Raw genomic sequence first — 57671 nt, 5'->3', positions numbered from 1 at the left:
CAGGGCGAACAGAAAACGATGGATGAGCTGAACCAGAAGATCCAAGATATCCAGCAGCAGGGTGACCGCCTTGCCAAGTCCATGACCGTCCGTGAGCTGGCGATTTACCGCAATATGATTAAGAAGTTTCTCGAGGAGACGGCGCGTCGCGGTGTTATTCTTAAGGAAACTAAAGGCTGGGACCGGCGCGGACGCGGTAAACGCTACAAGCTGCTGGAGGAGATAGATGCCGCGCTGCTGAATTTGGCCGATGATTTGCTGCAGAGTGAACAGGGCCGCATTGACCTGCTGGGCCGGGTCGGAGAAATCCGCGGGATGCTGATTAACCTTTCTTTCTAAAAGACTTGGAGGATTTTATGTCTTTTCATGATATATTAGGCCAGGCGGATGCCAAGCGCCTGCTTCAAAATGCTCTGCGCAAGGATGCAGTGAGTCATGCTTATCTGTTCACTGGGCCTTCCGGAAGCGGGCAGATGAAGACGGCACTTGTGTTCGCTCAAGCTATATTTTGTACAGCCTGTGAAGATGATGCCTGCGGGGAATGTCTGGAATGCCGTAAGGTCGAGCATGGCAATCATCCAGATTTAACTGTAGTGAAGCCGGACGGCGCAAGCATCAAAATTGATCAGATCCGCGAATTGCAGCGCATGTTCTCTTACCGCTCGGAAGGTGTTAATCCGAAGGTTTATATTATAGAAGGAGCGGGCAAAATGACGGTGCAAGCCGCAAACAGTCTGCTTAAATTTCTGGAAGAGCCCCCGGCGCCTGCAGTGGGCATTCTGATTTCCGACAATAGCAGTTCCCTGCTGCCAACGATTCAGTCAAGAACCCAGCGAATCCCTTTCAGCCCGCTTCATCCTGAGATTATGCTTCAGGCACTTGCCAGTGAAGGGGTGCCGGTACCACTAGCGCGGTGCGCGGTATCATTGACTGCGGGGCTTGATGGCTGCAGGGAACTTTTGGCACAGAATTGGTTTGCAGAAATGAGAAATCTAGTGTTACAATTAGCGAAGGAGTCTTTAGGCAAAGGCAGCTCTGCGGTAGCAACCGCCGGACAGAAGCTGTTCAAGACCGGACTCGGTGAACATTTGGATATCCTGTTCAGCATGTTCCACCTATGGTTCAAAGATATGCTCTACTTCCTGTACCGAAAGCACGAAAGTATCGTTTTCATAGATCAGTTAGACTTCATTTCCAGACATGCCCGTCAGCGGACTACGGAACAATGGGTGGCCTACATGGAATTCGCGGTGGAGAGTAAGCGTAAGCTGCGCTCCAATGCCAATGCACAGCTCTGTCTGGAACAGTTCTTAATCCGACTGGAAAGTTAAAGGGTTATTTTTTGATATATCCTCCGGATCAAAGCTTGAGCCTGGAAGTATAGGTTTAACGGATGAGGAAGGACAAGCATGGATCACCAGGGAGCGAACTTGGCTTTTGGGTTCCTTTTACCGGCAAACAAGGGGGTTAATTTTTGTACAGCGTAGTAGGTGTCCGCTTCAAAAAAGCGGGTAAAATATATTACTTCGATCCGCTTGATTTTCCGATTGAACGGGATCAATGCGTTATTGTTGAGACAGCAAGAGGGGTCGAATACGGTAAGGTTGTCGTTGGCAAAAAAGAGGTGCAGGAAGCGGATGTTGTATTGCCTCTCAAAAAAGTCATGCGGATTGCCGGTGAAACCGACGCACGTGTGGTGGAAGAGAACAAGGGTGCAGCAAAGGATGCTTTTACTACCTGTTTAAATAAAATCCGCGATCATGGCCTCAAAATGAAGCTTGTGGATGTGGAATTTACGTTTGACCGCAATAAGATTATTTTTTACTTCACCGCTGAGGGCCGTGTCGATTTTCGCGAATTGGTCAAGGATCTGGCGAGTATCTTCCGTACCCGCATTGAGCTCCGGCAGATCGGGGTGCGCGATGAAGCGAAGATGCTGGGCGGCCTCGGGCCTTGTGGACGGGTGCTTTGCTGCTCTTCCTGGCTTGGCGATTTCGAGCCTGTATCCATTAAGATGGCCAAGGATCAGAATCTTTCGCTGAATCCGACGAAGATCTCGGGATTGTGCGGACGGCTCATGTGCTGCTTGAAGTTTGAGCATGATAATTATGAAAGCACGAAGGAAGAAATGCCGGCGGTAGGCAAGCTCGTCGTAACCTCACTGGGTGAAGGTAAAGTCGTTGGTCTTAATGCCGGAAGCCGCACGGTTCACGTGCAGTTGTTCGAAGTGGGCAAAGTTAAGGAACTTCCAATGGATGATGTTGTCGTCAAGTAAACCATATAAGGTTACTTTCGGGGTGGAAACTTGGAGAAGATAAATATATTTGCACACATGCAGGAGATGGAAGCGCAGATGGAAACAATGCGCGCAAGTCTCGGAGATTGGAAACAGACGGTTAAGGAATTAATGGAAGCCAACCAAAGGCTGAGTCTGGAGAATGAGCAGCTTCGCAAAATTTTAAAGCGGGAAGCGCCTCTAGACCCTGCTGCCCATTCTGCTGAAGCGGAGGCTCTTTTGGCCGCTAGTGAGGGGACAGAAGAGGTTGTCGGGGAAGGCTATGACAATTTGGCCCGGCTTTATCATGAAGGCTTTCACATCTGCAATGTCTATTTCGGTCATTTGCGAACAGAAGGTGACTGCTTGTTCTGTCTATCGTTTCTTAATAAATGAGGATATCCAGCCGTAGGAGATTTACGCCTACGGTTTTTTTTGGATTTTGAGGAATGTATGCTTCCAGCGAGTTTTGTATTGAAGAAGGAGAGTACAATGACAAATTCTTTTAACGATGTGCCAGTCCCTCTGCATGATGCGGAGCGGGTGGATGATTTACTCACTCATGATCTGAAGATCATTCAGAGTGATGAGGTGTTCAGCTTTTCTATGGACGCCGTGCTGCTTGCGCGTTTTGCCGGTATTCCGCCTCGGGGCAGAGTACTTGATCTTTGCACAGGCAATGGCGTTATTCCCATACTGCTTACGACGCGAACCAAAGCTTCTATAGAAGGAATTGAAATTCAACCGCGTCTGGCGGATATGGCCCGCCGCAGTGTGGCAATGAATGGTCTGCAGGAACGGGTAACGATCCATGAAGGAGACTTGCGTGAGCTGCATAATGCGGCAGGCTACGGCGTATACGATGCCATCACCGTCAATCCTCCTTATATGCCGCTGAACGGAAGCGATCTCAAGCTGAATACGCATCAGGCTATGGCCCGTCATGAGCTGGGCTGCACTCTGGAAGAGGTTATTCAGGCCTGTGTCCGGCTTGTCCGCACCGGCGGCAAAGTGAGTATGGTTCACAAACCGCAGCGTCTGGCCGATATCATCAGTCTTATGAGACAAAACAGGCTGGAACCGAAGCTCATCCGTTTTGTTCATCCGCGTGCCCATCTGGAAGCCAACATGGTGCTGATTGAAGCTGCGCGGGATGGCAAACCTGAGGTGCGTTTACAACCACCACTGATCGTATATAATGAGGACAATCAATACTGTCCGGAAATCATGGACATCTACTATGGTGCTAAAGAGGGTAAATCATGACGATCTCAAGTCAAAGCAGCTTCCAGAGCAAAAATGAACATCAGCAAGAGGGAACAGGCTCATTGTATCTGGTGGGAACACCGATTGGCAATTTGGAGGATATGACGTACCGCGCGGTCCGTACGCTGAAGGAATGCGATATTATTGCAGCCGAGGATACACGGCAGACCCGCAAGCTTCTTAGCCATTTTGAAATTACGCCTTCGATGCTGTTCAGCTATCATGAGCATAATAAGGCTGCCAGTGGACCTGAACTGATCCGCTATATAATAGAAGGTAAAAATCTGGCGCTTGTCAGCGACGCCGGCCTGCCGGCGATTTCCGACCCCGGCGCCGACCTTGTCGCGCTTGCTATCAGCCACGGCATCCCCGTGATTCCGATCCCTGGAGCGAATGCGGCGTTGTCCGCATTAATCGCTTCCGGCTTGCCTACCACAAGCTTTACCTTCATCGGTTTTCTGCCAAGGGAACGCAAGGATATCCGTAAGGTCTTGTCCGGTCTTCGCTCCGCGCAGGGAACCCTGCTGTTCTATGAGTCGCCGCATCGGGTAGCTAAGACTCTGGAGCATTTACAGGAAGCCTTCGGTAACCGCCGGATTGTGCTGGCCCGTGAGCTAACTAAGCGTTATGAGGAGTTTCTGCGCGGCACGATTGAGGAATGTAGTGCTTGGCTGGTCGAACACCCGCCGCTGGGTGAGTACGTCATTGTAGTGGAAGGGGAGAGCAAGGAGGAGGCAGAACTTGCCGAATCCTCATGGTGGCGTGAGCTTAGTATTGAGGAGCATGTGGCTCATTATGAAACCTCAGGTTTGACACGCAAAGACGCGATGAAAAAAGCAGCTTCAGACCGCGGCTTGGCCAAACGTGATATCTACAACGCGCTGCTGGAAAGAGAGTAGAGATTTCAGCAGAGGGTGCTACATGACTCTCTTTTTAGAAAAAAACTTAGAGTACTCCTAAACGGACTAACACACTGCATAACTTAGTAAAGGTGCCTTTTATGCAGCAAAACCTGTAAATCCCCTTCCCTAACCAGCTATATATGAAAATAGATGTAGTCTATATATCTGAAGATTATTTCTGCATATATTAGTTGTATTTGTATTTTGTACATTTATATATATGATAAAGGGAGGATTTGGAGGATTTATTTACCTGCTAGATCGCGCCGCTGTAAAGCGATTCCCGCAGGGAGAGCGCTCTAATGCACTCAAAGCTGCACCCAGCGAGTAACCAACAGTGCGACAGTCACCAGATCGCGCCGCTGTAAAGCGATTCCCGCAGGGAGAGCGGGCTAATGCCCCCGAAGGCGCATATCCGCACCACCGTCACTCAGTCCCGCCTCCGTAAGCGATTCCCGTAGGGAGAGCGGCTTGCTGCACCGCACGTTACCCGGGAGCACCCTGCGCAGCCGCCATAGAAGCAAAGCCTATGGCGGAACTCTTCGCATGGCAAGGCCCCGAGGGCTTCGCCCGAAAAAGGGCCGGTCTACCGCCAAACGCTGCTCCCTTACGCGCCACTCCCACAATTAGACAAGCTTCCGGGTGTCCAGAGGGCCGGGGCCCTCTGGGGCCCTCCCTGTAGGGAGGGTTTGGGAGGGTGAAAACAGCAAAAAAATACCTCCCGAACTAACGGGAGGCCAAGGAGATATAAAAAGGTTAGAATTAACAATTTGATTAGTTCCTATTATAACCTATTTGTTTTAGTTTGTCACAGGGGTAGGGATAGCAGAAATGCATTCATGACAAACAATTTTTCCTTTGAAGTAGGTTACATTTTCAGCATTACCGCAGAAAATACAAGCAGGCTCATATTTCTTAAGCATGATCCGCTCACCGTCCACGTAAATTTCGAGCGCATCTTTTTCACCAATGCCCAGTGTACGGCGCAGTTCAATTGGAATAACGACCCGTCCCAGCTCGTCTACTTTTCTTACAATACCTGTTGATTTCATCATTTCAATCGTTGCTCCTCTCAGTTATCAAAAGCGTCATTATTCGACATTGTTCACCGTTTTATGATATTTATAATACCAACGATTCCCAAAACAGTCAACCTTTTTTGAACTGATTTTTCTGGGATTTTCAAAAAAAACTTTTATAACGCTTATTACTAACGCAAAAATTACGAAAATCGTTTCAAAGCAGTTTGTCGATTTGTAAATCCTTAAAACGTCATTATTCGACAAAGTGCGACATGATTCACTATTATAATCGTTTTTTCTTATAATTTCTAATATTATTATTTGAAGGAGTTGATTTCATGAAGCAGCCGCTGACGGAAGAGAAGGTTTTTAAGGACCCGGTTCACAATTATGTTCATGTCCAGGATACGATTATCTGGCGATTGATTAACACCAAAGAATTTCAGCGACTGCGGCGGATTCGCCAGCTTGGCACCTCTTATCTTACCTTTCATGGCGCTGAACACAGCCGTTTTTCCCACTCGCTTGGGGTTTACGAAATTACACGCCGGATCATCTCCCAGTTCGAACGAAGCGGATACAAGGACTGGATTCCGGAGGAAAGTCTGCTCACTCTCTGTGCTGCGCTGCTGCATGATTTGGGGCATGGCCCGTTCTCCCATTCTATAGAAGAAGCTTTTGAAATGAACCACGAAGACTGGACCTGCAGGATTATTCAGGAGGACACGGAGATTACCGCTATTCTGCGCGAAGTGGAAGAGGATTTCCCGCAAAAGGTTGCTTCCGTTATATCGAAAACGTATGAACATAAAATTGTTGTCAATCTGGTGTCAGGGCCGCTGGATGCCGACCGCATGGATTATTTGCTCCGCGATGCATATTATACAGGTGTGAATTACGGAACCATTGATATTGACCGTATTCTGAGAATGCTGCGTCCCTATAATGGCCGGGTTGTCGTCAAGGAGTCGGGGATGCATGCGATTGAGGATTATTTAATGTCGCGCTATCAGATGTATTGGCAGGTTTATTTCCATCCGGTTACTCGCAGCTCGGAGATCATTTTGCGGCAGATTTTCCGCAGAGCCAAACAGCTATTCCGGGAAGGTTATTCTTTCCGCTTCATGATTGAGCCCTTGAGCGATTTGTTCCGTGGTGAGGTGAGCGTGGAACAGTACCTGCTCTTGGATGAGGCGCTGGTCCAGACAGCCTTCATGCAGTGGACGCTGGAAGAGGACAGGACGTTAAGCGACTTGTGCAACCGGTTTATTCATCGTAAACTGTATAAATATGTAGAGATGGAAAATCTCGATTCAGAGACGATTGGCGAAATTCGCCGCAGCTTTGCAGAGGCTGGACTCGATGCTGATTACGACCTGGAAATTGATTTTCCAACGGATCTCCCCTATGATGTTTTCCGTCCGGGCGAGGGCTTTGACAGCAAGCAAATCCTGCTCCTTGACCGGCATGACAAGCTGAGGGAAATTTCCGAAGTATCGGATATTGTCCGCTCGATCAGCGGAATTCACCGTGGCAGGCATCACCTGTATTTCCCGCAGGACAAGCTGCAGAAAGCACTTCCACGGCTGCCCTCGTCCATCGCTGAGATTTTTGACAAATAATACGAAAATTTATGGAATTCATCATAGAAGTCACAAACGAAAGGGTGAAGCAAAATGCAGCTATTCGACACACACACCCATCTCGATGCTCCACAATTCGACGAGGATCGTGAAGAGGTTATCGCCAGGGCGGTAGAGGCTGGGGTCAGCAAGATGATTAACATCGGGTTCAACCGGGAAACGATTCCAACAACGATGAAATTGGCCGAGACCTATGATTATATTTATGCAGCCGTCGGCTGGCATCCTGTCGATGCCATTGACATGAAGGACGGTGATCTCGACTGGATCGCCTCGCTTTGCAGCCATAAGAAGGTGGTCGCCATTGGGGAAATCGGACTGGATTATTACTGGGACACCTCTCCGAAAGAGGTGCAGCATGAGGTGTTCCGCAAACAAATTGGACTGGCCCGGGAACTGAAGATGCCCATCTGTATTCATAACCGTGATGCGCATGAGGATGTGGTGCGGATTCTGCGGGAGGAGAAGGCGAATGAGGTTGGCGGTGTGATGCATTCGTTTTCCGGGAGCTGGGAGACAGCCAAAATGTGCCTTGATCTAGGCTTTCACCTGTCCTTTGGCGGACCTGTTACTTTCAAGAACGCAAGGGTGCCTAAAGAGGTGCTTGCCCAGACCCCGATGGACCGGCTTTTGATCGAAACCGACTCGCCTTATTTGACACCTCACCCCTTCCGGGGCAAACGAAATGAGAGTGCTCATGTGAAGCTGGTGGCCGAAGCGGCAGCGGCAATAAAAGGGATTGATTTACAAGAATTAGCGGAAATTACGTATGCGAACGCACTGGAACGATTTGGGATAGTCTGAAATCGGGAGAAAAACGGGTGAAAAAAGAAGTATATCCGATATATTAAACTTTTTTAACACAAAATCAACTGATTATTACAATATTTTAATGATTTTTTTGCTTAAACGTGCTTGAATCGCGCTTTACAACATGCATCAAAACAGGATATCATCTTTTCAGTGCAGTGAGCTGTTGTTACTGTGACAGTCACTATTTCATGGATCGTCTCGCTGAGTCTCCGTATGGAGAACGGGGGAACCAATATTGCTCTGCCGCATGTCCGTACATAGGGTACAACACAGAAATGCCGCAGTCAGTATTCGATTTCTTCACGGGTCTTTGGGGTGAATTTGAGGGCAACCGCCGTGAGCGGGTGACCTAAAATAGGGCGTCTCTCTTATGCCCGAACCCGACAGCTAACCCCGTAAGCGCAAGTAAGAGAGGAAACCTCGTGCAAAAGCATTCCCGCGTATTCTGACACCCGGAGAGCCACGAAAGAGTCCTCTATGAACTCTTTTGGGCTTTTTTTTGTTATGAATAATGCGAATGTTCCCGGCATACTGTTATATAACAGGTACCTGGAGCAGCTATGCCGAGCAGGCGATCCATGAGCAGGAAACGCTAAAGCAATGCGGGCGTATCCTGTGGTAATCTCAAACCTAGTTTCGTCAGAAATGATGCAGTCATCTTAAGATATACAACTTGGACGACGGGGCTATGTAAGGAGGATGGAGAGAATGGGCGTATTCCAACCAGAAGTATCCCATGATTCGCAATCATCCAGCAGGTCTTTCGCATTACGGTTAAAGCAAGTGAATCCTCGCGTACTTTCGCTTGCAGGTGTGGTGTCAATTATTATCGCGCTGATTATTCTGCTGTACGTACACGGTCAAGGCATTAAAGAAATAACGTTAGTCATAGACGGAAAAGTACAGAAGCTTGAGACGCGTGAAGCGCTGCTCAGCAATGTGCTGGCAAAGGAACAAATTTCGCTGCAGCCGCATGATGCTTTATCCATTGGCCTTAGTGATGAAATAAAAGACGGCGACCGTGTCGTGATTAACCGTGCGCAGGCGATTAGCCTTACCGCAGACGGAGCAACAAAGACGTTATATACGACCGAAGACACCATCGGTCAGGCCATTGACAAACTGGGCATCAGCCTGGAGAGTTATGACAAGATTTATCCTTCGCTTGAAACCGCAGTTACTGCTGACATGAAAGTCAAAATTGTCCGTATCAACAAACAAGTTGTACAGCGGACAGCAAGTTTGCCTTTCCGGGTAATCAAGACAGCAGACCCCTCCCTGACCAAGGGAACCGTAAGAGTGGCGCAAGCGGGTAAACCGGGCGTAATGGTTCAGCATATCGAGAAGATCTATCGAGACGGTAAGCTGGCTTCAATGCGTATGGTTGGCAAGGAAGTACAGACGGTAACCAAAGACAAAATTATTGCCGTTGGCATCAAAGCTCTTCCCAAGCCTGCAGTAGCTACAGTAACTTCCAAACCAGCAACTACCTCCAAATCATCCAAAGTTAACGCAAACAGCAATAACGTTGTCACTAAGGCAGGCGTAGATTTTGAATACAAAAGAGTGATCAAAAATGTATCCATGACGGCTTATTCTTCTGAAGAGCCAGGTATTGGTACACGTACCGCCTCCGGCACACGCGTAACGGAAGGTCGGACCATTGCTGTTGACCCAAATGTAATACCTATCGGCTGGTGGGTGTATATTGAGGGATTAGGGTTTCGCCGTGCAGAAGATACCGGTGGTGCCATCAAAGGCAACAAGGTGGATGTCTATTACGATTCACTGAGCCATGCCCGTAACTTTGGCCGCAAATCCCGGACGATTTATGTCATCGGGCCTGTGAAGCCGGAGCTGAATTAAGCGGCTTTAGTCTTTTGCAAATTAGAGGTTTATAAGATATAGTGATGGTAGCACTTTTGGAATGGATCAAAGAGCTGCCGCTCATCACTTATACATTCTTTAGCCAAAAAGAAGGGGAGCGATCCTCTTCTTTTTGCGTTGCAGACGATGAAGGAGTAAAGGAAATATGATTAAGGAATTAATTGTTGTGGAAGGCAAAAGCGATACGGTTGCCGTAAAGCGTGCGGTGGATGCGGATACGATTGAGACAGGCGGTTCGGCTGTTGACCGCAGGGTGATCGCCAAGATTCAGCTAGCCATGGAACGCAGAGGGGTTATTATTCTTACAGACCCCGATCATGCCGGTGAACGCATCCGAAAAATTGTCTCTTCGAAGGTTCCGGGCTGCAAGCATGCGTTCATCCCGGAGAAGGACGCTACCCGTAAAGGCGACATTGGAGTTGAAAATGCTTCCCCGGAGGCCATCCGTCATGCCCTCCAGCATGTACATACTTCCTTCGAAGGCGCTCCGGCCCTGATTGGGCTGGATGATCTGATGGCTGCCGGGATGATGGTGCATGCCCAGGCCGCAGAGCGGAGAATGGCGCTGGGGAACCTGCTCGGCATCGGGTATTGCAACGGCAAGCAGCTATTTAAGCGGTTGGCGATGTTTGGTATTACGCGGGAGGAATTCAATAACGCTGTCGCGCAAATTGATCAGGGAGGCGTTACCTCATGAGTGGCAACAACAATATTTCATCTCCGGCACGGACGAAGGAAATTATTCAGCGTTACGGATTTTCGTTCAAGAAAAGCCTGGGCCAGAATTTTCTGATTGACCAGAATATACTCGACAAGATTGTGGATGCGGCCGGTCTCAATCAGGCGGCAGGTGCGCTGGAAATTGGACCGGGGATCGGCGCGTTAACCGAAAGGCTGGCGGCTGCAGCCGGTGCCGTAACGGCAGTGGAAATTGACCGGCGCTTGATTCCGATTCTGCGGGATGTCCTTGCTTCCTATCCGCATGTGAAGATCCGCAACGATGATGTGCTGAAGGTGAATTTGCAGGAGCTGTTTGCCGAGGATTTTACCGGTGTGGAGAGGGTCAGTGTCGTTGCGAATCTGCCTTATTATGTGACGACCCCCATACTCATGAAGCTGCTGGAAGAGAAGCTGCCGCTCGATAACATCGTAGTGATGATCCAGAAGGAGGTTGCCGAGCGCATGGCGGCTTCGCCAGGGGGTAAGGAATACGGCAGCTTAAGCATCGCCGTGCAGTATTACAGCGAGCCTGAACTGGTCTGCATTGTGCCGCGTACGGTATTCATTCCGCAGCCAAATGTAGAGTCTGCTGTAATCCGTCTGAAGGTGAGAGAGCGTCCGCCGGTTGAAGTGGCCGATGAGAAGCATTTCTTCGAGGTGGTCCAGGCTTCCTTCACTCAGCGCCGCAAGACGATTGCCAACAACCTCAAGGCCCGCTTTTTTCCGGGAGAAGGAAGAGAACGTCTGGAGTCCTTGCTGGGCGAAGCAGGTATCGAGCCGACCCGCCGCGGAGAAACGCTGAGTATTGCCGAGTATGCCCGGCTAAGCGCCGTGCTGCTTGCTGCAGGAATCGTTTAGGCGAAATAGACGCCGATTAAGAACCAACCGGGACCTTTGCCCATACGATGGGGTAGAGGTGGTGTGTGAAATGAATTTAGGAGACTTGGTCGTTCGTAAATCATATGGTGGCGATGTAACGTTCCGGGTGGAGAATATTGTGCAGAACGGGGCCGTAATCAAGGGCACAGAATTCCGCCTGCTGGCGGATGCCCCGCTGGACGACTTGGTGCAGGTGCCGCCTACCCGCGTTACTAAGCGGGGGCAGCAGGCACAGATTAAGGCGACGGAATCATTAACCCGGCTCCGCAAGGACCGTCAGGAGCTGAGCCAGCGCAATGGAGAGAGTGTCTCCGGGGTATGGCCCCATTCTCCCAATGAGGCAGCATATTTCGAGGTGCCGGGGAAAGTGCTGCATCTGGATGGCGATGCCCTGTACTTGAAGAAGAGTATCAGTCTGTATGAGCAACTGCGGATACCTGCTGAAGGCCATCATGTCCATGAGTCGAAGATGGCTGAAACGTTATACCGGCTGCTGCCCCGTGTGCGTCCGGATATTGTGGTCATTACCGGCCACGACGGTGTGCTCAAACAGCAGCATACTTATGATCTTTACAGTCTGAACAGCTACAAAAATTCACAGAACTTCGTGGCGGCGGTTCAGGTCGCACGGGAATATGAGCGCAACTTTGATTCGCTGACTGTTGTGGCGGGAGCTTGTCAATCGCATTTTGAAGCATTGCTGGGCGCAGGCGCCAACTTCGCAAGCTCGCCCGGAAGAATCCTGATACACGCGCTGGACCCGGTGTATATTGCGGCGAAGGCCTCTTTTACTTCAATACGGGATTCGGTTAGCCTTGGGGATGTTCTGAATAATACCATCAGCGGCAATCAGGGAATGGGCGGAATTGAGACCCGCGGCAGCTTCCGCATTGGTATGCCCCGATTGCAGAATCTTTCGACCCTGAAGGTGGAGCCGTCAGTCATGTAGCGGTAAAGCTGTGGCATATGGAAAACGAAGGGGCAGGCTTAACGCTTGTCCTTTTCTTTTTGTCGTTATGGAATCCAGAAGTACTGTTGCTTAGCATACCTTAATGTTACCGCTAACAAGGAGCTAAAGACGGCCCTTCTTCCTTCAAAAAAAATTCCGTTGACAACTATTTTGGCATACTCTATAATTAATTATTTGATTTGACAATGAATGTGAGAAGTTGTATAATGGACAAGGAAAGAGGTGGTCGTCAGGCAATGGCTAATAACGCGCTGTTGGAAATTAAACGCAGTCTCGAAGCTCATGTCGGTCATAAGATCACGTTGCGGGCTAACGGTGGCCGTCGTAAAACCGTTGAACGCACCGGTGTCCTGGAAGAAACGTACCCTTCTGTATTTATTGTCAAACTGGATCAGGAGCAGCAAACCTTCAAGCGTGTCTCCTATAGCTATGCCGATATACTTACTGAATCTGTGGAAATCACGGTTTGTGAAGATGATGGGCAGATGCGGATTATGTATATTAAAGCTTAATGTTGTAAGGACAGTCTCCCCGCGGGGGGGCTGTTTTTTTCTTCTAGTTCTCGCTGGAACGGATACCGTCCTTATAAGGATTTCTTAGCCGTTTCCGCTTGTCACAAAGCAGCAGGCATACGTTTTGGCTGAATGGCGGGTACGCTCCGGCAGCATACTAAAGCAGCAACAAGCTCATCATCATCCTACAAGGAGGAATTTCGTAATGAGCCGCAGAAAACGAGGCATGATGTCGGAGGAACTGAAGACGGAGCTGGCCAAGGAGCTAGGCTTTTATGAGACGGTCGAGCGGGATGGGTGGGGTGGAATCAGAGCCCAGGATGCCGGGAATATGGTGAAAAGAGCAATCCAGCTCGCCGAACAGGCAGCGCGCAAATCCTGAACTCAGGGTGCCAAAAAGGATAGCCGGAGGGTGCTGTCATGATGACGGTACCCTTTTTGGACTGCGCTTTGCTATTGATAATGGACTTCGTTACAAGTTTCTCATATAATATGTTAAGTTGTTTTTACGGGAAAAGCTGAGGGTGGGTGAACGCCTTGAAAATGTATGAAAAAGCTCCGGCCAAAATCAATTTGATGCTGGATGTATTGCATAAACGCGCTGATGGTTTCCATGAGGTGGAAATGATTATGACGATGGTCGATCTGGCGGACCGTCTGGAGCTGTCCGAACTGAAGCGTGATTCAATTATCATTTCGAGCCAGGCTGGTTATATTCCGCTGGATGAGAAGAACCTGGCCTTTCAGGCGGCGAGGCTTATTAAGGACCGCTATAATGTGAGGAGCGGCGTACATATCCATCTGGATAAAAGAATTCCGGTCGCTGCCGGCCTCGCCGGCGGCAGCAGCGATGCCGCGGCTACGCTGCGCGGCCTGAACCGTCTCTGGCGCCTCGGAATTCCGGCGCAGGAGCTGCAGGAACTGGGCGCCGAGCTGGGCTCGGACGTCCCGTTCTGCGTCACAGGCGGCACTGCCCTGGCTACGGGCAGGGGAGAACGGCTGACTCCCATTAAGAGTCCGCCGCAGTGCTGGGTCATCCTGGCGAAGCCGCCGATCAATGTATCGACGGCTGAGGTGTACGGACGCGTACGCGCGAACAGCATCGCGGTGCATCCGTCTGCGTCCCGGATGCAGGCGGCCATCGAGGCCGGCGACTTCGCAGCGGTCTGCGCCGGTCTCGGCAACGTGCTGGAGGACGTAACGCTGAAGCTGCACCCGGAGGTGCAGCAGCTTAAAGATGCGATGGTGAAGCTGGGCGCTGACGGTGTGCTCATGTCCGGCAGCGGGCCTACAGTGTTCGGTCTGGTGTCGAAGCAGTCCAAGGTTGCCCGAATTTATAACGGCCTGAGGGGATTCTGCAAAGAAGTGTATGCGGTGCGTTCGCTAAGCTGAGGGAATAATCGTATACCTGCACAGTCCATTTCCATGAGAGGAAATCCATTTTGGCTTGAATAAATCCGTACAAAAATGATATTATTTTTAATAATATTCGGTTTTGGCGAGGAGCATTCCGTGAAAAAACTAAAAAGAAGCCAACGTTTGGTAGACATGACCCAATTTTTACTTGAGAAACCACATGATCTCTTGCCGCTGTCTACATTTGCAGACCGATACGGAGCGGCAAAGTCATCCATCAGTGAAGATTTGGCTATTATAAAAGAAGTGTTTGAAGGCGAAGGTATGGGGGAGCTGCAGACACTGGCCGGCGCGGCAGGCGGTGTGCGTTATATTCCGCGGATGCCTACAGAGATGGCGCTGGACTTCGTGAACGGTCTATGCAGCCAGCTTGAGCAAAGTGACCGGATACTGCCTGGCGGCTATCTGTATATGTCCGATCTGCTTGGTCTGCCGTCGCTGATGGAGCAGGCGGGCAAGATCATCGCAACAGCCTTCTACGGCGTGGAGATTGATGTGGTGATGACGGTGGAGACCAAAGGGATTCCGCTGGCTTATGCCACGGCTGCACAGCTTGGTCTGCCGGTAGTGCTGGTGCGCCGCGACCATCAGGTGACGGAGGGCTCAGCGGTAAGCATCAATTATGTATCGGGATCACATAAGAGCATACATACCATGTCATTGTCCAGACGGGCGCTGCGGGAGAAGTCCCGGGTGCTGATCGTGGATGATTTCATGAAGGCGGGCGGCACTGTGCGGGGAATGGTTGATCTGCTCGGTGAGTTCAACGCCGAGGTTGCCGGTGTGGGCGTGCTCGTCGAATCAGGGGCGGTTGAAACAGAGGAGCGTCTGCTGCATGACTATGTTTCCTTAGTAAAGTTAAGTGAAGTCGACTCCAAGGGGCGGCGGATATCGGCGCATCCGGGCAACTATTTTTCTTCTTGAGAGGGCATGGCTGTTAGATTTTAAAAATACGGGTATTATGTCGAATTCGTGAGGAAAGCATAGAGAACTCCACGAAATGTGTCGAAATCGCTGATTCGGCAAAAATATTCTTCTTAATCAGGCATTTTTTGGAATCAAAAAGAAGGAATTCGCTTTGCTGTGTGGAATTATACACCAAGTCTCTGATGGAAAAAGGTGGTGAACACACACATGCAAATTACGGATGTCAGACTCCGCCGCGTTAACTCTGAGGGGAGAATGAAAGCAATCGCATCCATTACCATCGATAACGAGTTTGTTGTTCATGATATTCGCGTTATTGACGGTAATAACGGGATGTTCGTTGCAATGCCCAGCAAGCGTACACCGGATGGGGAATTCCGCGATATCGCACACCCGATTTCTTCGGGAACACGCGAAAAGATTCAATCCGCGGTTCTGGCCGAGTATGATCGCGCCGCTACAGAAGAAGAAGTCATTGAAGAGGGAGCTTAGGCTTCGAGGCTAACTCTGAAGGACAGCTACCCGCTTGGGTGGCTTAAGGCCATGCCGTTTTTTTTATTGGGGTTCGAAGAAAAGGGAACCATGCCTTCATGGTTCTCTTTTCTTTTTGCCCGGAATGAGATATATTCAGTAGTGAGCTAAAGAAGTAGGGGGTTGGCATTCTTGAAAAGAATGGCGGTTGTACTTGCTGCAGGACAGGGCAAGCGCATGAAATCTAAATTATATAAAGTACTGCACCCCGTCTGTGGCAAACCGATGGTAGGGCATGTACTGGATACAGTAAAAGCAACCGGATGTCAGCGTACAGTGGTTGTTGTCGGACATGGTGCGGAGAAGGTTAAAGCTTATATCGGCCAGGATGCGGAATATGTGCTGCAGGAAACGCAGCTCGGTACCGGCCATGCTGTCAAGCAGGCTAAAAGCCTACTCGGCGGTGAAGAGGGAACAACGGTTGTGATTTGCGGCGATACTCCGCTCGTAACAGCGGAAACGCTGGAAGGGCTAATGGCGCTGCATGAAGGCCGGCAGGCCGCTGCAAGCGTACTGACAGCCGTAATGGACCAGCCTGCGGGCTACGGAAGAATTATTCGCGGCGGTGACGGCGGTGTGCTGAAAATTGTTGAGCAGAAGGACTGCACTCCTGAAGAAGCGGCTGTAAACGAGATCAACACGGGGACTTATTGCTTCGATAATGCCAAGCTGTTTGCAGCGCTGGAGAAGGTTACGAACAGCAATAACCAGCAGGAATATTATTTAACCGATGTTATCGGCATACTCCGGGCACAGGGGGATATCGTTCTTGGATATCAAGCTCATGATGCTGCGGAGTCTATTGGCGTTAACGACCGTTTGGCCTTGTCTGAAGCGGAAGGCCTTATGCGTCAACGCATCAACCGCCAGCATATGCTCAGCGGTGTAACCATCATTGATCCTGCTTCAACTTATATCGGTGCTGATGTCATCATCGGAGCAGATACCATTCTTTATCCGGGAACCGCCCTGAAGGGCAAGACGGTGATCGGTGAGGATTGTATTATCGGACCTTCCAGTGAAATTGAGGACTCTGTGATCATGGACGGCGCTGAAGTCAAGCACTCTGTGCTGAATCAGGCAGAAGTCGGCGCACGGACTTCCGTTGGGCCTTTTGCCTATTTGCGTCCCGGTGCGGTGCTTGGAGAAGAAGTCAAGATTGGCGATTTCGTGGAAGTCAAGAATGCCATCATCGGCGACGGCTCCAAAGTATCGCATTTGAGCTATGTCGGTGATGCAACGGTCGGTAAGAATGTAAATGTCGGCTGCGGTGCAATTACCGTCAATTACGACGGTTATAATAAGTCCAGAACCGAGATCGGTGATGACGCCTTTATCGGCAGCAATGTGAACCTTGTGGCTCCGGTTACGGTAGGCAAGGGTGCATTTGTAGTCGCCGGTTCCACAATAACACGTCCGGTTTCGGAGAATGATCTGGCGATTGCCAGAGTAAGGCAGGAGAACAAGCCTGGTTATGCGGAGAAGATACGCTCCCGGGCCAAAGCAAAGAAAGACCAGTCGAGTCCATCTTAAGAAGCGCCAGAAGCCAAAGCGCCGGACGGACCCGCAAATCCGCGCCGGCGCCACTTGGAAGTTAAATTCCGTCACGGAGGGTTTATATTTTATGACTTATTGCGATTCCAAACTCAAGATTTTCACCTGCAACTCCAATCCTAAGCTGGCTAGTCAAATTGCTGATTATATTGGCATTCCGATGGGAGAATCCCATACAACCAGCTTCAGTGATGGGGAGATTCAGGTTAAGCTGTCAGAAAGCGTCCGTGGCTGTCATGTGTATATTGTGCAGTCCACCTGTGGTCCGGTTAACGACAATCTTATGGAGCTTCTCGTTATGGTAGATGCGCTCAAGCGTGCCTCCGCGAAGAGCATCAACGTGGTTATTCCTTACTATGGGTATGCGCGTCAAGACCGTAAGGCCCGTTCCCGTGATCCGATTACGGCCAAGCTGGTAGCGAACCTGATTGAAAAAGCAGGCGCACACCGTGTCATTACCATGGACCTTCATGCGATGCAGATTCAAGGCTTCTTCGATATTCCGGTGGATCATCTGCTGGGTGTTCCGATTCTCGCCCAGTATTTCCGCTCCAAGCAGATTCAGAATCCCGTTGTCGTGTCTCCTGACCATGGCGGCGTTGTACGGGCCAGAAAGCTTGCTGATTTCCTGAACGCGCCGCTGGCAATTATCGACAAGCGCCGTCCGGAGCCCAATGTCAGTGAAGTTATGAACATCATTGGTAATATCGAAGGCAAGACGGCCATTCTGATTGATGATATCATTGATACGGCTGGAACCATTGTGCTTGGAGCCAATGCATTGATGGAAGGCGGCGTGAAGGAAGTGTATGCTTGCTGTACCCATCCGGTATTGTCGGGTCCCGCGCATGAACGTCTGGAAAACTCTCCAATTAAAGAAATTATCGTGACGGATACAATTCCAATTCGCAGCAGCAATCCGACCTCCAAACTAAAAGTGCTGTCCGTGGCTCCACTGATGGGCGAGGCGATTATCCGCGTTCATGAAGAGCTGTCGATCAGCAAATTGTTCGAAATCGAATAAGCTGCCCGGTATAGCAAGTAGAAGCGGTTATGCCGTCCATAAAAGAAGCATATGCTTCCGATGCAGCGATACTCCGTATCGCTTTCAGGCATCCGTTTCAGCGGGAAATATAAGGATAAAGTATAGCGTGAAACCTATACTTACTTGTATTTAAAAAAGGGTTACACCTCCTTAGTCGGAAGATGTAACCCTTGTCGGCGTAGTGTGGGCTATAGCCTTAGCTGCTTTAGTACCCCGGCCGTGAGATGAAGGTAAACAGATTGCGGTTATACAGAGTTCCCTGCAACTCAACAAAGCCTTCATCCACGGCTGTCACTACACCGATGTCAACGTGCACGTTGCCTCTGTATACCTGGACAGGCACTGCATATTGGATGTGGTACTGAAATTGGCGCTGAAGTGTTAAAATTTCGCCCTGAGGTAGCATGTTTCATCACCTGTCTTCGGAAGTTAAACTCATTGTACCAAAAACGGAGCTCTTCTGCCGGAGAGCACCGAAAATGAAAGGATAAGCCCCATCATGAAATGGATTGTCGGATTAGGGAATCCCGGAACGCAGTACGCAAAAACTAGACATAATGTCGGCTTCATGGCTCTGGATGAGCTTGCGGCGAGAAACGGGATCACCTTCAACCAGAACAAATGCAAATCCGTTATCGGTGAGGGTGTCATTGACGGGGTCAAAGCCGTCTTGATCAAGCCGATGACATTTATGAATCTGTCCGGGGAAGCCGTTCGCGCCTACATGGACTATTACAAGGTACCGCTTGAGGATATGATTGTCGTATATGATGATCTCGATACTGAAATCGGCAAAATCCGGCTGCGCTACCAAGGAAGCGCCGGCGGCCATAACGGCATTAAATCCATCATACAGCATACGGGCACGCAAAGCTTCAATCGTGTGCGGATGGGGATCTCGCGTCCCGAGCCCGGGTTTGCTATAGTGGATTATGTGCTCTCTGCCTTTCCCAAGAAGGATGGAGACCGGCTGGGGAAAATGATTCTTGATACCTGTGATGCTTTGGAGTTCAGTCTGAAGCACACGTTTGAGCAGACAATGGCCAAATATAACGGCTGACAGCAGTAGTGGCCGTTAATTACACTTTAGGCTAAAGACAAGGCAGACGGGGCATACTGAAGGTATATACTACCTTCAGGAGGCATATAGATGGCAATAAACTATGTATGCAGGCATTGCCGCACATTTCTTGGAAGCGTCGAGAGAAGTGATTCTACAGAAATGCAGCTTGGCCTTCATTCCTTGACCCCTGCGGAGCGCAGAGATATCATAGCGTATGATTCAGAAGGCGAGATTACGGTGAAGGTTACTTGCGACTACTGCAAGGAAGCCCTGGAGAACAACCCCGAGCTCAGCCTGCTGGCCAGTCCGCTTCAGTAAGGTGGAAGCGCCTGTCTCTATCGTCATCCGCAAGCCTTAGCCCTACATGCTGAGGCTTGTTTTCAATTCCGATTATAATAGCTGACAGTGGCTATACCGCTGTCAGCCTATTTAGTAAGAGAGGTGCGCCTGTTGTTACAAGGTCTTATAGAAGCTTTTTCCAAAGATTCTGATTTTCAGTCCGTTACACGCGGCATCGCTGCGGGGATGAAGGAGCAGCTCATATCGGGTCTATCCGGTTCTGCCAGACAAATCATGCTGGCGGCGCTGCATGAAGAAACCTCGCGCCCGCTGCTCATAGTTACCCATAACATGTTCTCAGCCCAGAAAATGGCTGAGGATTTGCAGGAAGCGCTTTCCGCAGACCGTGTGCTGCTCTATCCGGCGAATGAGCTTGTAGCCGCTGAAGCGGCGGTCTCCAGCCCGGAGACGCTGGCCCAGCGCATTGAAGTGTTGACCAAATGTGCCCAGGGTTTCCGGGGAGTTGTCGTTGTTCCCTATTCCGGGGTACGGCGGCTGCTTCCTTCACCGCATGTAATGGCTGATGCGGAACTGACAATTTCCCAGGAAGGAACCCTGGAGCTTGATGGGTTCCTCATGTCTATGATTGAGATGGGATATGAACGGGTGGAACGTGTCGAGAACCGCGGGGAGCTTAGCGTGCGGGGCGGTATTGTCGATTTTTATCCAATGACTTCTCCTCTGGCTTACCGTGTGGAGCTGTTCGATGATGAGGTTGACTCCATCCGGACCTTCGATCCGCAGGACCAGCGTTCGATTGACAAGGTACGCAGTGTGAAGATTGCACCAGCCAAAGAAATCATTGCTGACCGGACGCGCCTGGATTCGGCTTCTGTCGAAGCTTCGGCGATGCTGGAACGGCAGCTTGAGAAAATGACTGACCGCCAGGCCAAGCTGCGTTTGCGTGAGGAAATGGGCCGGGAGCTGGAGATGCTCCGTGAAGGCACCTATTTTCCAGAAATCTATAAATATATCAGTCTCTTATATCCTGAACGTTCCCACCTGTATGATTATATGGCTCAGGATACACTGCTTGTGCTGGACGAACCGGCCAGACTGCTGGAAACGGCGAAGCAGCTTGAGCGCGACGAGTCGGAGTGGAATCTTCATCTGCTTCAGAACGGCAAGAATCTTCCAGACCTTCATCTCTCCGTTGAGAGTGATGCCATTATGTATCGCCGGCCGTTCCAAAGCCTGTTCATGTCGATCTTCCTGCGGCAGGTGCCGCATGTTCAGCCGCAGAACATCTTAGGCTTCATCAGCCGTGGAATGCAGGATTTTCATGGTCAAATGAATGTGCTGAAATCGGAGATGGAGCGTTGGCATAAATCAGGCGTTAAGGTCGTTATGCTTGCCAACGGGGAAGAACGGATGGAACGGGTCCGCAGGGTGCTGGACGATTACGGCATTGAGGAGCCTACCATACTCCAGGGAAATCTGGGCTCCGGGTTCGAGCTTCCTTCCATTCATCTTGCGGTGATTACGGAAGGTGAAATGTTCTCGCAGAAGCAGCGCAAGGCGCGCAAGGTGTCCAAGAGCATTGATAATGCCGAACGGATTAAGAGCTACACCGAACTGAAAATCGGTGACTATGTCGTTCACCAGAATCACGGGATCGGCAAATATATGGGTATCGGAACACTTGAGGTCAGCGGGATTCACCGGGATTACATGCATATTATGTATGCCGGAGGAGATAAGCTCTCCGTACCGATTGAGCAAATTGATCTGATTCAGAAATATGTCGGCTCGGAAGACAAGGAGCCGAAGGTGTATAAGCTTGGCGGCAATGAATGGACGAGGGTCACAAGTAAAGTTCGATCTTCAGTACAGGATATCGCCGATGATCTGATCAAGCTGTATGCTGAGCGTCAAAGCGCATTGGGCTACGGTTTTGAAAAGGATACCCAGGAACAGCACGAATTCGAGGAAATGTTCCCTTATGAGGAGACACGCGATCAGCTCCGGGCGATTGAAGAGATCAAGAAAGACATGGAGCAGAACCGGCCAATGGACCGGCTGCTGTGCGGTGACGTGGGCTACGGCAAGACTGAGGTGGCGATCCGTGCCGCTTTTAAGTCGGCGATTGAAGGCAAGCAGGTGGCGGTGCTGGTTCCTACAACGATCCTGGCCCAGCAGCATTATGAGACCTTCCGCGAGCGCTTCGCCAATTATCCGCTTAATATCCAGGTGCTTAGCCGCTTCCGCAGCCGCAAGGAGCAGAACGAGACGATCAAAGGTGTACGGCAGGGAACGGTAGACGTGGTTATTGGCACGCACCGGCTGTTGTCGCAGGATATGGTGTTCAAGGACCTGGGTCTTCTCATTGTCGATGAGGAGCAGCGTTTCGGTGTAACCCATAAGGAGAAGCTCAAAAAGCTGAAAACAAATGTCGATGTCCTGACCCTTACGGCTACACCTATTCCACGTACGCTGCATATGTCGATGCTTGGTGTGCGGGACCTGTCCGTCATTGAGACACCACCGGAGAACCGCTTTCCTGTACAGACGTATGTGGTAGAGCATAGCCAGACGCTTACACGGGAGGCAGTGGAACGTGAATTGGCCCGTGGCGGCCAGGTCTATTATCTCTATAACCGTGTCCAGGGCATACAGGAAATGGCCGCGCAAATTTCCATGCTTGTGCCGGAGGCACGGGTGGGTATCGGTCACGGGCAGATGTCCGAGTCGGAGCTGGAGAAGACCATTCTCGATTTCCTGGATGGAGAATACGATGTGCTGGTCAGCACCAGCATTATTGAGACAGGGGTAGACATTCCGAACGTAAATACTCTGATTGTGCATGATGCCGACAAGATGGGGCTGTCACAGCTTTATCAGCTACGCGGGCGGGTAGGCCGGTCGAACCGGATTGCCTATGCCTATTTCACCTACCAGCGTGACAAGGTGCTGACAGAGGTTGCAGAGAAACGTCTGCAGTCGATCAAAGAGTTCACGGAGCTTGGTTCCGGCTTCAAAATTGCAATGCGCGACCTGTCCATTCGCGGAGCAGGTAATTTGCTGGGCGCCGAGCAGCACGGGTTCATCGCTTCCGTCGGTTTCGATCTCTACTCACAAATGCTGGCGGAGGAGATCCGCAAGCGCAAGGTCAGCGTGCTTGGCGAGGAAGATACCTCGCTGAAGCAGGGCAACACGGTCATTGATTTGTCGATTGATGCGTATCTGCCGTCCGAATATATTTACGACAGCATCCAGAAGATTGAAATTTATAAAAAGGTTGCTGCCGTGGCTAATTTTGAAGATGCTGCAGAGCTTGAGGATGAACTGCTGGACCGCTTCGGGGAATTGCCGGAGGCCGTTGTCAATCTGCTGTCGGTTGCCCGCCTGAAGGTGTTCGGGAAGCTCTATGGTATGGAATCCATTGTCCGCCGCGGTGATGAGGTCTCGCTGAATTTCCATGAGGGCAGCATCGGTTCTTTTGATACGGCTAAGCTCGCTAAAGTTGGAAATAGCTTTGAAAGACGTGTACAATTTGATAGGGATGCCAAAGCGACCATTCGTATCAAAGCCAAGGATCTTGGCGACAAGGAGCTGCTCGATTTGCTGGAACAGTTCCTGGCAGCCGCCAAACAGTCTTTAAAATCGAAGGGAGAACTACACAATGTCGTTAAATAAAAAAAAATCATGGAAAGTGTTGCTGGTTTCGCTGGTTGCGGCAATTTCTTTCTCCATGCTCGCAGCCTGCAGCAGCAGCAAGAACGGCAATGCAGCAGAAGATAACAGCACCGCAGTAGCTACTTATAAGGGTGGTACCATTACAGAGAAGGAATTTGATCTGGATACACGCGTGATGAAGTTCCTGTCGCCGCAGCAGGCGCAGTACTTGGAAATTGACGCCTTTAAGGAGTCCATTCTGAAGCAGGAGGTTGCTTTTGAATACCTGTCAGGCAAAGCTACGGATGCTGCGAAGAAAGAGGCGGAGAAGGAAGCCGATGTTCAGGTCAATACCATTAAGACAGGCCTGGGCGACACCTACGAGAGCACGCTGAAGGAGCAGAATTTGACGGAAGCAGATATCCGCTCTTACATGGTGCGTGTGCTTACCGTGTATCAGGACATGCTGCAGAAGGTTACCGACGATCAGGTGAAGACTGAATTTGAAGCGACCAAAGGTGACTTTACTGTAGCGACGCTGCGTCATGTGCTGATTGGCCTGAAGGATTCTGCGGGCAAGGAGCGCACCGATGCAGATGCGCTGAAGCTGGCCAAGGAGGTTAAAGCCAAGCTGGACGGCGGGGCCGACTTTGCAGCAACAGCCAAGGAATATTCTGATGATACAGGTTCAAAGGATAGTGGCGGCGAATATAAGGACAAGGCGCTGGGAACATATGTTGAGGAATTTAAGAAGGCAGCCCAAACCCTGCCGCTGAACACTATCAGTGATCCGGTGAAGACCAGCTACGGGTATCATATTATGAAGGTGGAGTCCCGTACGGAGACAACCTTTGACAAGCTGACCGCAGAGCAGAAGGAAACCATCAAGGGCAAGCTGGCTTCCAATGGGTTGGAATCCTTCCTGGAGAAGGATCTGGGGTCGCTTGATATCAAAATCAATCTGCCGAAGAGCTCTGCAGCCGCGGGAGCAACAAATGGAACAGAGCCAACAGCCGCACCAAGCGCAGAGGCTCCGGCTGCTACTGAAGCTGCCAAATAATCAGGACAGGCATGGACAAGCACCCCGTCGCATTGAGCGGCGGGGTTATTTTGATGGACGGATTTCTCTTGATGACCCCGCATAATAAGTGTATAAAAATGGAAATGTTAGCGCATAACTAAAAGGGTTCCAATCCCTTCTGTTGAACTTTTTTATACATGCTCTAAGGATGTATAAGGAACTGGGAAGAGATGAATACTATGGGCAGATATTTCGATAAATCACTGGGATTATCCATTCCCATAATGGACAGTAGTTGGACCATACTTCTTAAGAAAGCGGGGCAACATGTGAAATGAAAGCTACTGGAATTGTACGCCGTATTGACGACCTCGGACGAGTTGTTATCCCTAAAGAGATCAGACGCACTCTACGTATTCGTGAAGGTGACCCACTGGAAATTTTCGTCGACCGCGACGGTGAAGTCATACTGAAAAAGTATTCGCCAATTGGTGAGCTGGGCGATTTCGCCAAGGAGTACGCGGAGTCGCTCTTTGAAGGAACAGGCCATATTACGATGATCACCGATCGGGACAGCTTTATCACTCTTGCCGGCGGCTCCAAAAAGGATTATCTGGACAAGCAGGTAGGTGCGCTGCTTGAGAAGGTAATGGAGGGCCGGAAGACGGTCCTTGAAACCAACGGAGGAAGCTACGATATCGGCAAGGATCACCCGGAGACGGTATCTTCTTTTGTGGCTGCACCAATTATTTCCGGTGGGGACCCTATCGGCTGCGTGGTACTTCTGAATAAGGATGATTCGGTAAAAATGGCTCAGATGGAAGTGAAGATGGCTGAGACGGCTGCCGCTTTCCTGGGCAAGCAAATGGAGCAATAACGGCTTTGGAACTATGGACCCCGCTTTCCTTTTGGTATGATATCAAAGGGAACAGCGGGGTTTTGCTGTGGGCAGGGAATAAATGAAATCGTAAGTGATTGCCCTGTCTCTGCGGCGAAACGTTTCTACTTGCACGTCCATATGCGTTATAATATAGAAATTCATCCAATCATAGCAGTTATGGCTGTAGAAGCAGGTATATTATGAAATCCAATCCTCAAGGCTCCAAGCTGCTGCAAGGCGCGTTCATCCTTAGTGCTGCCGCCATCCTTTCCAAGCTGATCGGCACCTTGCAGAAGATTCCGCTGCAAAATTTGGGCGGTGATGCTGTATTCGGCATCTATAATACCGTCTATCCGCTGTATACGATGCTGGTGACGGTGGCCATGCTGGGACTTCCCGCTGCGGTTTCGAAATTCGTGGCCGAGGCTTCTGCCGGAAAGGCGGAGTATGAAGGGCGGCGGGTCTTGCTGCTGTCGGCTGTTCTTACAGCGGTTAGCGGTGTCGTTCTCGGAATTGCCGTTTATGCCGGGGCACCGGTTATTGCGGTCTGGGTAGGCAATTCACATGTCACACCTGCTCTGCGCAGCAGTGCATGGGGGCTGGCGGTTGTTCCGCTTATGGCTGCGCTGCGCGGATATTTTCAAGGCCTGCATAACATGGTGCCTACTGCCGTGTCGCAGGTGGTCGAACAGTCAGTGCGTGTGGCGGTCATGATCGCACTGCTGCTGTATTTGACCTCTATCGGTACGGATGCTGCAGGTATCGCAGCGGGTGCGCTGCTTGGTTCCGCCGGAGGCGGAGCGGCAGGCCTGCTCATTATGCTGCTGTACCTCCGGCGGCACCGCCGAAGCGGTGCGCAGCCTGAGCTTGCCGCTTCGGCAGAGACGGCTGGGCCTCCGGCATGGTCCGGTGCTGCTGCCGGCCGTCGGGCTTCAGCAATCGGAGCCCGGCAACTGCTCGCTTACGGGCTGCCGGTGATGCTTGGTGCACTGGCCGTGCCGCTGGTCGGGCTGGTGGATGTGTTCACGGTGCCCCGCCTGTTGTCCACAGGCGGCAGCGAAGCTGCAGCGATGGCGCAGTTCGGGATCTACAACCGCGGCCTGCCGCTGGTACAGATCGTTACGATGCTGGCTACGTCGCTGTCCGTTGTGTTCATCCCGGCCTTGGCTGAAGCCAAGTATCGGGGTGATCTGGCCCTGATCCAGACCCGCTGCAGTCTATCGCTGCGCTGGTTCTGGCTGCTGGGCCTGGCCGCTTCCGTAGGCCTGGCTGTGCTTGTGGAGCCGGTCAACGTGGCACTCTACGGCGACGCCTCCGGCAGCACCGCGATGACCTGGCTGGCCTTCACTGCCGCAGGCAGTACGGTCAGCATCATCTCGGCCGCGCTGCTGCAGGGCCTTGGCGCCGTGCGCGCGCCGGCGCTGCACCTCTTGGCCGCCGCGCTGCTCAAGGCGGCCCTCAACCTGCTGCTCGTACCGCAGCAGGGCATTACCGGTGCGGCCATCGCCAGCGTGGCCGCACATGGGCTTGCAGCAGCGCTGAACGTGCTGCTGCTGCACCGCCAGGGCCATCTGCGGCTTCGCCTCGCAGATGCCCTGGTACGGCCCGCGCTGCTGCTCGCGGGCCTGGGCCTGGCCGCTGCTGCGGTGAGCAGCGGCATCGGCGGCGTGGCAGCCGCCGCAGGGCTTGGCGGCAGCCGCACCGCGGCGCTGGCGCAGAGCCTGCTCGGCGTGCTCGCAGGCTGCGCCGTCTTTGCCATCGGCGCTATAGCGCTGCGGCTGCTCAGCGAGAGCGAGCTGCGCCAGCTTCCGGGCTTCGGCCCGCGGCTGGCGGACAAGCTGAAGAAGCTGCGCCTGTTCCCATAAGGCGCAGCGGCCTTAGTTCTGCTTTTATCGCACAATTAGGCAATTTACGCTATCAGGTAGTTTGCGCTATTGGTCAGTTCCGCTATTGGGTAGCTGCGCTATCAGGCAGCTTTACGCTTTTTAAGCCATTGCGACATTAGCCCCAACGCCATTAAGCTACTACGCTGCCCATCGTATTACAGATCATCCTTACCCATATAACATGTTTTCTATCGGCATTTACATAAGAGCGGCAATCGGCCGCACTGAAAGGAGTGGAAACGCATGAGCGGAACATTAACAGTCGTCGGTCTCGGCTCCGGCAATCCGGACCGGCTGACACTGGGGATTATCAAGAAACTGAAGGCTGCGTCCGCTGTCTACGTGCGGACTGCAGAGCATCCCGTTATGGTGGCACTGGCCGAGCTTGAGATTGCTTGGCAATCCTTCGACGGGCTGTACGAATCGCTGGATTCATTTCCTGAGGTATATGAGGCCATTACGGCGAGATTGATCGAAGAGGCGGCTTCGGCACCGCAGGGAGCTGAAATTGTCTATGCGGTTCCAGGGCATCCTATGGTTGCTGAATCGGCGGTCTCCTTGCTGCGCCAGCGCTGCCCGGAAGCAGGAATTGAGCTGAACATTCTCGGGGGCGAGAGCTTCCTCGACGAGGCGTTTGTACGCCTCGGGTTCGACCCCATTGAGGGGTTTCAGCTTCTGGACGCGTCCGGCATCCGCAGTTCCCAGCTCCAGCCGGAACTGCACACGCTGATCGGCCAGGTATACGACAGCTTCACCGCGTCGGAAACGAAGCTCAGCCTGATGGAGCTGTACCCGCCGGAATATGAGATTATTGTGGGCCATGCCCTTGGGGTAGAGGGTGAAGAACGCATTGACCGTGTGCCTCTGTATGAGCTGGACCGACTGGATGGTTACGGAAATCTGTCGCTTGTGTATGTTCCGGCGAACCGTTCGGAGACGGTGCAGCGGCGAACCTTTGCCCGTCTGCATGAGATTGTCGATACGCTTCGCAGCCCGGAAGGCTGCCCTTGGGACCGGGAGCAGACGCATGAATCCCTGCGCAAAAATCTGATCGAGGAAACCTATGAGGTGCTGGAGACGATCGACGAGGATGACCCGGACCACATGAAGGAAGAGCTTGGCGATCTGCTGCTCCAGATTATGCTGCACTCCCAAATAGAGGAGGAAGTCGGAACCTTTAATGTGTATGATGTGATCGAAGGACTGAACGATAAGCTGATCTTCCGCCATCCGCATGTGTTCGGGGATCAGGCGGCCGGAAATGCTGAGGAAGCACTGCAGAACTGGGAAGGCATGAAGGCGGAGGAGAAACGGCGCAAGGGCTTGAAGCCCGAAGCGGAGTCCGCACTGAGCGGCGTTCCCCGTGATCTGCCGGCGCTGATGAAGGCGTACAAGCTGCAGAAGAAAGCCTCCAAGGTAGGCTTCGATTGGGATAATGTCAACGATGTTCTGGCCAAAATCCGCGAGGAAGTCGACGAACTGCAGGAAGCCATTCAGAACGGTCATTCAGCGGAAGAGCAAATGCTGGAGCTTGGCGATCTGCTGTTTGCCGCAACCAATGCCGCCCGCTTCATCGGGACCGACCCGGAAGAGGCGCTGACCCGGACCAACCGCAAATTCGTCGCACGGTTCCAGTATATCGAGCAGCGTCTGCTGAGCCAGGGAAGGAGCTTGAAGGACAGCACACTGGCTGAGATGGAAGAGCTCTGGCAGGAAGCCAAAGTGGAAGAACGAAAGCTCTAGAGGATCACCAGGCAGCCATGCCGCTCCTTAGCGGTACTACAGACGATGAAATCTCATAGAAGGCTTGAGGGGCTCTGCCTAATTCGAGGCTCCTTAACCATGTCTGCTTGCACATTCTGACCGGTCACCCGGTATACGTAGCCGAAGAAGCGGCAATGCTGTGAATGCAGCGCAAATCTTTGATTTGGAGTGCAAAGCTCAGTTGATAGTGTTATAGTGCTATATGCCCGTGTTTATCCGCCGGCGGTTGTTTTTTTTGAAAAATCAGCGGAGCGTGGCAGGAATTCAGGGCGGCATCAAGAATATCATAAAGACGAAATGACGAATTGCGGCAGATTATGCCAGCATCCTCGCGTTTCATTTTATTTTTTTGTATCCTGGGAGGAACTTTAAACTATGAACAAGACAGATTTGGTAAACAACATTTCCGAAAAAAGCGGATTGGCAAAAAAAGACGTAGAAGCCGTTATTAACGGGGTTCTGGGCGAAATTACCGATGCTCTTGCACAAGGCGACAAAGTGCAACTGATCGGCTTCGGCACTTTTGAAACCCGCAAACGTTCCGGCCGTACCGGCCGCAACCCGCAAACGGGCACAACGATTGAAATTCCTGAGTCGACTGTACCTGCCTTCAAGGCCGGCAACAAGCTCAAAGAAGCCGTCAACTAATGCGTCTGGACAAATTCCTGAAAGTTTCCCGTTTGATTAAGCGCCGCACAGTGGCCAAGGATGTGTCCGAACAGGGCCGGGTTCTGATCAACGGGCGGGAATCCAAGCCGAGCAGCACAGTGAAGATCGGCGACGAAATTACAGTGCAATTCGGCCAAAAGCTTGTGACGGTCAAAGTGGAAAAGCTGGTGGAAACGACCCGCAAGGACGAAGCCGCCGGCATGTATACACTGCTCCGGGAAGAGCCTGTTGCCAAAAGCAGCGGTCTCGACTGGTAACGGACCAACAAGATTAACCAAGAAAGCGCGACTTTACACTTCGTAGAGTTTGCGCTTTTTTTAATATATGAATTTATATGCTTGACCCTATAAATTATCCTTATATTTCTCGCTGAAAAGGATACCTGAACGCGATACGGAGTATCGCTGAGTTTATTGTGCTGCCTCTGTTCTACAACCTCTCCATCCGCCATAGATTAGAATCAAGAAGGAGGGGTACATGCTATGAGCGAGCCAGCAAAGGTTAATAACAAGCAGCACGATCTGCACATGCGCAGCCGCAAGCAACTGGAGCTTACCGGTGTGCAGAATGTGGAGAGCTTCGACAGCGAGGAATTTCTGCTCCGTACGGAACTTGGCCATCTCACCATTCGCGGGAATCATTTACATATCAAAAATTTAAGTCTGGAGAACGGCATATTGTCTCTGGAGGGCAATGTGCATTCCCTGGTTTATCTTGATCCCGGAGCGCAGGGCAAAAATAAAGGATTACTCGGCAAGCTGTTTAAATGAATCCCACAGTTCAGTGGATGACCCTGCTCTATATGATGCTGGCTGGCACAGCGATGGGACTGGCCTATGACAGCTACCGGGTGCTGTCGCTGAAATTAAGCTTTCCCAAATGGCTGAATGCGCTGCTCGATCTGCTGTACTGGCTATGGGCGGCACTGCTTGTCTTTCGCATGCTGTATGCCGGAAATCAGGGACAATTGAGGTTTTATGTCTTTGTAGGGCTGTTTCTAGGCGTATGGATCTATTTTTTAATCTTCAGTGTTACGGTGCGGCGTTTTGTGGTAATGTTAATTCAGTCGGTTCAGTATACGTGCAGACTGCTATGGAGAATGGTTGAGCTGTTAATAGGCGTACCGCTTCGCTGGCTGTGGCGCCTCCTCAGAGGAACGCTGCTGCTGCTTGGCCGCATCCTGTTATTTATACTAAAGCTGTTGCTGCGGCTAACGAAGCCAATCTGGTTCTTTCCTGTCAAATGGATGACTCCATATGCTTTGCGGCTCTATCACAGCGCCTGGATCACAAGATTCACTGCATGGATTAACACCAAGAGGAAACACTGACCTAGAACGGGGGTACACGCATGAACAGATTCTCTGCGGAAGAGAAGGGAAATAACCATAAAGCTTCGGCCGCAGGCGCGAAGAGAAGAAAATTCATCTGGATACTCGTCGTGGCGTTGTTTTTTGGCTGGGCCGGTTATATTTTCTTTGCCCAGAGCGCAGTGATTGCGGAGAAGAGTGGACAGCTCGCCAAGAAGAAGGAGAGCAGCGAGAGCGTAAACACTTCCTTGGGCCAGCTTAAATATGAAGTATCACGCCTGAAAGATGATGAGTATGTCGGCCAATTGGCGCGTAAATGGTACAATATGTATCCTGAGGGCGAACTGCCTATCCGTACAGAGCAATCAGGGAAATAAAGCAGGCTAAAAGAGGCTTTAGCTGTGTTGCCTTGGTTTGTTCTTTACTGTATAATCAAATCACCGCAGACAGGATGGACTTTATATTCGTCTGTATATTTTTAAGGGAGGATCATTTTATTCTATGGCAATTGAAGTGGGCACCAAGTTAGAGGGCAAGGTGACAGGCATCACGCATTTCGGAGCATTTGTGGATCTGTCAGGAGGTGTCACAGGTCTCGTTCACATCTCGGAAATCGCCGATAATTACGTCAAGGATGTTAACGATCATTTGAAGATTGCGGATGTAGTAACCGTTAAGGTGATCAATGTTGACAAGGATGGCAAGATCGGACTTTCCATTAAGCAGGCCGTGGATAAGCCTGCATCAGAAGTACGTCCCCCAAGAGCTCCAAGACCTGAACGTCCAAGCGGTGGAGACCGTTTCGGCGGCAGTGGCGGTGGCGGAAGTGCTGGCGGCGGCGGTGGTTACAATCGTGAACGGGGAGGGCGTCCATTCAAGCCTGCAGCCGGTAAACCTTCATTCGAGGATAAAATGTCACGCTTCCTGAAAGACAGCGAAGAACGGATGTCTTCGATCAAGAAGAACACAGAAGGTAAGCGCGGAGGCCGAGGAGCCAAGCGCGTATAATTCAATACTTGCATATCACAATAACCGCCGGGGGCGTAATGCCCTTTGCGGTTTTTTTGTCGGTGTAAGAAAAGTTGCCGACAGCATCCTTGCCATTCTCACATAACTCCAGAGCAATCGCTGACGAATGTCTGCGGCAGCAAGGGGCGGTGAAGTGCGCAGAAGCTTTGCCGGAGGCCGTTAACCGATTGCCCCGCAAGGGATTAGCACGCTTCATCACTGAATGTCGGGAGAGGCTATTTTGTCGGAAATTTTTTACAGTTCCCTCTCTGTTTCTGACAAACTTTCTGAAGACCCCCGCTATATAATGAGAACCATAAATTCTTAAACGGGTGGTGCAGAGAAATGAGTAAAAGCAATGTGGTGAATTTGCCGGAGTGGACAAGAGCCGGAAGCAATGACAAGGATCGGAAGGATTCCTGGGGTACGCGGTTCAAGAATTGGAGTCTGAAGCAGCCCGTGGTTCAACTGATCATCGTCAAGAAATGGATGCTTCTGCTGAGTCTTATGGGTTTTCTGCTGGGCCGTGCAATGATATTGGACGAGCTGTCCCCCTTTGCTGCAGCTTATTTCGCCGTTATCGTATTTATGCGCAGAGACTCCATGCTGCCTGTAGCCGCATCCCTTATTGTCGGAAGCCTTTTCACCCCATTCCCGGGGGCTATAGTGGTTACCGCTGAGCTGATCATCTTTTTCCTCATCCACAAAGGGCTGGAGAGCTTCCAGAAAGTAGAGCTTTCCTACGCCCCGCTAATGGTGTTCGTGTCAGCTTTTATGGTCGGCTTGTTCCGGGTCGTGATGGGTCCATCCATAGCCTGGTACCCCCTGATGATGGCTACGCTTGATGCAATGCTCGGATTTGTGCTGACGCTTGTATTTTTGCAGGCGCTTCCGTTATTTACCTTTAAGCAAAAAAGCAGGGCGCTGCGTAATGAAGAGGTGCTCTGCCTGATTATTCTGCTTGCATCGGTGATGACCGGTCTTGTGGGCTGGAATGTAAACGGACTGTCCCTGGAGCATATTTTGTCCCGATACCTGATCTTGCTGTTCGCCCTGGCTGGGGGGGCTCCACTTGGTGCTGCCGTTGGAGTAGTCACGGGACTTATCCTCAGTCTGGCGGATATAGGAGCAATCTATCAGATGAGTCTCCTAGCTTTCTCGGGGATGCTGGCGGGCATGATGCAGTCCGGGCGCAAAGGCGCGGTTTCTATCGGGATGCTGCTGGGGTCAACCATACTTTCCGTCTATTTCTTGGGTCCGGGTGATGTAATGTCCTCGACCTGGGAGACCTGCGCTGCAGTAATGTTGTTTCTTCTAACACCAGCGGGAATTATATCTGTCATCGCCAAATATGTTCCTGGCACTCCCGACCATAGCCGGTCCCAGCATGAATATGCCAGAAGGGTGCGGGATATTACAGCCGATCGCGTAACCCAGTTTTCCCAGGTGTTTCAGCAGCTCTCAAGCAGCTTTGGGCAAATTCCGCGTGCGGGTGAAGTCGGGAAAAGTGACCGTGAGATGGAAGATTTTATGAACACCGTCACCGAGGGGGCCTGCTCAGGCTGCATCCGCCGGAACCATTGCTGGGACGCCAAATTTTATCAGACCTATAGATATATGACCGATATGATGACGACCGTGGAGGAATGCCCGGATATCACCGCCGCGCAGCTTCCGCCGGAGTGGAACCGGATATGCGGGAAGACGGCCGAAGTGCTTGAGGTCATGAAAGGGCAATATGATCTTTACCAGCATGATATGCGCTGGAAGAGACAAATATACGACAGCCGCCAATTTGTGGCCGAGCAGTTGTCGGGCGTCTCGCAGGTCATGGAGGATCTGGCGAAAGAAATTAAACGGGAAGGTCAAGCAATGTACCGCCAGGAGAGCCAGATCCGGGAGGCGCTGGAGAAGCTGGGGCTGTCCATTCACAGCATCGAAATTCTGAGTCTTGATCCAGGGCGGGTAGAGATTGAAGTGGTGCATGCCTACACCCGTGGTTTTGACGAATGCCGCAAAATGATCGCCCCGCTGCTATCCGACATTCTGGAAGAGAACATCGCTGTGGTCAGTGAAACAGCGGTGCATCCCCGAGAGGGGCTGTCGATGGTCACCTTTGGTTCGGCTAAGGCCTACGAGGTTAATACCGGTGTGGCGGGAGCGGCCAAAGGGGGCGATATCCTCTCAGGGGACAGCTTCAGCACTGTAGAGCTGGGCAACGGAACCTTTGCCGTCTCCATCAGTGACGGAATGGGCAACGGGGAGCGGGCCCGCATGGAGAGCAGCGCCGCCCTGTCGATGCTGGAGAAGCTGCTGCAATCCGGCATGGATGAAAAGCTCGCGGTAAAATCGGTCAATTCCATCCTGCTGCTGCGCTCTCCCGACGAATTCTATGCGACTGTGGATATGGCGCTGATCGACCAGTATTCGGCACAGACCACCTTTATGAAAATCGCTTCAGCCCCAAGCTTCATCCGGCGGGGCAGCGAGGTGATTCCGGTAACCGCCAGCAATTTGCCCATTGGTATCATTAAAGATATCGAGGTTGATCTCGTCAGCATGCAGCTTCGCCCCGGCGATATTCTCATTATGATGACCGATGGTATTTATGATGCGCCGGGATATGCCGTTAATAAAGAAATATGGATGAAGCGATTAATACAGGAGCTTGAAGGGGACGACCCCCAGGATTTGGCCGACAGTCTGCTGGAGAAGGTTATCCGTTATCAGGGGAATGAAATCCATGATGATATGACCATCGTGGTTACCCGTCTGGATCACTACCACCCTGAATGGTCCAGCCTGCACATGCCTGGTATCGGCCGTATGGAGCGCCCCCGTACCGTCAGCTAATCTATCATTTAACTAACTCTGTTTTCTGCTGCTGTAGCTGACGGCAGTTTATCTGCTCAGTAGAGCAGATAATAGCTCTTGGGCTTGCATCATTAGGGGATTCCAAACCCTAAGGGTACTCGTCTCTCTCCTATTTCATACGCCGCTGGTTCAGCGGAGTAAATAGGATCTTTTAAATATTGTGAAATCACGGAACGGAGAGGAATTTTGGAGCTGGAGAAGCGTTAGCGTTCGCCTTTGTCTTCCGATTTCAACCGCGATCGGAAGCCCAAAAGTTCCTCGCAGAGACGCTTTTTCACACCATGATTTATCATTTTCCCCCGCAAAGCGACGTTTGAAATCTCTCTACCTTGGATATGCTAGAAACATATACAAGGAAGGGAGTGCGGTTATGAAGCAAATTTTGCTCATTACAGACGGTTGTTCAAACGTGGGGGAAAGCCCGGTGATGGCGGCGGCACATGCCCGGCAGGAAGGCATTACCGTCAATGTGGTCGGTGTGGTCGATTACGGAACCATCGGTGAACTCGGCAGCCGGGAGATCGCGGATATTGCCAAGGCCGGAGGCGGGCTCAGCCGAATCGTCGGAACGCCGCAGCTATCGCAGACGATACAGATGATGACCCGCAAGACTGTGGTTCAGACCATTCAGCAGGCGGTTAATAAAGAGGTACAAAAAATTCTCGGTGAAGGCTCGCTGGAGGAGCTGCCTCCGCTGCAGCGTTCGCAGGTGGTAACAGTAGTGGATGAGCTGACCGAAACCTCGCCGCTGCGCCTCGCACTCTTAATTGATGCCAGTGCGAGCATGAAGCCCAAGCTGGGCGCGGTAGAGGATGCGATCCGTGATCTGGCCCTTAGCCTGGAGGCCCGTGAAGGACGGAGTGAAATTGCCGTTTTCCATTTTCCCGGACGATCCGGCAGTGAGGAGGCTGTGCTGGATATGGACTGGACACAGAATGTGTCGCAGGTCCGCTCGCTTTTCTCCAAGCTTAAGATGAGGGGAGCCACTCCGACGGGGCCGGCCATTTTCAAGGTGCTTGAACATTACCGTTATGATACACTGGATGAACATCGTGAGCGCCTGTCAGGTAATGATCACGATGAAAAAGAAGGGATGATTGGTGGGTATGTCGTCTAATCCGCCCTATCCTGCCGGCACTGTAATCAGCGGCAAATGGCGGGGAAACCGTTATGTCGTTGAGCGCATGCTGGGAAGAGGAGCGAACGGAACCGTATATCTTGTCCAGCGGGAAGGCAGAAGGGAGCGCTATGCCCTCAAGATCGGCAACGACTCACTTGAGCTTCAATCAGAAATCAATGTGCTGACCTCTTTGCAGTCCTACCGGAAGCGAAGCGAGCACCGTTCCCGCCGTGAGACGGCCCTGTCCTCTTATCTGCTGGAGTCGGATGATTATAAAGACGGGAACAACATACCGTTTTATGTAATGCGTTATGTGGACGGCAGACAACTGCATCATTTCTTGGCCAAAAACGGTCCCTCCTGGCTGGGCCTCGTTGGTCTGAAGCTGCTGGAGGAGCTGCGGAATCTGCATGAGTGCGGTTTTGTGTTTGGAGACCTCAAGCCGGAGAATGTGATGGTATCCAATTACGGCGGGGTGGAACTGATTGATTACGGGGGCGCAAGTCCCATCGGGCGCAGCGTGAAGCAATTTACCGAATGGCATGACCGGGGATTCTGGAATGCGGGCAGCCGCATGGGCGATGAGAATTACGATCTCTTTGCTTTTGCCGTGCTGTGTCTCCGGCTGCTGGATGAAGATGGTTTGAAGGCGGCCGCTACGCAATTGCCGCAGACGAGAAGCGGAGATGAATTGATTAAGCTGGCGAGAAAATTGCCGGATAAGAAGCTGTCCTCCTGGATATGCCTCGCGCTTAAGGGCGGATTTCCCGGAACGGCCGCGGCTGCGGAGGCCTGGAAGAATCATATCTACAACTCAAGGAAGATGGGCAAGGAACCGGTAGCGACACCCGGCTGGCTGAAAGGCGCTTTTGCGCTATCCTTGTTCCTGCTGGTTTTTACCATCTACTATGTAGTCCGTTTTTGAAATCATACATATTACTGCGGGCTGGCCGTACCGGTTCAGCTCTTGTCAGCGATCAGGCGAGAAAGGGAGCCATATGGAGCAAATGAATGAACTGGTGGAATCCGTACTGGAGTCTGCAGCCGAGCATGAGCTGTGGTCGCCCCATGACACCATTGTAGTCGCAGTTTCCGGAGGGCCGGACTCTGTGGCTCTTTTGCGTATTCTGCATGAAATATCCTTGACACGGATGCCGCTGACCTTGATCTGTGCTCATGTGAATCATGGCTTTAGAGCCGAGTCCAGAGAAGAGGCGGATAGCGTCCGGGTTATGGCCGACGAGCTGGGGCTGCCGTTTGAGCTGGCGGAGTTTGATATTCCGTCCATTGTCAAAGCGAGCGGCCTTGGGCCGGAGGGCGCGGCGCGGGAGAAGCGCTATCAGTTTCTGATTGATACGGCGCACCGGTATGGGGCCCGTTCTGTCGCGCTGGCGCATCACGCCGATGATCAGGCCGAAACCGTACTTATGCGCCTGCTGCGCGGCAGCGGCCCTTCGGGACTTGGCGGAATGCGGTGGAAACGTACTGAAAGAAATGTGGAACTCATCCGTCCTTTCCTGCGTATTAACAAAACATCTCTTGTCAGCCTATGCCGGCATGAGGGCTTTCCCTACGCCGAGGATGCCAGCAATTTGCTGACGGAGTACAGGCGCAATGCGGTAAGGCTGGAGCTGATGCCTGCTCTGGAAGGGTACAACCCGAAAGTAAGGCAATCGCTTCTGCAATTGTCCGAAATTGCCCAGGCCGAAGATGAATTTATGGAGGCGGCAGCGCTAAAATGCTTTGGTGAGCTGGTTTTGGACGAACCTGGAAAATACACCTTCAAAAGAGCGGCATTTGCGGCCATACCCTCCGCTTTACAACGGCGTTTGATTAAACTAATATTAAATTATCTGTCGGCAGACACAGTGATTTTGGATTTTTCCAAGATTGAAGCCGTGCGCCGGGGAACGCTGCAGAGACACCCCACTGTATGGAGTCTGGATTTGGGTGGAGGGCTGATCTGCACGCGGCAATACGATACAATTGTGTTCTCGTCCAAGCCTCAGCAGCAGCAACTAAATTATACATATCGGCTGTCTTTGCCTCATCCCCGGGTAGAGCTTAAGGAGATAGGAAAAGTAATGACGATGTCGGTGCTGGAGAGAGAAAGTTTTTTTGCACAGGGGGAGGACTCCGGGAAAATGTTGGCGTGGTTTGACAGCAGCGAGTTGGTCATGCCGCTCACCATTCGTTCCCGATTGCCTGGAGATACCATAAGGGTTATGGGATTAAACGGAAGCAAAAAGGTAAAAGATATTTACATTGATGATAAAATACCTTCTTCCGAACGCTCTGTGATTCCCCTCGTTTGTGATGGTTTGGGCAATATCGTCTGGATTCCGGGCGTAAGGCGCTCGATGCATGCCGCAGTAGGGCGGCACACGGCCTCGGTTCTTTTCCTGACTCTGGAGGATACGGAGAAGGGCGAAGAAGCGTAATGGTCGAAGTAAGTCTTTCATAGTATAACTTAGGAGGTTCGCAAGTTGCAGAACGATATTCAGGAGATCTTGATCAGCGAAGAAGAAATTCAACAGAGAATCAGGGAGCTCGGCGCCCAGTTGAGCGAGGAATATGCAGGACGCACGCCTTTAGTAATTTGTGTGCTGAAAGGTGCGTTTATCTTTATGGCGGATTTGGTTAAAACCATTACAGTTCCCGTAGAGATGGATTTTATGGCTGTATCCAGCTATGGGGCATCCACCAAATCCTCAGGCGTTGTCAAAATCATCAAGGATTTGGATGCATCGGTCGAAGGCCGCGATGTTCTGATTGTTGAGGACATTATCGACAGCGGTCTCACGCTCAGCTATTTGATTGAACTGCTGCAGGGCAGAAGCGCTGCCTCGGTTACTGTAGTTACCCTGTTCGACAAACCGGCAGGACGCACCGTTAATCTGGAAGCCGCTTATACTGGTTTTGTGATTCCAGACGAATTCGTAGTGGGTTATGGACTGGATTATGCGGAACAGTATCGCAATCTCCCTTACGTCGGTGTACTAAAGCCTGAAATTTATTCCAAATAAGCTAATTGACAGCCTTAGATCCAACGGATCGGATTCCCAAGACCCTAACAATTTGAGGAGTCTGGGCAGGCTATGGTACAATAACTTGAGCGTTGTGAGAGGAGGTAGGGGATGAATCGGTTCATCCGGAATTCTGGTTTTTATTTGATTTTATTTTTAGTCGTGGTGGGCATTGTCCAGTTTGTCAGCAATGGAAATGAATCCGCCGATTTCCCTAGATACGATGAGTTAAGACAGGAGATCAAGAACAACAATGTGAAGAGTATGACGATTCAGTTCGAAGGCAATGCATTTGCCGTTACAGGCGAATACAAGCAACAGCCTACTGATGCTAAATCGAAAAACTTCTCCACTTTTGTTCCTCCTACAGATGCGGCACTCAATGAACTTATTGATGCCAGCGATAAAAACGGCATAGAGTTGACTCAGAAGAAAATGGAAGGGGACAGCATTTGGCTGACATTCCTGTCTTCCATTATTCCGCTGGTAATCATGTTCATCCTGTTTTTCTTCCTGTTCAATCAGGCACAGGGTGGCGGCGGCAAGGTTATGAATTTTGGCAAGAGCAAGGCCCGGTTATATAATGAAGAGAAGAAGAAGATCAGCTTCGAGGATGTTGCAGGAGCCGACGAAGAGAAGCAGGAGCTTGTCGAAGTCGTAGAATTCCTGAAAGATCCGCGCAAGTTCGCCGCAGTAGGCGCCCGCATTCCTAAAGGCGTACTGCTTGTGGGCCCTCCAGGTACAGGTAAAACCTTGCTGGCCCGGGCGGTAGCCGGTGAAGCCGGTGTTCCATTCTTCAGTATTTCCGGTTCCGACTTCGTGGAAATGTTCGTCGGTGTCGGTGCATCCCGTGTACGTGATTTGTTCGAGAATGCGAAGAAGAACGCTCCTTGTATCATCTTTATAGATGAAATTGACGCGGTCGGACGCCAGCGCGGCGCCGGTCTTGGCGGCGGACATGATGAACGCGAACAAACGCTGAACCAATTGCTCGTCGAAATGGACGGCTTTGGCGGCAATGAAGGCATCATTATTGTCGCGGCTACCAACCGTGCAGACATACTTGACCCGGCATTGCTTCGTCCGGGACGTTTTGACCGTCAGATTACGGTTGACCGCCCTGACGTAAAAGGCCGTGAAGCTGTACTGAAGGTTCACTCCCGAAACAAGCCGCTGACGAAGGACGTTAGACTTGACGTCATCGCCAAACGCACTACCGGCTTTACCGGTGCGGACCTGGAGAACCTGCTCAACGAGGCGGCACTGCTTGCAGCACGCCGCAACCGCAAGGATATTTCCATGACTGAAGTAGATGAAGCCATTGACCGCGTAATCGTAGGTACCGAGAAACGCAGCCGTGTCATCAGCGAGCGTGAGAAACGCATCGTAGCTTACCACGAAGCAGGCCATACCATTGTGGGTTATTTCCTGGAACACGCCGATATGGTCCACAAGGTTACCATCATCCCGCGTGGACGCGCTGGCGGATACGTGATTATGCTTCCGAAGGAAGACCGGATGCTTGTAACCAAGCAGGAATTGCTTGATAAAGTGACCGGACTGCTCGGCGGACGTGTCGCAGAAGAGCTATTCATCGGGGAAATTGGCACAGGCGCATACAGCGACTTCCAGCAGGCTACACGGATTGTGCGCAGCATGATTATGGAATACGGTATGAGTGACAAGCTGGGACCTATGCAGTTCGGCACATCGCAGGGTCAGGTGTTCCTGGGCCGCGATATCGGTCATGAGCAGAACTACAGTGATTCCATTGCTTATGAAATTGACCAGGAAATGCAGAACTTTATCCGCAGCAGTTATGAGCGCTGCAAAGAGCTGCTGACCAAGTACTCCAAAGAAATGCACCTAATTGCGAACACATTGCTTGAGAAGGAAACGCTGGAGCTGGATCAGATCAAAGAACTGATCGAGCAAGGCTACCTGACCGAGGATGGCAAACCGGAGGAAGCTGCAGGCGTTACTCATGAAGAGGGCGAACCTGTAATTGATTCGATCGGTGATGTGCGTGTCCGCATTCAAGGCAAAGCTGAAGATACCTCAACCACACTCGGCGACCTGTCCAAGGATATTCCGAATAACACGGATTCCGAGGGTGGAAATGATTCGAACGATGGCAATAAAGATGGCGGCGGTAGCTTAGTCTAAACTGTCATTGACTTGAACAGTGTTCATGAAATCCGGAGAGCCTTAGGGTTCTCCGGATTTTTCTGCTTTTTCAGCGGACTTGAGACAGCTCTCCGCCTGACAGGTTACATTGACAGTGGGTGGAACGTTGTGTACATTAGTGATTAAATATTAAATAAACTTGATATGAATGTGCCGGCTTACAGCCGTGAAGACATAAGGGGGAGAACAGACCGTGGAAGCTCTGGCGCTTGAGCGCAAGCAGGAACAGAATCGTGAACTTCGTGTGCGCCTCGAACAGCTTAAGAAGGAACGGAACGCAATCATTTTGGCTCATTACTATCAGCGTGATGAAATTCAAGAAGTGGCAGATTTCCGGGGAGACTCTTTTTTATTGGCACAAAAGGCAGCAGAGACCGATGCCGATGTGATTGTATTCTGCGGTGTTCACTTTATGGGAGAAAGCGCGAAGATTCTGGCGCCTAACAAGATCGTGCTTATTCCGGATGAGCGCGCCGGCTGCCCGATGGCGGATATGGTAAATGTGGATGGGCTGCGCAAGCTGAAAGCTCAGCATCCTAATGCCAAAGTAGTGACCTACATCAACTCCTCGGCTGAAATCAAAGCAGAGACAGATATATGCTGTACCTCTGCCAATGCGGTGAGAGTGATTGAATCGCTGGATGCTGAAGAGATCATCTGGGTACCGGACAAAAACCTGGGCCAATACGTTCAGGATAAGACCGGCAAGAAGCTGATTATCTGGGAAGGCTACTGCAACACTCACGATATGCTCACCGTCAAAGATGTGATAGAGATGAAAGCGAAATATCCCGGGGCTGAATTTGTAGTCCATCCCGAATGCCGTCCCGAAGTGGTGGCTATGGGAGACTACGTTGGCAGCACCACCTCGATTATTGATTATTGCAAGAAGTCTGACCGCAAGCAGTTTATTGTCGGAACAGAGGATGGTACGGGGTACCAGCTCCGCAAGGACAGCCCGGATAAGGAATTCCATTTCGCTACCAAATTTCTTGTTTGCCCTAATATGAAAGTGAATAATCTCAAAAAACTGGTCAAATGCCTGGAGACGATGAAGCCGCAGATTTATGTACCGCCTGCTGTCGCCGACAAAGCCAGAACATCCCTAGAGCGCATGTTACAAGTCCGGTAGCATGCGCTACTCTTTCGTTGAAACAGGTGAAAAGTGGTCATGATTCCACAATATTTGGTTGATTTCGACCTTAGCGAGCTTCCTGCAGTAAAGACGGATTGTATTGTTATCGGTTCAGGCATTGCCGGGCTGTTCACAGCGATTAAAGCCAGCGAGGACCGGAAGGTTATTGTAATTACCAAAAAATCACTGATGGATAGTAACACCCGCTACGCTCAAGGCGGAATTGCCGCTGTATTTGCCGAGGATGATTCTCCGGCCTTCCATCGTCAGGATACGCTTCTGGCTGGAGCGGGTCTTAACTCCTCCGCCGCCGTGGATGTGCTTGTGAATGAAGGCCCCGAAGGAGTACGAGAACTGATCCGTTTGGGAACGCTGTTTGATAAAGAAAACGGTGTGATCGCCTTGACTCAGGAAGGCGCGCACAGCCACCGACGCATTCTGCATGCTAATGGCGATGCTACAGGATATGAAATTGTACGTGCGCTCTCTGAACAGGTGGCGCAGCATCATAATATAGAGGTATGGGATGATCATTTTGTGATTGATCTTATAACCGATGGGGGAGAATGTGTAGGTGCACTGGTTCAGCGTTCAGATGGTGAGCGTTTGTTCCTGCAGGCGGATGCGACCATTTTGTGTTCCGGCGGAGCAGGGCAATTATACCGCTACACTACGAACCCTGAGGTGGCGACCGGAGATGGTGTAGCCATCGCTTACCGGGCGGGAGCGCACATCCGGGATATGGAATTTATTCAATTCCATCCGACAGCGCTCAGCTACCCCGGAGCGCCGCGGTTTTTGATTTCTGAGGCGGTACGCGGTGAAGGCGCAGTGCTGCGGAATATTAATGGAGAACGTTTCATGGAACGTTATCATGAGCTGCTGGAGCTTGCGCCGCGCGATATCGTAGCACGGGCCATTGTCAGCGAGATGGAGCTGACCAAATCGACCTTTGTGTACCTCGATATTACCCATGAGTCGGCAGAGATGGTCAGACACCGTTTTCCAACCATATATGAGACCTGCATGAGCTACGGGCTGGATATTACAAGTGACTGGATTCCGGTGGCTCCGGCTGCGCATTATATGATGGGAGGCATCAAAACCGATCTTAACGGAGAGAGCAACATCGCCCGGCTGTTCGCCTGTGGTGAAGTCTCTTCCACCGGGGTACAGGGAGCGAACCGGCTGGCCAGTAATTCATTGTCTGAGGCGATTGTATTTGGACAACGGATTATTGACCGTGTCCGCCAATTGCCGCGGCTTGAACGCGGCAAGATTTCGGCAGGCAGTCATGAAGGCCGGGTGGAATCTCCGACCCAGGCAATTGTGGAACGGCGCCTCAAGCTGCAAAAAGTAATGGTGCGTTATGTCGGCCTGCGGCGGAATGAAGAGATGCTGGTCAAGGGACTAGAAGAGCTAAGACGACAATTGCCTATTTTTCATTCGGCGCTGACCAAAAGAGAGGAATACGAGTTCGCCAATATGCTGACCTGCTGTCTGCTGATTACCGATTCGGCCTTGAAGCGCAAGGAAAGCCGGGGCGCGCATTACCGTGAGGATTACCCGCAGCGGGATGATGCGGAGTGGCAGAAGCATCTGCTCCAAATTCGCGAACTGGGAATAGTGGAGGAATTAAGTGATGATGTTTAATGGCTATAATGAAGAATTAGTACAAATGATCAAAGGCTGGCTGCATGAGGATGTCGGCTCCGGAGATATCACAACCCGTACAACGATTCCTGCCGGACACGAGTCCAAAGGGATTATCCATGCCAAGGAGGATGGCATCATCTGCGGCATTCCTGTGGCCGAGCTGGTATTTGAAGTGGTAGATCCTTCGCTTGTATTCACTGCTCTGGTCCAAGAAGGCCAGGCCGTATCCAAGGGAACAGTTATCGCAGAGGTTGAAGGCAGCACACATGCGATCCTGACCGGGGAAAGACTGGCACTTAATTTGATGCAGCGTTTATCCGGGGTGGCCTCACGCACAGCTTCGTTTGTTCAGAAGCTGGACGGGCTGCCTACCCGTTTGGTGGATACGCGCAAGACGACGCCCGGTCACCGGATGCTGGAGAAATATGCTGTCCGCATCGGCGGCGGGGCCAACCACCGTTTCGGCTTATACGATGCGGTAATGATTAAGGACAATCATATCAAGGGAGCGGGTGGCATCCGTCAGGCTGTAGGACGGGCACGTGCCAATATCCCGCATACGATGACTATTGAAGTAGAGACAGAAAGTCTGGAGCAAGTTGAAGAGGCTCTCGCGGCAGGTGTGGACATTATCATGCTCGACAATATGTCCCCCGAACTGATGACAGAAGCGGTGAGAAGAATCAAAACCAAAGCGCCGCATATCAAGACCGAAGCCTCCGGCAACGTATCGCTTGAAACCGTGCGGGCGATTGCCGAGTCCGGCGTCGATGTGATTTCTGTAGGACGGCTCACCTACTCCTTCTCAAGTCTCGACATCAGTCTGGATCTGAATGCTAAGAAGGAGGGCCCCCGTCCATGATGCTTGCAGTCGATATCGGCAATACCAATATCGTTCTCGGCGTATACCGGGGGCGTGAGCTGCTGCATCATTTCCGGCTCAGCACCAACCGTCAATCAACGGCGGATGAGTATGGTGTGCTCATTCATAATTTGTTCCATATGTCGAATGTATCGGTTAAGGATGTGGAAGGGGTTATTATTTCCTCGGTCGTTCCTCCCCTGGTGCAAGTCATTGTGGAAATGTGCGTCAAATATATTGGCAAGGAGCCGTTGCTTGTCGGCCCCGGCATTAAGACCGGGCTTAATCTGAGGTATGAGAACCCCCGTGAGGTCGGCGCGGACCGGATCGTCAATGCAGTTGCCGCTATTGAACAATACAAATGTCCGCTGGTCGTCGTTGATTTTGGGACAGCTACAACCTTTGACTGCATTGATGCAGGTGCCAATTACCTTGGCGGGGCAATTGTACCGGGACTCGGCATTTCCACAGAAGCCTTATATCAACGGGCATCCAAGCTGCCGCGGATCGAACTGGAGAAACCCAAGAAGGTGATCGGACGCAATACGGTACATGCCATGCAGGCAGGAATTATTTTTGGCTATGCAGGTCAGGTAGAGGGAATTGTCAGACGTATTAAGCAGGAGATGAACGCACCGGTACTTAAGGTTATTGCTACCGGGGGACTGGCACAGCTCATTGCCGGTGAAACGGATTGTATAGACGAAGTCAATCCAATGCTTACGCTGGAAGGCCTGCGTATTATTTATGACCGTAACAAATAAGATATAGAAGCCTAAGGGCGAGTGATAGGAGGGCATATGCACCCAATGGACAAAAAACAGGATCGGCTGATTCGCGGAACCGCCATGAACGGCAAAGTAAGAGCATTTGCTGTCCGTACTACAGAGCTTGTAGACGAATTACGGCGCAGACATGATACGTATCCAACGGCTACAGCGGCGCTGGGACGTACAGTTACAGCCGCAGCTATGATGGGCGCCATGCTCAAGGGTGAGGAAAAGCTGGCGGTTATCGTCAAAGGAAACGGGCCGCTTGGGCAGATTATGGCAGAATCCAATGCTCTCGGTGAAGTTCGCGGTTATGTGCAAAACCCGCATGTCCATCTGCCCAGCAACAGTCTTGGCAAGCTGGATGTTGCCGGAGCGGTAGGAACGGAAGGGTTCATTGATATTAGCAAGGATCTGGGGATGAAGGAGCCCTACCGGGGCAGTGTGCCTATCATTTCGGGAGAACTCGGCGAGGATTTTACATATTACTTTGCAGTCTCGGAGCAGACCCCGGCTGCAGTAGGACTTGGAGTATTGGTTGAGACTGATAATTCTGTGAGGGTTGCCGGAGGATTCATTGTGCAGCTCCTGCCGGGTCTTACCGATGATGAGATTACAGAGATTGAGCGGGCAGTGGGGGCTATGCCTTCCGTTACGGCTGTGCTGGATCAAGGGCTTGAGCCGGAGGAAATGCTTCGCTGGCTGCTTCCCGATGCGGTAATTCTGGACGGACTCGACATTAACTTTGTCTGTCAATGCTCACGCGAACGTATAGAGCAGACTCTGGTCAGTCTGGGCCAGCAGGAGCTGGAGCAGTTAATTGAAGAGGATGAGCAGGTAGAGGTCGTGTGCCATTATTGCAACGAGACTTATGTATTCAACAAGGATGAAATGCAGGTAATCCTGGATCAAGCGAAATCGTAGGGCAATGGGATGATGACAAGACAGGAGCGCATGCTGCGCAATTCTATTGGCTGTCGCAACATTAATGCTCGGAGGATTATTGTTCTGGAGTCTGCGGGCTATGTCCATTCTCAAGGGAGAGGCCGCAGAGGGTGAGCCGAAGGACATTGCTACAGCGGGAGGTCAACCGGTAACGGACCGGCAATGGATGGATGAACTGAAGAAAAAGCATGGTGAAGAAGTACTGCTGGGATTGCTTAATCATATTGTAGTGGACAAAGAGGCTAAAGCCTTGGGCATTGCTGTGACAGATCATGAGGTTGAACAGGAATTGAAGCGCAGTATGGCCGGCTATAGCTCAGAGCAGCAATATTATGAACAGATGCAGGCAGAGCTGGGGCTTTCCAAGGAGGAAGTGCGGGAGGAGACTCTTTACCGCCTGACCTTGCAGGCAGTGGCTACAGCCAGCATCACCATCAGCGAGAATGAAATTGATGATTATTTAGCGCAGAACTCCGAACGTTTCACTCCGAAAAAAGAGATGCAGCTCTCCATAATCAAGGTTGCTTCTTATAATGAAGCCGAGAAGGTAATGGACCGGCTGGAGCAGGGAGAGAATTTCGCAGAGCTGGCCAAGGAGCTGTCCATTGACGAAGAGAGCCGGCAGCATGGCGGGAATATCGGAACGGTGGAGGAAGATGATCCTTTTTGGCCGGAAGACCTGCTGAAGACGGCGGCTGGTCTGCAGGCGGGAGACATTGCCGGCCCGCTGCAGACCGGCGATACTTACGCCGTCATTCGCCTGGAATCAATTATTGTTCCAGAGCAGCAGAATCAGGCGGAAATCCGGGAGCAGGTTCGTAGCGAGCTTGCACTGGAGAAGGCCGCTCCCTTGCAGCAGGTGGAAAGCGATTTGCGCGCTAAATATGATACAGCGATATATATTGACAACAGCCTGCAAGATTGATAATATGAGATTAAATGTAAAACCTACTGATTTAGTCGGAAATAATGGCAGCAGATTCAATTCTACCGCCGTACAGTGTAATAACTTTGCACCGCGGTGTTGCACATCCTGGTATAGGCTATCGTCCGCACCCATTCTATTTATCATTCCAAGGAGGTTTTTCTCATGGCTAAAGTCGTTAACAGTGTAACAGATTTGATCGGGGGCACGCCGCTCGTTCGTCTCAACCGGATAGTTCCTGAAGGTTCCGCAGACATTTACCTGAAGCTGGAATACCAAAATCCAGGGTCCAGTGTGAAGGACCGTATCGCTATCAGTATCGTGGAAGAGGCTGAGAAGGCAGGTCTGCTTAAGCCAGGCGGTACCATTGTAGAAGCAACCAGCGGCAATACAGGGATCGGCCTGGCGCTTGTCGCTGCCGCCAAAGGCTACAAGGCTGTTATTGTTATGCCGGAAACCATGAGCCTTGAGCGCCGCAATCTGCTGCGCGCTTACGGTGCAGAACTGGTGCTGACTCCGGGATCGGAAGGCATGAACGGAGCGGTTAAGAAAGCTGAGCAAATCTTAAGCGAGAACCCAAGCTATTTCCTCGCCGAGCAATTTAAGAACAAGGCGAACGTGAAGATCCATCGCGAAACAACCGGCCCTGAAATTGTAGAAGCTATTGAGTCCATCGGAGGACCGCTCGATGCATTCATCGCAGGGGTAGGTACTGGCGGAACAATTACAGGAGCTGGCGAAGTGCTGAAGAGTCAATATCCTGATGTGAAGATCTATGCTGTAGAGCCTGCGGCATCGCCAATTCTGGCCGGCGGCAAACCGGGTCCCCACAAAATCCAAGGGATTGGAGCAAACTTTATCCCTGAGATTCTGAACCAGAAGGTATATGATGAAATCATTCATGTAGAGAACGACGAAGCGTTTGAAACGGCACGCCGTGTAGCCAAGGAAGAAGGCGTTCTGTCCGGCATTTCTTCCGGCGCCGCTGTATTTGCCGCGCTCAAAGTAGCGAAGGAGCTGGGAGCTGGCAAAAAAGTTGTCGTCATCATCCCAAGTAACGGCGAGCGTTATCTGAGTACTCCGCTGTACAATTTCGAAGTGTAATTGCTGGATTAAGCAATTCTGAAGAGCCTCCCCCTCCGCTTTCACAGGGATAGCGGAGGCTCTTTTTTATGAATAATAGCAGATTCGGGCTTTTCAAAGCAGCATGAAGTACAGTATACTGACAGGCAATAAACGAGTGGGTGAGTGGACGCCGTCGAATTGGAGCACAACTAAGCGGATGCTTCGCAAGTAAATTTTATTGCGAATTAAATTCTAAGAAACCCAAGCTTCATAAAACTTTTAGGAGGATGGATTTGGAGATTATAACGGCGTGGCAGGATTGGGAGCAGTGGGCGCACGAAGAATGGAGCCTGCTCCCCTTTATTATACGATCTCCGCAGGGCACAGCAGGGTTGCCCGCGTCCTGGACAAAGGCTTGGGAGCTGGCTTCCGCTTACTCAATGGTCCTGGAGAGCGGCAAAGGCGGACGGTATACGTATTTGGGCTTACAGCCTGCTTCTGTCTTGCAAGGCAAAGACAATGCGTCCGAAGTATACAGCTTGTCCTCCAGTGCTGCGGATCGGACTGAGTGGGCTCTGCAGTCAGAGCTGCAGGGTCTGCCTTTGAATGTGCTGCAGGCCTGGATGAAAGACTTTACATCTCCGCAGGTCCGGTTCCCCGGCTTGCCGCCATTTGCGGGAGGGTGCGCCGGATTTCTCAGCTATGATGTGGTCCGCTCCCTGGAGCGGCTGCCAGTTTTGGCTAAGGACGATCCGGGGTTCCCCGATTATCTCTTTATGAGGTTCGAAGAGCTGTGGATCTACGATCATCAGGAGGATATGCTTTACTGCACAGTCCATGTGCCTCGTCCTGCTGTGAAATCATCTGGTTCCGCTGAGTTGAAGGAGCTGTATCAAGAGGCTGCAAAGCGTACGGAGCGGATGCTGGGGCAGTGGCAGGATATTTCCGCCGTTTCTGGAATTACAGAAGCAGGTGCAGGGAATGAAGCTGCTTCGATAATTGAGGCCGGCGACGGCCATACCGGCCAATGGCCCGGTATGGCCTCAGCGTTCACGCCTGAGCAATTCCAGCAGGCCGTACGGAAGGTCCAGGAATACATCCGCCAAGGCGATGTATTTCAGGTGAACCTGTCGCTGCGGCAGGAGGCAGAGCTGAAATCCTCGCCGGAGGATGTTTACGAATGGCTGCGCAAGCTCAACCCGTCCCCGTACATGGGGCTGCTGCGCTCGCCCGGCTTCGCGCTCGCCAGCGCTTCGCCCGAGCTGCTTGTCAAGCTGCACGGGGACAAGGTCAGCGCCCGCCCCATTGCCGGTACCCGGCGCCGGGGCCACACTCCCGCTGAAGACGCCGCCATGGAGGCGGAGCTGCGCGGGAGCGAGAAGGAGATCGCCGAGCATATTATGCTTGTCGATCTGGAGCGCAACGACATCGGCCGTGTCGCTGCGTATGGTTCGGTCAGCGTGCCGGAGCTGCTGACCGTGGAGCGATACTCGCATGTAATGCATCTCGTATCGCAGGTGGAAGGCACCGCCATGCCTGGCAAAGGCGCTTATGACGTAATAGCCGCCTTGTTCCCCGGCGGCACCATCACCGGCGCACCCAAGGTGCGCACGATGGAAATTATCGAGGAGCTGGAGCCGGTACGGCGCGGTCCATATACTGGTTCGATGGGCTGGATTGACTATAGCGGCAATATGGAATTAAATATTATTATACGAACGCTGGCGGTGAAGGACGGAGTAGGCTATATTCAGACGGGCGCGGGCATCGTGATTGATTCCGACCCGTACCGTGAATACCGGGAATGCCATAATAAAGCCAAAGCCGTAGTGAAGGCGGTTCTCTGCAGCGAACAGCAGCAGGAATTGCGGAGCTCCGGCGGCGCCGAAGGAGGAGCAACACAATGATCTTGGTAATCGACAATTATGATTCCTTTACGTATAACCTGGTGCAGTATCTGGGGGAGCTTGGAGAAGAAGTGAAGGTATCCCGCAATGACGAGATCACCATTCAGGAGATCGAGGCGCTGGCGCCGGACCATATCCTGATTTCTCCGGGACCGTGCACGCCAAATGAAGCAGGAATCAGTCTGGAACTGCTTGAGCATTTCAAGGGCGTAATTCCGATCTTTGGCGTATGCCTGGGACACCAGGCCATTGGACAGGCCTTCGGCGGCAAAGTCATCCGTGCCGAACGTCTGATGCACGGCAAAACCTCGCCGATTCACCACAAGGGTACTTCCGTATTCGAAGGGATGGAATCGCCCTTTACCGCTACCCGTTACCATTCATTGATCGTGGAGCGTGAGAGTCTGCCGGATTGCCTGGAGATTACAGCAGAGACGGCGGAAGGTGAAATTATGGCTCTGCGCCATAAAGAGTACCCGATAGAAGGTGTGCAGTTCCATCCTGAATCAATCATTACAGATCATGGTCATCAAATGCTCCGCAATTTCCTGAAACGGAGAGCCGGAGAACCGGTATGAAATATATAGGATTTAACAACCGCGTAGCGGATGCTCAAGACGCCGTGATTTCCGCTTTGGATCACGGCGTTTTGTACGGCATGGGCCTGTTTGAAACGTTCCGTACCTACGGGGGCGAGCCATTCCTGCTGCAGCGGCATCTGGGCAGACTCGCTGACGGCTGCAGACAGTTAGGCATTCCTTTTGAAGGGGACGCTGCCGGACTAAGGGATTGGATTCACCGCGTAATGGGCAAAAATGAATTGAAGGATGCTTACATCCGTTATACCGTTACAGCGGGTGAGGATATCCTTGGCCTGCCTGCGGGAGACTACGGCCAGCCTAACCATTTGCTCTATATCAAAGAGCTGCCGCGATTGCCAGCCAGTCTCTATCAGGAAGGCAAAGGGCTGCAACTGCTGAACCTGCGGCGTAATACGCCGGAGGGGCCGGTGCGGTTGAAGTCGCTGCATTATATGAATAATATACTTGCAAAGCGTGAATTGGCCGGATATGCCTCATCTGCAAGCGGAGCGGAAGGGCTGATGCTGACCGCCGGGGGCGAGATCGCTGAGGGCATTGTCAGCAACGTTTTTTTCATCATCCGCAACGTTCTCTACACCCCGGATATCGCTACAGGCATCCTGCCGGGAATTACCCGGGAAATGGTGCTTGAACTGGCCCGCACAGCCGGTCTGCACATAGAAGAAGGTTTCTACCGCTGGGAACAGCTTGCCAGTGCTGATGAGATATTCCTCACCAATTCGGTGCAGGAGATTGTTCCGGTTACAATGCTGTGGTATGGAAATGAGCGGCTGAGCGTAAGCGGCGGACAATGTGGAAGAATCACGGCACGATTGCTGGAATCATATAGAGAAAGGACGGGATCACCTGAATGAGACCCGTTATATACAAGCGTACCTACTCTATGGGTGCTGCTGAACTGTCGCTGGGGGAACGCACTTTAATTATGGGGATTCTGAACGTAACCCCGGATTCTTTTTCCGATGGCGGATTGTGGAATGAGCCGGATAGGGCCGTAGAGCATGCACTGCAAATGGCGGCAGAGGGTGCGGATATTATTGATATCGGCGGTGAATCGACACGTCCCGGCCATGAACCGGTAGGACTTGAGGAAGAGCTGGCCCGCGTGCTGCCGGTTATCGAGAGTATACACCGCGCGGCTCCTCATTTGCCGTTATCCATTGATACCTATAAGGCGGAAGTGGCCCGGCAGGCGCTTCAGGCAGGTGCGCACATCATTAATGATGTCTGGGGGGCCAAGGCGGATAGCAATATGCCGGCTGTAGCTGCGGAAGCGGGCTGTCCGATTATTTTGATGCATAACCGCCATGACCGCAATTATCAGGATCTGGCAAGCGATATGTCTGCGGATCTTATCGAGAGCGTGGAACTGGCGCTGGCAGCAGGAGTGAAGCGGGAGAACATCATTCTTGACCCGGGGATCGGCTTTGCCAAGGATTATGCGGAGAACCTTCAGGCTATGATGAACCTGGATCAACTGACGGAGCTTGGATATCCAGTCCTGCTCGCCACCTCCCGCAAAAAATTCATCCGCACTGTGCTCGATCTGCCGCCGGAGGATGTGGTTGAAGGCACTGCCGCCACCGTGGCGTTCGGGATTGCCCAAGGCTGTCAAATCGTGCGGGTGCACGATGTAGCAGCAATTAAGCGCACAGTGCAGATGTGCGACGCTATGCTCTATGCCGTGCCGCTCCAGGTGCGTGAATAAATCGCGGTTGCTGGCAGAACTATTTTATGAGAAGGCAGGTTACTAGAGTGGATAAAATGACCCTTCACCGCATGGAGTACTATGGATATCACGGAGTTTTTGAAGAGGAGCGCAAGCTGGGCCAGCGCTTTTACGTTGATCTGGAGCTGGAGCTTGATTTGCAGGAAGCCGGGACCCGTGATGATCTCACGTTAACCGTAAATTATGCCGAAGTGCACTTTCTCGTTAAAAAAATTGTCGAAACAAAATCATTTAAATTAATCGAAGCTTTGGCGGAACATATTGCAACCTCGGTACTTGACACTTATACTGTTATCAATGCGGTAACGGTCAAAGTAACCAAGCCGCATCCGCCGTTCGACATTCACTTTCAGGGAGTGACCGTAGAACTACACAGAACCAGAAAGTGAGACCTCGTTCATGAATACACAATCCACCTCTGAGCCATCAGAGGCTTATATTGCTTTAGGGGCTAATTTGGGGGACCGTGAAGGAACGCTGAAGGAAGCTTTGATCAGGCTGAACCGGCATGCGGAGATTGAGGTGCTTCGCTGCTCAAGCGTATACGAAACCGAGCCTGTCGGTTATTTGGATCAGCCTCAGTTTTTGAATATGGCGGCCGCCCTTCGCACAACACTTGCGCCGGAGGCGCTGCTTCAAGTGATGCTGGGTATCGAAACACAGCTTGGCCGTGTCCGGGATATCCGCTACGGACCGAGAACAGTGGATTTGGATTTACTATGGGTGGAGAATCAGAGCATGGATACCCCGGATTTAACACTGCCGCATCCCCGGATGCTGGAGCGGGCGTTTGTGCTTTTTCCACTGAACGATATTGTGCCGCAGAATGAGTCCTCTGGACTCCGGCAGTTAATTACAGCAGCGCTACAACACATAGAGGGGAAGGAAGGAATTTGCTTGTGGACAACAAACGTATGGGACGGCGGGTCAGAGCATTCCGAAAGCTGAAGGGATATACTCAGCAGGAACTGGCGGACGCTGTCGGAGTATCCTTGGCTGTGCTGGGCGCAGTAGAAAGGGGAAACAGACGTTTGGAAGATCAAATTTTAAATAAAATTGCAGATGTCCTTGGAGTTGCTGCCGACGAACTGGCTAATCCCTCTAATTAAGAGAGCGTAGAGATACAATTTACCATACAAGGAAGTGAATAAGCATGCTGAAGATTGGCGGCATTGAGATGAAAAACCAGGTGGTACTGGCACCTATGGCCGGCGTTTGCAATCCGGCTTTTCGTCTAATCGCAAAAGAATTTGGAACCGGGCTGGTCTGCGCGGAAATGGTCAGCGACAAGGCGATTCTGCATGGCAACCTGCGTACGCGGGAGATGCTGTTTGTAGATGAACGCGAGAAGCCGCTGAGTCTGCAGATTTTTGGAGGCGACCGCAAGTCGCTGGTTGAGGCGGCCAAGGTCGTTGATAAAGAAACCAATGCCGATATTATCGACATTAATATGGGCTGTCCTGTGCCGAAAGTAACGAAATGCGACGCAGGGGCGCGCTGGCTGCTGAATCCCGACAAAATTTACGAGATGGTATCCGCAGTCGTTGACGCCGTTGATAAGCCAGTAACCGTAAAGATGCGGATCGGCTGGGACAGCGAGCATATCTTTGTAGAAGATAACGCGCGCGCTGTTGAACGTGCCGGAGGCCAGGCGGTGAGTGTTCACGGCAGAACCCGGGAGCAGCTTTATACCGGTCACGCCGATTGGAAGTACATCCGTATGGCCAAAGAGGCAGTCTCCATTCCGGTTATCGGCAACGGAGATGTGAATACACCTGAGGATGCCCGCGCAATGCTGGATCAGACCGGCTGCGATGGCGTAATGATAGGGCGCGGCGCTCTGGGCAATCCGTGGATGCTGTACCGTACAATCCAATACCTGAATACAGGTGAGCTAATGCCGGAGCCGGGTCCGGAAGAGAAGATCAAAGTAGCGATTCTTCATATGGACCGTTTGATCAGCCTGAAGGGCGAAGCGGTAGCTGTCCGGGAAATGCGCAAGCATATGGCCTGGTATTTGAAAGGAATGAAGGCTGCTGCCCGCGTGAAGGATGTCATAATGGAAGAAACCAAACGTGATGGAATGGTGCGGATTTTGAATGATTTTGTCCTAAATTCCACTCTCACGGCGGTTTAAATGCTGATTTTCCTGCGTTTTTGAGTAACGCCTGAACATTATATGAGGCATCATTGACATTTTGTAGCGGTTCCAATATAATTTCACAGTATAAAATCGCCGTTACAGCATGGCAATGCAGAAGGAGGGTTCTGATCCCTCCAGATTCGCATATAGTATGGTGTTTTCAATAAATGTATACGACAGGAGAATCGGTTGAGATGAGCGATAAAGAAGTCATCCTTACACCGGACGGACTTAAGCGTCTGGAAGAAGAACTTGAGACCCTCAAATCCGTGAAACGGCGTGAGGTAGCCGAGCGGATTAAAGTGGCGATTGGCTACGGAGATATCAGTGAGAACTCCGAATATGAGGACGCGAAGAACGAGCAGGCTTTTATCGAAGGACGCATCATCACTTTGGAAAAAATGCTCCGCAATGCGCGTATCATCAATAGCGACGAGATTGCTACCGATGTGGTTAGTGTCGGTGTTACCGTAAACGTCGAGGATATGGAATACGGCGACATTATGGAATATACGATTGTAGGCACGGCGGAATCCGATCCGCTGAACAATAAGATTTCCAACGAAAGCCCGGTAGGCAGAGCTATTATCGGTAAAAAAATTGGTACCATTGTTGATGTAAGTGTTCCTGCAGGCGTTATTCAATATAAAATTCTCGATATTAAAATGAAGTAATAAGCGTGTATAAGGAATAGGTCTGTAAAGCTTCCTTAGGGAAGCTTTTTTTCAAAACCTATACAGATCAGCATATTTGGCAATGGAACGGACTGTCCTCATGAATGATGGCGGAGCCGTTTCTTCTTGTGTATATGACATAGTGAGTAAGAGAGGATGAACCACATGACTGAGGAAATGAACACCGTGGATAACACAGAGAATGAGCTTAGTGAGCTGCTGACGATTCGCCGTGGCAAATTGGACGAGCTTCGCGCACTGGGAATTGACCCGTTTGGCAAGAAATATGAGCGTACGACGGGTGCCGGCGATATTATGTCCAAGTATGACGGGCAAACCAAAGAGGAACTGGACGAGCTTGATCTCGAAGTCAGCATTGCCGGCCGCATTATGGCGAAGCGGGTAATGGGTAAAGCCAGCTTTGCCCACATTCAGGATCTCAGCGGCAAGATTCAAATCTATGTCCGTCAGGACAGCATTTCAGAAGCGCAATATGCTGCTTTTAACGTTCTCGATCTGGGGGATATTATCGGCGTTCGCGGAAAGGTGTTCAAGACCAGAACGGGTGAAACCTCTATTAAGGTGGACAACCTTGAGGTTCTTTCCAAATCACTGCTTCCTCTCCCCGAGAAATATCACGGTCTGAAGGATGTAGAGCTGCGCTACCGTCAGCGTTATGTGGATTTGATCATCAACCCTGAAGTTCAGCAGACGTTCATTACCCGGTCACGGATTATCCAATCCATGCGCCGTTATCTGGATTCGCATGGCTATCTGGAAGTGGAAACTCCAACCCTGCATGCCATTGCCGGTGGAGCCGCAGCCCGTCCTTTCATTACACACCACAACACATTGGATATGCAGCTTTATATGCGCATTGCCATTGAGCTTCATCTGAAGCGTCTAATCGTCGGCGGTTTGGAAAAAGTATATGAAATCGGCCGCGTGTACCGTAACGAAGGCATCTCCACGCGCCACAATCCGGAATTTACGATGATCGAGCTGTACGAAGCGTATGCCGACTATAAGGACATCATGCACCTGACTGAGAGCCTGATCGCCCATATCGCTGAGGAAGTACTGGGTACCCAGAAGATCAACTATCAGAGTTATGAAGTAGATCTGTCGCCAGGCTGGCGCCGGGTGAGTATGGTGGATGCTGTCAAAGAGGTGACAGGTGTCGACTTTGGCGTTCAAATGACAGATGAGGAAGCGCAGCGTCTGGCGAAGGAGCACCGCGTGCCGGTTGAGAAGCATATGACCTTTGGACATATCCTGAATGCCTTCTTTGAGCAATTTGTGGAAGAAACACTGATTCAGCCGACCTTTGTCACAGGCCATCCGGTTGAAATCTCTCCACTCGCCAAAAAGAATGATTTGGACCCGCGCTTCACAGACCGCTTTGAGCTGTTTATTGTGGCCCGTGAACACGCTAATGCCTTTAGCGAGCTGAATGATCCTATTGACCAGCGTCAGCGCTTTGAAGCGCAAATTAAAGAAAAAGAAAAGGGCAACGACGAAGCTCACGAAATGGACGATGACTTCATCCGTGCTCTGGAATACGGCATGCCGCCTACAGGCGGATTGGGTATTGGTGTAGACCGTCTAATTATGCTGCTCACCAATGCGGCGTCCATCCGCGATGTACTGCTGTTCCCGCACATGCGCAACCGTACTGAATAATTGTACTGTTCTACCACAATAGCCACGGGAGCTGCAATATGCGGCTCCTTTGGCACAGTGGAGAAATTTTATTTCTAAAAATGCTTGCAAAGAATCTCTATACATGATATATTCTAATTCCGGCCAAGAAAGTTCAACGCCGAGCTCGAAAAAAGAAATTAAAAAAAAGCTTGCATTAATACGCCGGACATGATATAGTATAAGAGTTGCTGCTGACGAGAACATCGCCGCCAACAACGAGCTTGATCTTTGAAAACTGAACAACGAGTGAGTATCGGAAATCACGTGAGTGACTTCCAAAATGAGAATGCAAATTCTCGTCAGATGTTTTAAAATGAGCAATCGCTCTTTCTAAATACCAATTTGGAGAGTTTGATCCTGGCTCAGGACGAACGCTGGCGGCGTGCCTAATACATGCAAGTCGAGCGGAGCTTATCCTTCGGGGTAAGCTT

General features: G+C 51.4%; 57 protein-coding genes and 1 riboswitch (1 of these 58 only partly in view). Of the genes, 55 read left to right on the top strand and 2 right to left on the bottom strand.

The window, feature by feature from the left end; genetic code table 11:
- The 6 genes from B212_RS0127530 to rsmI all read left to right on the top strand — a co-directional run.
- Positions 1-339 carry the 3' portion of a YaaR family protein gene (locus tag B212_RS0127530; RefSeq protein WP_019914513.1) on the top strand. Its footprint begins 105 nt before the window's first position, so only the last 339 of its 444 coding nucleotides appear in the window; its start codon lies beyond the left edge, outside the window; the stop codon is at positions 337-339.
- 17 nt (positions 340-356) lie between these two features.
- Positions 357-1331 carry a DNA polymerase III subunit delta' gene (holB, locus tag B212_RS0127525; protein WP_019914511.1) on the top strand — a complete coding sequence of 325 codons (975 nt, stop codon included), beginning with the start codon at positions 357-359 and terminating at the stop codon, positions 1329-1331.
- A 143-nt stretch (positions 1332-1474) separates the two neighbouring features.
- Positions 1475-2275 carry a PSP1 domain-containing protein gene (locus B212_RS0127520; protein WP_019914510.1) on the top strand — a complete coding sequence of 267 codons (801 nt, stop codon included), beginning with the start codon at positions 1475-1477 and terminating at the stop codon, positions 2273-2275.
- A 30-nt stretch (positions 2276-2305) separates the two neighbouring features.
- Positions 2306-2671: an initiation-control protein YabA gene (locus tag B212_RS0127515; protein ID WP_028531069.1), complete on the top strand. Its 366-nt coding sequence runs from the start codon at positions 2306-2308 to the stop codon at positions 2669-2671.
- A gap of 96 nt (positions 2672-2767) precedes the next feature.
- Entirely contained in the window at positions 2768-3541 is a 774-nt protein-coding gene (locus tag B212_RS0127510; RefSeq protein WP_019914505.1) for a tRNA1(Val) (adenine(37)-N6)-methyltransferase, read from the top strand.
- Positions 3538-4440, top strand: a complete 903-nt coding sequence (gene rsmI / locus B212_RS0127505) for a 16S rRNA (cytidine(1402)-2'-O)-methyltransferase (protein ID WP_019914504.1) — start codon at positions 3538-3540, stop codon at positions 4438-4440. Before B212_RS0127510 ends, rsmI begins: the two co-directional genes overlap by 4 nt.
- Positions 4441-5243: 803 nt before the next feature.
- Here the strand turns inward: rsmI and B212_RS0127500 are convergent.
- Positions 5244-5498 carry an AbrB/MazE/SpoVT family DNA-binding domain-containing protein gene (locus tag B212_RS0127500; protein ID WP_019914502.1) on the bottom strand — a complete coding sequence of 85 codons (255 nt, stop codon included), beginning with the start codon at positions 5496-5498 and terminating at the stop codon, positions 5244-5246.
- Between the two features lie 305 nt (positions 5499-5803).
- Between B212_RS0127500 and B212_RS0127495 the strand changes: the two genes are divergently transcribed.
- From B212_RS0127495 to B212_RS0127435, 13 genes are all read left to right on the top strand, one after another.
- A complete protein-coding gene (locus B212_RS0127495; protein WP_019914501.1) occupies positions 5804-7087 on the top strand; it encodes an HD domain-containing protein in 1284 nt (427 codons plus the stop codon).
- Between the two features lie 54 nt (positions 7088-7141).
- Positions 7142-7912 (top strand): TatD family hydrolase, encoded by a 771-nt coding sequence (locus tag B212_RS0127490; protein WP_019914500.1) that lies wholly within the window; start codon positions 7142-7144, stop codon positions 7910-7912.
- A 198-nt stretch (positions 7913-8110) separates the two neighbouring features.
- Positions 8111-8338: riboswitch (cyclic di-AMP (ydaO/yuaA leader) on the top strand.
- Positions 8339-8629: 291 nt separating this feature from the next.
- Complete coding sequence (locus B212_RS0127485; RefSeq protein WP_019914499.1) at positions 8630-9787, top strand: 3D domain-containing protein; 1158 nt, start codon at positions 8630-8632, stop codon at positions 9785-9787.
- A gap of 166 nt (positions 9788-9953) precedes the next feature.
- The gene (rnmV, locus tag B212_RS0127480; RefSeq protein ID WP_019914497.1) at positions 9954-10505 is read left to right on the top strand and encodes a ribonuclease M5; all 552 of its coding nucleotides are present in this window, start codon (positions 9954-9956) and stop codon (positions 10503-10505) included.
- Entirely contained in the window at positions 10502-11386 is an 885-nt protein-coding gene (gene rsmA / locus B212_RS0127475; RefSeq protein WP_019914496.1) for a 16S rRNA (adenine(1518)-N(6)/adenine(1519)-N(6))-dimethyltransferase RsmA, read from the top strand. The genes rnmV and rsmA overlap by 4 nt, the downstream gene beginning before the upstream one ends.
- A gap of 70 nt (positions 11387-11456) precedes the next feature.
- Complete coding sequence (yabG, locus tag B212_RS0127470; protein WP_019914494.1) at positions 11457-12356, top strand: sporulation peptidase YabG; 900 nt, start codon at positions 11457-11459, stop codon at positions 12354-12356.
- A 257-nt stretch (positions 12357-12613) separates the two neighbouring features.
- A complete protein-coding gene (gene veg / locus B212_RS0127465; protein ID WP_019914493.1) occupies positions 12614-12889 on the top strand; it encodes a biofilm formation stimulator Veg in 276 nt (91 codons plus the stop codon).
- 205 nt (positions 12890-13094) lie between these two features.
- Entirely contained in the window at positions 13095-13271 is a 177-nt protein-coding gene (locus B212_RS0127460; RefSeq protein WP_019914492.1) for a small, acid-soluble spore protein, alpha/beta type, read from the top strand.
- Between the two features lie 155 nt (positions 13272-13426).
- The gene (ispE, locus tag B212_RS0127455; RefSeq protein WP_019914491.1) at positions 13427-14281 is read left to right on the top strand and encodes a 4-(cytidine 5'-diphospho)-2-C-methyl-D-erythritol kinase; all 855 of its coding nucleotides are present in this window, start codon (positions 13427-13429) and stop codon (positions 14279-14281) included.
- A gap of 120 nt (positions 14282-14401) precedes the next feature.
- The gene (gene purR / locus B212_RS0127450; protein WP_028531067.1) at positions 14402-15229 is read left to right on the top strand and encodes a pur operon repressor; all 828 of its coding nucleotides are present in this window, start codon (positions 14402-14404) and stop codon (positions 15227-15229) included.
- A 210-nt stretch (positions 15230-15439) separates the two neighbouring features.
- The gene (gene spoVG, locus B212_RS0127445; protein ID WP_019914489.1) at positions 15440-15724 is read left to right on the top strand and encodes a septation regulator SpoVG; all 285 of its coding nucleotides are present in this window, start codon (positions 15440-15442) and stop codon (positions 15722-15724) included.
- Between the two features lie 171 nt (positions 15725-15895).
- Positions 15896-17296 carry a bifunctional UDP-N-acetylglucosamine diphosphorylase/glucosamine-1-phosphate N-acetyltransferase GlmU gene (gene glmU / locus B212_RS0127440; RefSeq protein ID WP_019914488.1) on the top strand — a complete coding sequence of 467 codons (1401 nt, stop codon included), beginning with the start codon at positions 15896-15898 and terminating at the stop codon, positions 17294-17296.
- Positions 17297-17387: 91 nt separating this feature from the next.
- On the top strand, positions 17388-18341 hold the full coding sequence (locus B212_RS0127435) for a ribose-phosphate diphosphokinase (RefSeq protein ID WP_019914487.1): 954 nt from the start codon (positions 17388-17390) through the stop codon (positions 18339-18341).
- A gap of 226 nt (positions 18342-18567) precedes the next feature.
- On the opposite strand, the gene B212_RS0127430 is transcribed toward B212_RS0127435, so the two are convergent.
- Entirely contained in the window at positions 18568-18768 is a 201-nt protein-coding gene (locus tag B212_RS0127430; protein ID WP_019914486.1) for a hypothetical protein, read from the bottom strand.
- Positions 18769-18861: 93 nt separating this feature from the next.
- Between B212_RS0127430 and pth the strand changes: the two genes are divergently transcribed.
- The 36 genes from pth to lysS all read left to right on the top strand — a co-directional run bounded on the left by pth (position 18862) and on the right by lysS (position 57219).
- A complete protein-coding gene (gene pth, locus B212_RS0127425) occupies positions 18862-19422 on the top strand; it encodes an aminoacyl-tRNA hydrolase (RefSeq protein WP_019914485.1) in 561 nt (186 codons plus the stop codon).
- Between the two features lie 90 nt (positions 19423-19512).
- On the top strand, positions 19513-19743 hold the full coding sequence (locus B212_RS0127420; protein ID WP_019914484.1) for an anti-sigma-F factor Fin family protein: 231 nt from the start codon (positions 19513-19515) through the stop codon (positions 19741-19743).
- 132 nt (positions 19744-19875) lie between these two features.
- The gene (mfd, locus tag B212_RS0127415; RefSeq protein WP_019914483.1) at positions 19876-23400 is read left to right on the top strand and encodes a transcription-repair coupling factor; all 3525 of its coding nucleotides are present in this window, start codon (positions 19876-19878) and stop codon (positions 23398-23400) included.
- Positions 23387-24439, top strand: coding sequence for a peptidylprolyl isomerase (locus tag B212_RS0127410; protein ID WP_019914482.1), 1053 nt, complete (start codon positions 23387-23389; stop codon positions 24437-24439). The genes mfd and B212_RS0127410 overlap by 14 nt, the downstream gene beginning before the upstream one ends.
- Positions 24440-24734: 295 nt before the next feature.
- Positions 24735-25277, top strand: a complete 543-nt coding sequence (spoVT, locus tag B212_RS0127400) for a stage V sporulation protein T (protein ID WP_019914480.1) — start codon at positions 24735-24737, stop codon at positions 25275-25277.
- 203 nt (positions 25278-25480) lie between these two features.
- The gene (locus B212_RS0127395) at positions 25481-27145 is read left to right on the top strand and encodes a putative polysaccharide biosynthesis protein (protein WP_019914479.1); all 1665 of its coding nucleotides are present in this window, start codon (positions 25481-25483) and stop codon (positions 27143-27145) included.
- A 264-nt stretch (positions 27146-27409) separates the two neighbouring features.
- The gene (gene mazG / locus B212_RS0127390; protein WP_019914476.1) at positions 27410-28909 is read left to right on the top strand and encodes a nucleoside triphosphate pyrophosphohydrolase; all 1500 of its coding nucleotides are present in this window, start codon (positions 27410-27412) and stop codon (positions 28907-28909) included.
- 396 nt (positions 28910-29305) lie between these two features.
- Positions 29306-29578: an HU family DNA-binding protein gene (locus B212_RS0127385; RefSeq protein WP_019914475.1), complete on the top strand. Its 273-nt coding sequence runs from the start codon at positions 29306-29308 to the stop codon at positions 29576-29578.
- A complete protein-coding gene (locus B212_RS0127380) occupies positions 29578-29856 on the top strand; it encodes an RNA-binding S4 domain-containing protein (RefSeq protein ID WP_019914474.1) in 279 nt (92 codons plus the stop codon). The genes B212_RS0127385 and B212_RS0127380 overlap by 1 nt, the downstream gene beginning before the upstream one ends.
- A 225-nt stretch (positions 29857-30081) precedes the next feature.
- On the top strand, positions 30082-30369 hold the full coding sequence (yabP, locus tag B212_RS0127375) for a sporulation protein YabP (protein WP_019914473.1): 288 nt from the start codon (positions 30082-30084) through the stop codon (positions 30367-30369).
- The gene (gene yabQ, locus B212_RS0127370) at positions 30366-30929 is read left to right on the top strand and encodes a spore cortex biosynthesis protein YabQ (protein WP_019914472.1); all 564 of its coding nucleotides are present in this window, start codon (positions 30366-30368) and stop codon (positions 30927-30929) included. The genes yabP and yabQ overlap by 4 nt, the downstream gene beginning before the upstream one ends.
- A 20-nt stretch (positions 30930-30949) precedes the next feature.
- Complete coding sequence (locus B212_RS0127365) at positions 30950-31285, top strand: FtsB family cell division protein (RefSeq protein WP_019914471.1); 336 nt, start codon at positions 30950-30952, stop codon at positions 31283-31285.
- 124 nt (positions 31286-31409) lie between these two features.
- Positions 31410-31916 carry a S1 domain-containing RNA-binding protein gene (locus B212_RS0127360; protein WP_019914470.1) on the top strand — a complete coding sequence of 169 codons (507 nt, stop codon included), beginning with the start codon at positions 31410-31412 and terminating at the stop codon, positions 31914-31916.
- 345 nt (positions 31917-32261) lie between these two features.
- The gene (gene spoIIE / locus B212_RS0127355) at positions 32262-34769 is read left to right on the top strand and encodes a stage II sporulation protein E (protein WP_019914469.1); all 2508 of its coding nucleotides are present in this window, start codon (positions 32262-32264) and stop codon (positions 34767-34769) included.
- Between the two features lie 391 nt (positions 34770-35160).
- The gene (locus B212_RS0127350) at positions 35161-35907 is read left to right on the top strand and encodes a VWA domain-containing protein (protein ID WP_019914467.1); all 747 of its coding nucleotides are present in this window, start codon (positions 35161-35163) and stop codon (positions 35905-35907) included.
- On the top strand, positions 35897-36835 hold the full coding sequence (locus tag B212_RS0127345) for a serine/threonine protein kinase (protein WP_019914466.1): 939 nt from the start codon (positions 35897-35899) through the stop codon (positions 36833-36835). The genes B212_RS0127350 and B212_RS0127345 overlap by 11 nt, the downstream gene beginning before the upstream one ends.
- Before the next feature lie 73 nt (positions 36836-36908).
- Positions 36909-38351, top strand: coding sequence for a tRNA lysidine(34) synthetase TilS (gene tilS / locus B212_RS0127340; RefSeq protein WP_019914465.1), 1443 nt, complete (start codon positions 36909-36911; stop codon positions 38349-38351).
- 45 nt (positions 38352-38396) lie between these two features.
- Entirely contained in the window at positions 38397-38936 is a 540-nt protein-coding gene (hpt, locus tag B212_RS0127335; protein ID WP_019914464.1) for a hypoxanthine phosphoribosyltransferase, read from the top strand.
- A 111-nt stretch (positions 38937-39047) separates the two neighbouring features.
- Complete coding sequence (ftsH, locus tag B212_RS0127330; protein ID WP_019914463.1) at positions 39048-41102, top strand: ATP-dependent zinc metalloprotease FtsH; 2055 nt, start codon at positions 39048-39050, stop codon at positions 41100-41102.
- Positions 41103-41316: 214 nt separating this feature from the next.
- Positions 41317-42255 (top strand): quinolinate synthase NadA, encoded by a 939-nt coding sequence (nadA, locus tag B212_RS0127325; protein WP_019914462.1) that lies wholly within the window; start codon positions 41317-41319, stop codon positions 42253-42255.
- 39 nt (positions 42256-42294) lie between these two features.
- The gene (nadB, locus tag B212_RS0127320) at positions 42295-43911 is read left to right on the top strand and encodes an L-aspartate oxidase (protein WP_019914461.1); all 1617 of its coding nucleotides are present in this window, start codon (positions 42295-42297) and stop codon (positions 43909-43911) included.
- Entirely contained in the window at positions 43901-44776 is an 876-nt protein-coding gene (nadC, locus tag B212_RS0127315) for a carboxylating nicotinate-nucleotide diphosphorylase (RefSeq protein WP_019914460.1), read from the top strand. The genes nadB and nadC overlap by 11 nt, the downstream gene beginning before the upstream one ends.
- Positions 44773-45540 (top strand): type III pantothenate kinase, encoded by a 768-nt coding sequence (locus B212_RS0127310; protein ID WP_019914459.1) that lies wholly within the window; start codon positions 44773-44775, stop codon positions 45538-45540. Before nadC ends, B212_RS0127310 begins: the two co-directional genes overlap by 4 nt.
- Before the next feature lie 45 nt (positions 45541-45585).
- The gene (hslO, locus tag B212_RS0127305; protein WP_019914458.1) at positions 45586-46470 is read left to right on the top strand and encodes an Hsp33 family molecular chaperone HslO; all 885 of its coding nucleotides are present in this window, start codon (positions 45586-45588) and stop codon (positions 46468-46470) included.
- A 100-nt stretch (positions 46471-46570) separates the two neighbouring features.
- Entirely contained in the window at positions 46571-47416 is an 846-nt protein-coding gene (locus B212_RS32580; RefSeq protein ID WP_019914456.1) for a peptidylprolyl isomerase, read from the top strand.
- A gap of 165 nt (positions 47417-47581) precedes the next feature.
- Positions 47582-48520 carry a cysteine synthase A gene (cysK, locus tag B212_RS0127295; protein WP_019914455.1) on the top strand — a complete coding sequence of 313 codons (939 nt, stop codon included), beginning with the start codon at positions 47582-47584 and terminating at the stop codon, positions 48518-48520.
- 248 nt (positions 48521-48768) lie between these two features.
- Entirely contained in the window at positions 48769-50388 is a 1620-nt protein-coding gene (locus B212_RS0127290) for an anthranilate synthase component I family protein (protein WP_036668561.1), read from the top strand.
- On the top strand, positions 50385-50966 hold the full coding sequence (pabA, locus tag B212_RS0127285) for an aminodeoxychorismate/anthranilate synthase component II (protein WP_019914453.1): 582 nt from the start codon (positions 50385-50387) through the stop codon (positions 50964-50966). The genes B212_RS0127290 and pabA overlap by 4 nt, the downstream gene beginning before the upstream one ends.
- A complete protein-coding gene (locus tag B212_RS0127280; RefSeq protein WP_019914451.1) occupies positions 50963-51844 on the top strand; it encodes an aminotransferase class IV in 882 nt (293 codons plus the stop codon). Before pabA ends, B212_RS0127280 begins: the two co-directional genes overlap by 4 nt.
- Positions 51841-52698, top strand: a complete 858-nt coding sequence (gene folP / locus B212_RS0127275; protein ID WP_019914450.1) for a dihydropteroate synthase — start codon at positions 51841-51843, stop codon at positions 52696-52698. Before B212_RS0127280 ends, folP begins: the two co-directional genes overlap by 4 nt.
- A 47-nt stretch (positions 52699-52745) precedes the next feature.
- A complete protein-coding gene (folB, locus tag B212_RS0127270) occupies positions 52746-53108 on the top strand; it encodes a dihydroneopterin aldolase (RefSeq protein WP_019914449.1) in 363 nt (120 codons plus the stop codon).
- Between the two features lie 10 nt (positions 53109-53118).
- Positions 53119-53667 (top strand): 2-amino-4-hydroxy-6-hydroxymethyldihydropteridine diphosphokinase, encoded by a 549-nt coding sequence (gene folK / locus B212_RS0127265; RefSeq protein WP_019914448.1) that lies wholly within the window; start codon positions 53119-53121, stop codon positions 53665-53667.
- Positions 53619-53828: a helix-turn-helix domain-containing protein gene (locus B212_RS34120; protein WP_028531066.1), complete on the top strand. Its 210-nt coding sequence runs from the start codon at positions 53619-53621 to the stop codon at positions 53826-53828. The genes folK and B212_RS34120 overlap by 49 nt, the downstream gene beginning before the upstream one ends.
- Before the next feature lie 44 nt (positions 53829-53872).
- Positions 53873-54856 (top strand): tRNA dihydrouridine synthase DusB, encoded by a 984-nt coding sequence (gene dusB, locus B212_RS0127255; RefSeq protein ID WP_019914447.1) that lies wholly within the window; start codon positions 53873-53875, stop codon positions 54854-54856.
- A 200-nt stretch (positions 54857-55056) separates the two neighbouring features.
- Positions 55057-55536, top strand: a complete 480-nt coding sequence (gene greA, locus B212_RS0127250) for a transcription elongation factor GreA (protein ID WP_019914446.1) — start codon at positions 55057-55059, stop codon at positions 55534-55536.
- Between the two features lie 165 nt (positions 55537-55701).
- Complete coding sequence (gene lysS / locus B212_RS0127245; RefSeq protein ID WP_019914445.1) at positions 55702-57219, top strand: lysine--tRNA ligase; 1518 nt, start codon at positions 55702-55704, stop codon at positions 57217-57219.
- Positions 57220-57671 lie beyond the last annotated feature (452 nt).

The organism is Paenibacillus sp. HW567, from assembly GCF_000374185.1.
Taxonomy (GTDB): domain Bacteria; phylum Bacillota; class Bacilli; order Paenibacillales; family Paenibacillaceae; genus Paenibacillus_AQ.
The sequence above is the reverse complement of the archived record's forward strand: the minus strand, read 5'-3'. Positions and strand labels throughout refer to the sequence as shown.

Bases quoted from the DNA above. Each gene is read 5' to 3' on its own strand.
- holB (WP_019914511.1), top strand. From the start codon at position 357: ATGTCTTTTCATGATATATTAGGCCAGGCGGATGCCAAGCGCCTGCTT.
- B212_RS0127510 (WP_019914505.1), top strand. From the start codon at position 2,768: ATGACAAATTCTTTTAACGATGTGCCAGTCCCTCTGCATGATGCGGAG.
- rsmI (WP_019914504.1), top strand. From the start codon at position 3,538: ATGACGATCTCAAGTCAAAGCAGCTTCCAGAGCAAAAATGAACATCAG.
- B212_RS0127500 (WP_019914502.1), bottom strand. From the start codon at position 5,498: ATGATGAAATCAACAGGTATTGTAAGAAAAGTAGACGAGCTGGGACGG.
- B212_RS0127495 (WP_019914501.1), top strand. From the start codon at position 5,804: ATGAAGCAGCCGCTGACGGAAGAGAAGGTTTTTAAGGACCCGGTTCAC.
- B212_RS0127490 (WP_019914500.1), top strand. From the start codon at position 7,142: ATGCAGCTATTCGACACACACACCCATCTCGATGCTCCACAATTCGAC.
- B212_RS0127485 (WP_019914499.1), top strand. From the start codon at position 8,630: ATGGGCGTATTCCAACCAGAAGTATCCCATGATTCGCAATCATCCAGC.
- rnmV (WP_019914497.1), top strand. From the start codon at position 9,954: ATGATTAAGGAATTAATTGTTGTGGAAGGCAAAAGCGATACGGTTGCC.
- rsmA (WP_019914496.1), top strand. From the start codon at position 10,502: ATGAGTGGCAACAACAATATTTCATCTCCGGCACGGACGAAGGAAATT.
- yabG (WP_019914494.1), top strand. From the start codon at position 11,457: ATGAATTTAGGAGACTTGGTCGTTCGTAAATCATATGGTGGCGATGTA.
- veg (WP_019914493.1), top strand. From the start codon at position 12,614: ATGGCTAATAACGCGCTGTTGGAAATTAAACGCAGTCTCGAAGCTCAT.
- B212_RS0127460 (WP_019914492.1), top strand. From the start codon at position 13,095: ATGAGCCGCAGAAAACGAGGCATGATGTCGGAGGAACTGAAGACGGAG.
- spoVG (WP_019914489.1), top strand. From the start codon at position 15,440: ATGCAAATTACGGATGTCAGACTCCGCCGCGTTAACTCTGAGGGGAGA.
- B212_RS0127435 (WP_019914487.1), top strand. From the start codon at position 17,388: ATGACTTATTGCGATTCCAAACTCAAGATTTTCACCTGCAACTCCAAT.
- B212_RS0127430 (WP_019914486.1), bottom strand. From the start codon at position 18,768: ATGCTACCTCAGGGCGAAATTTTAACACTTCAGCGCCAATTTCAGTAC.
- pth (WP_019914485.1), top strand. From the start codon at position 18,862: ATGAAATGGATTGTCGGATTAGGGAATCCCGGAACGCAGTACGCAAAA.
- B212_RS0127420 (WP_019914484.1), top strand. From the start codon at position 19,513: ATGGCAATAAACTATGTATGCAGGCATTGCCGCACATTTCTTGGAAGC.
- B212_RS0127410 (WP_019914482.1), top strand. From the start codon at position 23,387: ATGTCGTTAAATAAAAAAAAATCATGGAAAGTGTTGCTGGTTTCGCTG.
- spoVT (WP_019914480.1), top strand. From the start codon at position 24,735: ATGAAAGCTACTGGAATTGTACGCCGTATTGACGACCTCGGACGAGTT.
- B212_RS0127395 (WP_019914479.1), top strand. From the start codon at position 25,481: ATGAAATCCAATCCTCAAGGCTCCAAGCTGCTGCAAGGCGCGTTCATC.
- mazG (WP_019914476.1), top strand. From the start codon at position 27,410: ATGAGCGGAACATTAACAGTCGTCGGTCTCGGCTCCGGCAATCCGGAC.
- B212_RS0127385 (WP_019914475.1), top strand. From the start codon at position 29,306: ATGAACAAGACAGATTTGGTAAACAACATTTCCGAAAAAAGCGGATTG.
- B212_RS0127380 (WP_019914474.1), top strand. From the start codon at position 29,578: ATGCGTCTGGACAAATTCCTGAAAGTTTCCCGTTTGATTAAGCGCCGC.
- yabP (WP_019914473.1), top strand. From the start codon at position 30,082: ATGAGCGAGCCAGCAAAGGTTAATAACAAGCAGCACGATCTGCACATG.
- yabQ (WP_019914472.1), top strand. From the start codon at position 30,366: ATGAATCCCACAGTTCAGTGGATGACCCTGCTCTATATGATGCTGGCT.
- B212_RS0127365 (WP_019914471.1), top strand. From the start codon at position 30,950: ATGAACAGATTCTCTGCGGAAGAGAAGGGAAATAACCATAAAGCTTCG.
- B212_RS0127360 (WP_019914470.1), top strand. From the start codon at position 31,410: ATGGCAATTGAAGTGGGCACCAAGTTAGAGGGCAAGGTGACAGGCATC.
- spoIIE (WP_019914469.1), top strand. From the start codon at position 32,262: ATGAGTAAAAGCAATGTGGTGAATTTGCCGGAGTGGACAAGAGCCGGA.
- B212_RS0127350 (WP_019914467.1), top strand. From the start codon at position 35,161: ATGAAGCAAATTTTGCTCATTACAGACGGTTGTTCAAACGTGGGGGAA.
- B212_RS0127345 (WP_019914466.1), top strand. From the start codon at position 35,897: ATGTCGTCTAATCCGCCCTATCCTGCCGGCACTGTAATCAGCGGCAAA.
- tilS (WP_019914465.1), top strand. From the start codon at position 36,909: ATGGAGCAAATGAATGAACTGGTGGAATCCGTACTGGAGTCTGCAGCC.
- ftsH (WP_019914463.1), top strand. From the start codon at position 39,048: ATGAATCGGTTCATCCGGAATTCTGGTTTTTATTTGATTTTATTTTTA.
- nadB (WP_019914461.1), top strand. From the start codon at position 42,295: ATGATTCCACAATATTTGGTTGATTTCGACCTTAGCGAGCTTCCTGCA.
- nadC (WP_019914460.1), top strand. From the start codon at position 43,901: ATGATGTTTAATGGCTATAATGAAGAATTAGTACAAATGATCAAAGGC.
- B212_RS0127310 (WP_019914459.1), top strand. From the start codon at position 44,773: ATGATGCTTGCAGTCGATATCGGCAATACCAATATCGTTCTCGGCGTA.
- hslO (WP_019914458.1), top strand. From the start codon at position 45,586: ATGGACAAAAAACAGGATCGGCTGATTCGCGGAACCGCCATGAACGGC.
- B212_RS32580 (WP_019914456.1), top strand. From the start codon at position 46,571: ATGTCCATTCTCAAGGGAGAGGCCGCAGAGGGTGAGCCGAAGGACATT.
- cysK (WP_019914455.1), top strand. From the start codon at position 47,582: ATGGCTAAAGTCGTTAACAGTGTAACAGATTTGATCGGGGGCACGCCG.
- B212_RS0127290 (WP_036668561.1), top strand. From the start codon at position 48,769: ATGGATTTGGAGATTATAACGGCGTGGCAGGATTGGGAGCAGTGGGCG.
- pabA (WP_019914453.1), top strand. From the start codon at position 50,385: ATGATCTTGGTAATCGACAATTATGATTCCTTTACGTATAACCTGGTG.
- B212_RS0127280 (WP_019914451.1), top strand. From the start codon at position 50,963: ATGAAATATATAGGATTTAACAACCGCGTAGCGGATGCTCAAGACGCC.
- folP (WP_019914450.1), top strand. From the start codon at position 51,841: ATGAGACCCGTTATATACAAGCGTACCTACTCTATGGGTGCTGCTGAA.
- folK (WP_019914448.1), top strand. From the start codon at position 53,119: ATGAATACACAATCCACCTCTGAGCCATCAGAGGCTTATATTGCTTTA.
- dusB (WP_019914447.1), top strand. From the start codon at position 53,873: ATGCTGAAGATTGGCGGCATTGAGATGAAAAACCAGGTGGTACTGGCA.
- greA (WP_019914446.1), top strand. From the start codon at position 55,057: ATGAGCGATAAAGAAGTCATCCTTACACCGGACGGACTTAAGCGTCTG.
- lysS (WP_019914445.1), top strand. From the start codon at position 55,702: ATGACTGAGGAAATGAACACCGTGGATAACACAGAGAATGAGCTTAGT.